This window comes from Serratia sp. BIGb0234, assembly GCF_024809915.1.
GTDB lineage: Bacteria > Pseudomonadota > Gammaproteobacteria > Enterobacterales > Enterobacteriaceae > Serratia > Serratia liquefaciens.
This window is the reverse complement of sequence record NZ_JANUEI010000003.1, coordinates 692058-749398: the sequence shown is the minus strand read 5'-3', so window position 1 is coordinate 749398 and position 57341 is coordinate 692058. Positions and strand designations below refer to the sequence as shown.

The 57341-nt window shown below is 54.9% G+C and carries 48 protein-coding genes; 13 read left to right on the top strand and 35 right to left on the bottom strand.

What is annotated here, in order from left to right:
* Positions 1–314 precede the first annotated feature (314 nt).
* Positions 315–878, bottom strand: a complete 564-nt coding sequence (gene gmhB / locus M2407_RS16240) for a D-glycero-beta-D-manno-heptose 1,7-bisphosphate 7-phosphatase (RefSeq protein WP_048759140.1) — start codon at positions 876–878, stop codon at positions 315–317.
* Positions 879–1065: 187 nt separating this feature from the next.
* Here gmhB and metN point away from each other — a divergent pair, with 187 nt between their 5' ends.
* From metN to proS, 6 genes are all read left to right on the top strand, one after another.
* Positions 1066–2097 (top strand): methionine ABC transporter ATP-binding protein MetN, encoded by a 1032-nt coding sequence (gene metN, locus M2407_RS16235; protein ID WP_020828330.1) that lies wholly within the window; start codon positions 1066–1068, stop codon positions 2095–2097.
* Positions 2090–2743, top strand: a complete 654-nt coding sequence (locus tag M2407_RS16230; RefSeq protein WP_020828331.1) for a methionine ABC transporter permease MetI — start codon at positions 2090–2092, stop codon at positions 2741–2743. The genes metN and M2407_RS16230 overlap by 8 nt, the downstream gene beginning before the upstream one ends.
* A 60-nt stretch (positions 2744–2803) precedes the next feature.
* On the top strand, positions 2804–3619 hold the full coding sequence (locus M2407_RS16225; protein ID WP_020828332.1) for a MetQ/NlpA family lipoprotein: 816 nt from the start codon (positions 2804–2806) through the stop codon (positions 3617–3619).
* Positions 3620–3885: 266 nt separating this feature from the next.
* Complete coding sequence (gene rcsF, locus M2407_RS16220) at positions 3886–4290, top strand: Rcs stress response system protein RcsF (protein ID WP_130016982.1); 405 nt, start codon at positions 3886–3888, stop codon at positions 4288–4290.
* Positions 4287–4994 (top strand): tRNA (N6-threonylcarbamoyladenosine(37)-N6)-methyltransferase TrmO, encoded by a 708-nt coding sequence (gene tsaA / locus M2407_RS16215; protein WP_130016981.1) that lies wholly within the window; start codon positions 4287–4289, stop codon positions 4992–4994. Before rcsF ends, tsaA begins: the two co-directional genes overlap by 4 nt.
* Before the next feature lie 123 nt (positions 4995–5117).
* Positions 5118–6839: a proline--tRNA ligase gene (gene proS, locus M2407_RS16210; RefSeq protein WP_046372784.1), complete on the top strand. Its 1722-nt coding sequence runs from the start codon at positions 5118–5120 to the stop codon at positions 6837–6839.
* 51 nt (positions 6840–6890) lie between these two features.
* Here the strand turns inward: proS and nlpE are convergent, their stop codons facing one another.
* Genes nlpE through M2407_RS16195 form a run of 3 tightly spaced genes read right to left on the bottom strand, consistent with a single transcriptional unit; the run spans position 6891 to position 8569 of the window.
* Complete coding sequence (nlpE, locus tag M2407_RS16205) at positions 6891–7574, bottom strand: envelope stress response activation lipoprotein NlpE (RefSeq protein WP_041414885.1); 684 nt, start codon at positions 7572–7574, stop codon at positions 6891–6893.
* A gap of 29 nt (positions 7575–7603) precedes the next feature.
* Entirely contained in the window at positions 7604–8017 is a 414-nt protein-coding gene (gene arfB, locus M2407_RS16200; protein ID WP_046372783.1) for an alternative ribosome rescue aminoacyl-tRNA hydrolase ArfB, read from the bottom strand.
* 3 nt (positions 8018–8020) lie between these two features.
* Positions 8021–8569 carry a YaeQ family protein gene (locus M2407_RS16195; protein ID WP_020828338.1) on the bottom strand — a complete coding sequence of 183 codons (549 nt, stop codon included), beginning with the start codon at positions 8567–8569 and terminating at the stop codon, positions 8021–8023.
* A gap of 204 nt (positions 8570–8773) precedes the next feature.
* On the opposite strand from M2407_RS16195, the gene M2407_RS16190 reads away from it, so the two are divergent.
* Both M2407_RS16190 and rof read left to right on the top strand, forming a co-directional pair.
* Positions 8774–8974, top strand: coding sequence for a YaeP family protein (locus tag M2407_RS16190; RefSeq protein ID WP_041415645.1), 201 nt, complete (start codon positions 8774–8776; stop codon positions 8972–8974).
* Complete coding sequence (gene rof / locus M2407_RS16185; RefSeq protein ID WP_230090436.1) at positions 8967–9224, top strand: Rho-binding antiterminator; 258 nt, start codon at positions 8967–8969, stop codon at positions 9222–9224. Before M2407_RS16190 ends, rof begins: the two co-directional genes overlap by 8 nt.
* 68 nt (positions 9225–9292) lie before the next feature.
* Here rof and M2407_RS16180 read toward each other — a convergent pair whose 3' ends face one another.
* From M2407_RS16180 to M2407_RS16145, 8 genes are all read right to left on the bottom strand, one after another.
* Entirely contained in the window at positions 9293–9610 is a 318-nt protein-coding gene (locus M2407_RS16180; RefSeq protein ID WP_162838000.1) for a cytochrome c, read from the bottom strand.
* 17 nt (positions 9611–9627) lie between these two features.
* Positions 9628–10938 (bottom strand): tRNA lysidine(34) synthetase TilS, encoded by a 1311-nt coding sequence (tilS, locus tag M2407_RS16175; protein WP_259218593.1) that lies wholly within the window; start codon positions 10936–10938, stop codon positions 9628–9630.
* Positions 10939–10994: 56 nt separating this feature from the next.
* On the bottom strand, positions 10995–12443 hold the full coding sequence (gene dtpD, locus M2407_RS16170; protein WP_048759154.1) for a dipeptide permease DtpD: 1449 nt from the start codon (positions 12441–12443) through the stop codon (positions 10995–10997).
* A gap of 63 nt (positions 12444–12506) precedes the next feature.
* Positions 12507–14648 carry a lysine decarboxylase CadA gene (locus tag M2407_RS16165; RefSeq protein ID WP_020828344.1) on the bottom strand — a complete coding sequence of 714 codons (2142 nt, stop codon included), beginning with the start codon at positions 14646–14648 and terminating at the stop codon, positions 12507–12509.
* An 88-nt stretch (positions 14649–14736) separates the two neighbouring features.
* Positions 14737–16086 (bottom strand): cadaverine/lysine antiporter, encoded by a 1350-nt coding sequence (gene cadB, locus M2407_RS16160; RefSeq protein WP_020828345.1) that lies wholly within the window; start codon positions 16084–16086, stop codon positions 14737–14739.
* Positions 16087–16451: 365 nt separating this feature from the next.
* The gene (cadC, locus tag M2407_RS16155; protein ID WP_259218592.1) at positions 16452–18008 is read right to left on the bottom strand and encodes a lysine decarboxylation/transport transcriptional activator CadC; all 1557 of its coding nucleotides are present in this window, start codon (positions 18006–18008) and stop codon (positions 16452–16454) included.
* Between the two features lie 89 nt (positions 18009–18097).
* Positions 18098–18487, bottom strand: coding sequence for a VOC family protein (locus M2407_RS16150; protein WP_048759156.1), 390 nt, complete (start codon positions 18485–18487; stop codon positions 18098–18100).
* A 123-nt stretch (positions 18488–18610) separates the two neighbouring features.
* Complete coding sequence (locus M2407_RS16145; protein WP_116691866.1) at positions 18611–18844, bottom strand: thioredoxin family protein; 234 nt, start codon at positions 18842–18844, stop codon at positions 18611–18613.
* 149 nt (positions 18845–18993) lie between these two features.
* Between M2407_RS16145 and M2407_RS16140 the strand changes: the two genes are divergently transcribed.
* The gene (locus tag M2407_RS16140) at positions 18994–19539 is read left to right on the top strand and encodes a MarR family winged helix-turn-helix transcriptional regulator (protein ID WP_116691874.1); all 546 of its coding nucleotides are present in this window, start codon (positions 18994–18996) and stop codon (positions 19537–19539) included.
* Here M2407_RS16140 and M2407_RS16135 read toward each other — a convergent pair.
* The 18 genes from M2407_RS16135 to rpsB form a co-directional block, all read right to left on the bottom strand.
* Positions 19536–21680 (bottom strand): lysine decarboxylase LdcC, encoded by a 2145-nt coding sequence (locus tag M2407_RS16135; protein ID WP_176984333.1) that lies wholly within the window; start codon positions 21678–21680, stop codon positions 19536–19538. The genes M2407_RS16140 and M2407_RS16135 overlap by 4 nt on opposite strands.
* A 110-nt stretch (positions 21681–21790) precedes the next feature.
* Positions 21791–22750, bottom strand: coding sequence for an acetyl-CoA carboxylase carboxyl transferase subunit alpha (gene accA / locus M2407_RS16130; RefSeq protein ID WP_020828351.1), 960 nt, complete (start codon positions 22748–22750; stop codon positions 21791–21793).
* Positions 22751–22762: 12 nt separating this feature from the next.
* Complete coding sequence (gene dnaE / locus M2407_RS16125; RefSeq protein ID WP_020828352.1) at positions 22763–26251, bottom strand: DNA polymerase III subunit alpha; 3489 nt, start codon at positions 26249–26251, stop codon at positions 22763–22765.
* Between the two features lie 86 nt (positions 26252–26337).
* Positions 26338–26931, bottom strand: a complete 594-nt coding sequence (gene rnhB, locus M2407_RS16120) for a ribonuclease HII (RefSeq protein ID WP_259218590.1) — start codon at positions 26929–26931, stop codon at positions 26338–26340.
* Entirely contained in the window at positions 26928–28076 is a 1149-nt protein-coding gene (gene lpxB / locus M2407_RS16115) for a lipid-A-disaccharide synthase (protein ID WP_044553119.1), read from the bottom strand. Before lpxB ends, rnhB begins: the two co-directional genes overlap by 4 nt.
* A gap of 3 nt (positions 28077–28079) precedes the next feature.
* Positions 28080–28868, bottom strand: coding sequence for an acyl-ACP--UDP-N-acetylglucosamine O-acyltransferase (gene lpxA / locus M2407_RS16110; protein ID WP_020828355.1), 789 nt, complete (start codon positions 28866–28868; stop codon positions 28080–28082).
* 3 nt (positions 28869–28871) lie between these two features.
* Positions 28872–29327, bottom strand: a complete 456-nt coding sequence (gene fabZ / locus M2407_RS16105) for a 3-hydroxyacyl-ACP dehydratase FabZ (protein WP_017893789.1) — start codon at positions 29325–29327, stop codon at positions 28872–28874.
* 160 nt (positions 29328–29487) lie between these two features.
* On the bottom strand, positions 29488–30510 hold the full coding sequence (gene lpxD, locus M2407_RS16100; RefSeq protein ID WP_259218589.1) for a UDP-3-O-(3-hydroxymyristoyl)glucosamine N-acyltransferase: 1023 nt from the start codon (positions 30508–30510) through the stop codon (positions 29488–29490).
* Between the two features lie 4 nt (positions 30511–30514).
* Positions 30515–31012: a molecular chaperone Skp gene (skp, locus tag M2407_RS16095; RefSeq protein ID WP_020828357.1), complete on the bottom strand. Its 498-nt coding sequence runs from the start codon at positions 31010–31012 to the stop codon at positions 30515–30517.
* A gap of 158 nt (positions 31013–31170) precedes the next feature.
* Positions 31171–33573 carry an outer membrane protein assembly factor BamA gene (bamA, locus tag M2407_RS16090; RefSeq protein WP_122080076.1) on the bottom strand — a complete coding sequence of 801 codons (2403 nt, stop codon included), beginning with the start codon at positions 33571–33573 and terminating at the stop codon, positions 31171–31173.
* Positions 33574–33608: 35 nt separating this feature from the next.
* The gene (gene rseP, locus M2407_RS16085) at positions 33609–34964 is read right to left on the bottom strand and encodes a sigma E protease regulator RseP (protein WP_130016976.1); all 1356 of its coding nucleotides are present in this window, start codon (positions 34962–34964) and stop codon (positions 33609–33611) included.
* 28 nt (positions 34965–34992) lie between these two features.
* Entirely contained in the window at positions 34993–35841 is an 849-nt protein-coding gene (cdsA, locus tag M2407_RS16080; protein WP_259218586.1) for a phosphatidate cytidylyltransferase, read from the bottom strand.
* 9 nt (positions 35842–35850) lie between these two features.
* On the bottom strand, positions 35851–36609 hold the full coding sequence (ispU, locus tag M2407_RS16075; protein ID WP_020828361.1) for a (2E,6E)-farnesyl-diphosphate-specific ditrans,polycis-undecaprenyl-diphosphate synthase: 759 nt from the start codon (positions 36607–36609) through the stop codon (positions 35851–35853).
* A gap of 278 nt (positions 36610–36887) precedes the next feature.
* Positions 36888–38084 carry a 1-deoxy-D-xylulose-5-phosphate reductoisomerase gene (gene ispC, locus M2407_RS16070; protein WP_046372774.1) on the bottom strand — a complete coding sequence of 399 codons (1197 nt, stop codon included), beginning with the start codon at positions 38082–38084 and terminating at the stop codon, positions 36888–36890.
* A 157-nt stretch (positions 38085–38241) separates the two neighbouring features.
* Positions 38242–38799, bottom strand: a complete 558-nt coding sequence (gene frr, locus M2407_RS16065) for a ribosome recycling factor (protein ID WP_020828363.1) — start codon at positions 38797–38799, stop codon at positions 38242–38244.
* A gap of 123 nt (positions 38800–38922) precedes the next feature.
* Positions 38923–39648: a UMP kinase gene (gene pyrH, locus M2407_RS16060; protein WP_004952223.1), complete on the bottom strand. Its 726-nt coding sequence runs from the start codon at positions 39646–39648 to the stop codon at positions 38923–38925.
* Positions 39649–39921: 273 nt separating this feature from the next.
* Positions 39922–40773: a translation elongation factor Ts gene (gene tsf, locus M2407_RS16055; protein WP_020828364.1), complete on the bottom strand. Its 852-nt coding sequence runs from the start codon at positions 40771–40773 to the stop codon at positions 39922–39924.
* 128 nt (positions 40774–40901) lie between these two features.
* On the bottom strand, positions 40902–41627 hold the full coding sequence (rpsB, locus tag M2407_RS16050; protein ID WP_020828365.1) for a 30S ribosomal protein S2: 726 nt from the start codon (positions 41625–41627) through the stop codon (positions 40902–40904).
* A 361-nt stretch (positions 41628–41988) separates the two neighbouring features.
* Here rpsB and map point away from each other — a divergent pair, with 361 nt between their 5' ends.
* The 4 genes from map to M2407_RS16030 all read left to right on the top strand — a co-directional run bounded on the left by map (position 41989) and on the right by M2407_RS16030 (position 46922).
* Positions 41989–42783 carry a type I methionyl aminopeptidase gene (gene map, locus M2407_RS16045; protein ID WP_020828366.1) on the top strand — a complete coding sequence of 265 codons (795 nt, stop codon included), beginning with the start codon at positions 41989–41991 and terminating at the stop codon, positions 42781–42783.
* Positions 42784–42857: 74 nt separating this feature from the next.
* Positions 42858–45536 carry a bifunctional uridylyltransferase/uridylyl-removing protein GlnD gene (gene glnD / locus M2407_RS16040; RefSeq protein ID WP_176984336.1) on the top strand — a complete coding sequence of 893 codons (2679 nt, stop codon included), beginning with the start codon at positions 42858–42860 and terminating at the stop codon, positions 45534–45536.
* A 43-nt stretch (positions 45537–45579) separates the two neighbouring features.
* Positions 45580–46404, top strand: coding sequence for a 2,3,4,5-tetrahydropyridine-2,6-dicarboxylate N-succinyltransferase (gene dapD, locus M2407_RS16035; protein WP_020828368.1), 825 nt, complete (start codon positions 45580–45582; stop codon positions 46402–46404).
* A gap of 128 nt (positions 46405–46532) precedes the next feature.
* Entirely contained in the window at positions 46533–46922 is a 390-nt protein-coding gene (locus M2407_RS16030) for a DUF3461 family protein (RefSeq protein WP_006318690.1), read from the top strand.
* Between the two features lie 95 nt (positions 46923–47017).
* On the opposite strand, the gene M2407_RS16025 is transcribed toward M2407_RS16030, so the two are convergent.
* The 5 genes from M2407_RS16025 to M2407_RS16005 all read right to left on the bottom strand — a co-directional run bounded on the left by M2407_RS16025 (position 47018) and on the right by M2407_RS16005 (position 57194).
* Positions 47018–47467, bottom strand: coding sequence for a flavodoxin (locus M2407_RS16025; protein WP_020828369.1), 450 nt, complete (start codon positions 47465–47467; stop codon positions 47018–47020).
* Positions 47468–47500: 33 nt separating this feature from the next.
* Positions 47501–48271, bottom strand: coding sequence for a tRNA pseudouridine(65) synthase TruC (truC, locus tag M2407_RS16020; protein ID WP_020828370.1), 771 nt, complete (start codon positions 48269–48271; stop codon positions 47501–47503).
* 60 nt (positions 48272–48331) lie between these two features.
* Positions 48332–50680 carry a penicillin-binding protein 1C gene (gene pbpC / locus M2407_RS16015; RefSeq protein ID WP_259218585.1) on the bottom strand — a complete coding sequence of 783 codons (2349 nt, stop codon included), beginning with the start codon at positions 50678–50680 and terminating at the stop codon, positions 48332–48334.
* Between the two features lie 53 nt (positions 50681–50733).
* Entirely contained in the window at positions 50734–56715 is a 5982-nt protein-coding gene (locus M2407_RS16010; RefSeq protein ID WP_259218584.1) for an alpha-2-macroglobulin, read from the bottom strand.
* Positions 56716–56867: 152 nt separating this feature from the next.
* Positions 56868–57194, bottom strand: a complete 327-nt coding sequence (locus M2407_RS16005; RefSeq protein ID WP_170868555.1) for a YqcC family protein — start codon at positions 57192–57194, stop codon at positions 56868–56870.
* Positions 57195–57341: the final 147 nt, after the last annotated feature.

The following is a 57341-nucleotide window of genomic DNA, read 5'->3' as shown; positions in this document are numbered from 1 at the left end:
GACTTGATATTTTTTTGAACCCGAAGGTTCTGGATATCGTCTTGTGGAGTGCCCACACAGATTGTCTGATAAATTGTTAAAGAGCAGTGAGTTAGCCGCCGTAGCTTGCTATCTCGAGGTGGCGTATAATACGCTTTCCTCTTTCAGAGTCAACCCCTAAATTTCAGGATTTTTTCTCTTCGAACCCCGGAGACTCTGTGAAGTTGTTCACATGTTCCGTGTCGATGGAGGCGCATTATAGGGAGCCGGTTCAGAATGACAAGGATTAATATTCACTTTTTATCTGACAGCTCACTATTCATGCACAACGTCTATTAAACCCGCTTTTTGATGGCTTCTGGCAGGTCTGCCAGGCTATTTAGCACCCAATCCGCCAGTTTCTCACCTTGTTCAGTGACCGGCTTACCGGTGCGCACCAGAACTTTAGTACCGACACCTGCCGCTATTGCCGCCTGCATATCTTCCGGTTTGTCACCCACCATATAAGAAGCGGCCATATCAATGTTCAATTCTTGCTGCGCTTGCAACAGCATGCCCGGCTCAGGTTTACGGCAGTCGCATGTCTGGCGGTACTCTTCTATTACTGCTTCAGGATGATGCGGACAGAAATAGATACCGTCCAGGTCAACATCGCGATCGGCCAGCGACCAATCCATCCACTCCGTCAGGTACATGAATTGGTCTTCGCTGAACTTGCCACGCGCAATGCCAGACTGGTTGGTCACCAATACTAAAGCAAAGCCCATCTTTTTAAGTTCGCGACAGGCGTCGATCACGCCATCTATAAAGTGGAAATTATCGATTTCATGGACGTAGCCATGATCGACATTAATCGTGCCGTCACGATCGAGGAAAATTGCTGGAACGCTTTGTGTCACCGGTTTGCTCCTGAGGGCCTGAAAACCCGGACAGTATCGCATGTTTTACCCGGTACTGAGAACGGCAGAGAACAGCGTTGATCGTTGACTTAGACGTCTAGACGCCTTAACATCTGATTTATACCTTGGTCCACGCCAAGGTTTACTTTTATCTAGCCACGGGCAACCACGCTAAAATAAGAAGAATATGATTAAACTTTCTAACATCACCAAAGTGTTCCAGCAGGGTTCGCGCACCATTAGCGCGCTCTCTGACGTGACTCTTCACGTCCCTGCCGGGCAAATTTATGGCGTTATCGGTGCATCAGGCGCCGGTAAAAGTACGCTGATCCGCTGCGCCAACATGCTTGAGCGCCCGACTTCCGGCCAGGTGTTGGTTGACGGACAGGATCTGACCTCGCTGTCTGAAAGCGAACTGACACGCGCACGCCGCCAAATCGGCATGATCTTCCAACACTTCAACCTGCTTTCTTCCCGCACGGTATTTGGCAACGTTGCGCTGCCGCTGGAGCTGGACAACACCCCACGGGCTGAAATCAAAAAGCGCGTAACCGAATTGCTGGAACTGGTCGGGTTGTCGGACAAACACGACGCCTACCCGGCCAATCTGTCCGGCGGCCAGAAGCAACGCGTGGCGATTGCCCGTGCGCTGGCAAGCCAACCGAAAGTCCTGCTGTGTGACGAAGCCACCAGCGCATTGGATCCAGCCACTACCCGTTCCATTCTGGAACTGCTGAAAGACATTAATCGTCGTCTCGGCCTGACCATCCTGTTGATCACCCATGAAATGGACGTGGTGAAACGCATCTGCGATCAGGTTGCGGTCATCAGCCAGGGGCAGTTGATTGAAAAAGACAGCGTCAGCGAAGTGTTCTCTCATCCGAAAACGCCGTTGGCCCAGCAGTTCATTCAATCCACATTGCATCTGGATATCCCCGATGATTATGCCAAGCGTCTGGCTCCGGAACGCAGCGGTGGCCGTCAGCCGCTGTTGCGTTTGGAATTCACCGGCCAGTCCGTTGATGCGCCGCTGCTGTCAGAAGCGGCTCGCCGTTTCAACGTCAACAACAATATCATCAGCGCCCAGATGGATTACGCCGGCGGCGTTAAATTCGGCGTGATGCTGGCAGAGCTGCACGGCAGCGATGAAGATGCGCTGGCAACGATTAAGTTCCTGCAGGAAAATCAGGTAAAAGTAGAGGTTCTGGGTTATGTCTGAGGCAATGATTTGGCTAATGGCGCGCGGCGTGTGGGAAACCGTCATGATGACCTTTGTCTCCGGCTTCTTCGGTTTCGTACTTGGCTTGCCGGTTGGTGTGCTGTTGTATGTGACTCGCCCGGGGCAAATCGCCGCCAACAATACGCTATACAGGACGCTGTCCGGGTTAGTGAACGTGTTCCGTTCCATTCCGTTCATTATCCTGCTGGTGTGGATGATTCCCTTTACGCGGATGATCGTCGGTACCTCTATCGGCCTGCAGGCGGCTATCGTGCCGCTGACGGTCGGCGCAGCGCCCTTTATCGCCCGTATGGTAGAAAACGCCCTGCTGGAGATCCCTTCTGGCCTGGTGGAAGCTGCCCGCGCAATGGGCGCAACCCCGATGCAAATCATCAAAAAGGTACTGCTGCCGGAAGCCCTGCCGGGCCTGGTCAACGCTGCCACCATTACCTTGATCACGTTGGTGGGCTATTCCGCCATGGGCGGTGCGGTAGGTGCCGGCGGGCTGGGGCAGATCGGTTATCAGTACGGTTATATAGGTTATAACGCCACAGTAATGAATACCGTATTAGTATTACTGGTGGTGCTGGTCTATCTGATTCAGTTCTGCGGTGATCGGATCGTCAAAGCCGTCACCCATAAATAGTTTTTACAGCAACTGCGCTCATACAGCGTATTTCAAATGCGAGTCTAAAGAGGAAGGGATATGTCGTTAAAATTTAAATCCATCGCGGCAATCGGCGCACTGATCGGTACTCTGGCTCTGGCAGGCTGCGGTCAGGAAGAAAAAGATCCGAACCATATCAAAATCGGCGTCATTGTCGGTGCTGAGCAGCAGGTTGCTGAAATCGCGCAAAAAGTGGCGAAAGAAAAATACGGTCTGGACGTCGAACTGGTGACCTTCAACGATTACGTGCTGCCGAACGAAGCACTGAGTAAAGGCGACATCGATTTGAACGCCTTCCAGCACAAACCGTATCTGGATCAGCAGATCAAAGATCGCGGCTATAAGTTGGTACCGGTCGGCAACACCTTCGTTTACCCGATTGCCGGTTACTCCAAGAAGATCAAATCTCTGGACGAACTGAAAGACGGTTCTCAGGTTGCGCTGCCAAACGATCCAACCAATCTGGGCCGCTCCCTGCTGCTGCTGCAGAAGGTTAACCTGATCAAACTGAAAGACGGTGTTGGCCTGCTGCCAACCGTGCTGGACGTGACTGAAAACCCGAAAAACCTGAAGCTGGTCGAGCTGGAAGCGCCGCAACTGCCACGCTCGCTGGACGATCAGCAAATCGCGCTGGCGGTGATCAACACCACTTACGCCAGCCAGATTGGCCTGACACCGGCAAAAGACGGCCTGTTTGTTGAAGATAAAGATTCACCTTACGTGAACCTGCTGGTTGCCCGCGAAGACAATAAAGACGCGGAAAACGTGAAGAAATTCGTTCAGGCCTATCAGTCTGACGAAGTGAACGAAGCAGCCAACAAAATCTTTAACGGTGGTGCAGTTAAAGGCTGGTAATCATTAATTACCGAATTTATTCCTATAATTGCAAGACGGGCTCCGGCCCGTCAGACACTGTTAATAAAATCCTTTGCGACTAATGCAACCATTTAGTCCTAATAAAAACAAAGGATTATATTCTCTGCATTACCCCAAACACCCGAAAACCACGTTTTTCGGGTGTTTGTCAGAAATCTAGACGGGCTCCGGCCCGTCTTGTTATTTCCACCATAGATTGCTTCAATAGCGCCACTCACATATTCCATCAAGGCAGAGGAATCTCAATGCGTGCTTTACCTCTCTGTTTGTTAGCGCTCGCGCTTGCAGGGTGTTCGTCGCAGCGTTTCGCGCCACCTTCAACAAGCAGCACCAGCAAACCGGTCTCGACCACACCAGTAAAAACCACGCCAGCAGCACGTCCGGCACCGGTTAAACTGTACAAAAGTGCAGAAGAATTAGTAGGTAAGCCATTCCGCGATCTGGGTGAAGTCTCCGGCGAATCTTGCCAGACGACAGTACAGGATTCCCCACCCAATCTGGCCACCGCCCGTAAGCGTATGCAAATTCGCGCGTCCTACATGAAGGCCAATGCCGTGCTGCTGCATGACTGCCAGATTGTCAGCGGCGTTGCCGGCTGTTACCAACAGGCCATTTGCCAGGGCTCTGCGCTTAACGTTTCGTCCAAATGACCGAGTTTGTTTTCAATCAGATCGGCACTATTCGTTCACCGTATAAAGAAAAATTCGCCGTACCCCGCCAGCCGGGGTTAGTCGAAGACGGTGGCGGCGAATTGGTGCTGCTGCCTCCTTATAACCAGCCGGAAGCAATACGCGGCCTTAGCGACTTCAGCCATCTTTGGGTAATGTTCATTTTCCATCAAACCCTGGAAGGTGGCTGGCGGCCAACCGTTCGCCCTCCTCGTCTGGGCGGTAATGCCCGGATGGGTGTCTTCGCAACCCGCTCGACCTTTCGCCCCAACCCGCTCGGCATGTCGCTGATCGAATTAAAAGGCGTGCGCATTCAAGGCGCTGAGGTAGTACTGGAATTAGGCAGCCTGGATCTGGTTGACGGTACGCCGGTGGTGGATATCAAACCTTACCTGCCGTTTGCCGAAAGCCAGCCGCAGGCACGCGCCGGATTTGCCCAAGCCGCACCGGACGGCGATATGCCGGTGAGCTTTACTGCCGAGGCGGAACAGCAGTTGCTGCAACATCAGCAGCGTTATCCGCAGCTACGTCGGTTTATCACTCAGGTGCTGGCTCAGGATCCGCGTCCGGCTTACCGCAAGGGGCAACAGGCGGAACGGGATTATGCCGTCTGGCTGCTGGATTTCAACGTGCGCTGGCGGGTGGTGGATCAGCAAACCGAGGTGTTGTCACTCGACCTGCGTTAAAATTCCACCGTCTCTCTTTTGACAACCTGCTCGCACTGGTAAACTAAATCACTTTCGAAAATTTTGGCTGCCCTACTACTGGCAGCCGGTTGCAATTTGCAGTTCTAACGGAACCAAAACACCATGCGTACTAGCCAATATCTGCTCTCCACTCTGAAGGAGACACCTGCCGATGCCGAAGTGATCAGCCACCAGCTGATGCTGCGCGCCGGGATGATTCGCAAGCTTGCCTCCGGTCTTTATACCTGGTTGCCTACCGGCCTGCGCGTTCTGAAAAAGGTTGAAAACATCGTTCGCGAAGAAATGAACAATGCTAACGCGATCGAAGTTTGCATGCCGGTAGTACAGCCTGCCGATCTGTGGCAGGAAAGCGGCCGTTGGGAGCAGTACGGTCCTGAACTGCTGCGCTTTGTCGATCGCGGCGATCGCCCATTCGTACTGGGTCCAACGCACGAAGAAGTGATCACCGATCTGATCCGCAACGAGATCAGCTCTTACAAGCAACTTCCGCTGAACTTCTTCCAGATTCAGACCAAGTTCCGCGATGAAGTCCGCCCTCGTTTCGGCGTGATGCGTTCGCGTGAATTCCTGATGAAGGACGCGTACTCGTTCCATACCTCGCAGGAATCTCTGCAGGCGACTTACGATGCGATGTACGAAGCCTACAGCAAAATCTTCAGCCGCATGGGCCTGGACTTCCGTGCGGTGGATGCCGATACCGGCTCTATCGGCGGTAGCGCCTCACACGAGTTCCAGGTACTGGCCGACAGCGGTGAAGACGATATCGTGTTTTCCACCGGTTCCGACTTTGCTGCCAATATCGAACTGGCAGAAGCGGTTGCCCCGGCTCAGCCACGTGCCGCAGCCAGCGAAGAACTGCGCATAGTAGATACACCGAATGCCAAGACCATCGCCGAGCTGGTAGAGCAATTCCAACTGCCTATCGAGAAAACGGTCAAAACGCTGCTGGTTCGCGCTAAAGAAGAAAGCGGCCACAAGCTGGTTGCTCTGCTGGTACGTGGCGATCACGAACTTAATGAAGTGAAAGCCGAGAAGCTGCCACAGGTTGCCGTTCCACTGACCTTCGCCACCGAAGAAGAGATCCGCGCCATCGTTGGTGCAGGCCCGGGTTCACTCGGCCCGGTCAATCTGCAGGTTCCGGTCGTAGCCGACCGCAGCGTCGCAGCGATGAGCGATTTTGGCGCCGGTGCCAACATTGACGGTAAACACTACTTCGGTATCAACTGGGAGCGTGATTTGCCGCTGCCACAGCAGGTTGCTGATATCCGTAACGTGGTCGATGGCGATACCAGCCCGGACGGTAAAGGGACATTGCTGATCAAACGCGGTATCGAAGTGGGCCATATCTTCCAACTCGGCACCAAGTACTCTGAAGCAATGAAGGCGACGGTTCAGGGCGAAGACGGCCGTAATCAGGTCCTGACCATGGGCTGCTACGGTATTGGGGTCACTCGCGTGGTGGCTGCAGCTATCGAACAGAATCATGACGATCGCGGCATCATCTGGCCAGATGCTATCGCCCCATTCCAGGTCGCCATTCTGCCAATGAATATGCACAAGTCCTTCCGCGTGCAGGCGCTGGCGGAAGAGCTGTACAACACCCTGCGTTCCCATGGCATCGACGTGATCCTCGATGACCGTAAAGAACGTCCAGGCGTGATGTTCGCGGATATGGAACTGATTGGCGTGCCGCACTCTATCGTTATCGGCGACCGTAACCTCGACAGCGAAGAGATTGAGTACAAAAACCGCCGTGTCGGCGAGAAGCAAATGATCAAAACCGGCGAAATCGTTGATTTCCTGCTGGGGCAGATCAAACGCTGATCCGCAGAGACAGAAAGCAAAAACCCGCCTAGGCGGGTTTTTTTATGGTCGTTATTTGCTGTCGCAATTTTTGCTGCGGTCGAAAACGAGTTTACCGTCCGGCACCAGCGCCTTTTCAGTCTGCCCTTCTTCCATTGACGGCTGAACACTGAAGTGGCCATTCAACGTCAGGAAGACCGGTTCACCCGGCGTTTTGTAGGCTTTGGCATACCCTTGTTCCAACGCAATGGTATTGTCTACCGGGAACGTCTTGCCCGTGGCGCAGTCTTTAAACACCGCCGCATCCGCCATGTAGGTGTAGCTGCCTTTCAGCGCCATCGGCGTTTTAGGCAAGGCTTTCTCTACCGGATCCAGACGATAATTCAATTTGGACTCGATAATCGCACCGCTTTGGTCCAGCATTTCCAGGCTCTTGCCTGCGGGCCGGAAATAGCGTTTGTCGCCACGGCTGTCCGTCAGCACCAGCTTATCGGCGGTTCGTGCCCACTTACCGTAGTCGGCGAAAGTCTGGTCGCCGTCTTTGGTATCACGATAGGTTTCCTGCAGCACGAAAGTGCCGTCTTCATCCAGGAACAGCGAAGTATCCAGGCCGCCGCAGTCTGCACAAGGCAACACGCCCTGATAACTTTGCTGCATTGCCTGAAGAGGCTGTTCCTTTGGCTGATACTGATTATTACATCCCAATAATGAGAGTGCCCCTGCCGCTAAAAACAGGGCTATTGTTATTTTCTTCACAGCTATTCTCCTACTGTGTCCATGTATCCTTAAGTGCGGATTTTGCCGCGCAGCGCTTTCGTTGCGCCTTTACGTACTTTGCCTTCCAGCCGACGTAATTTAGCCCCTTTCGTGGGCTTGGTCGCTCTGCGCGCTTTTTCCACCACCATCGCCTGCTGAATCAGCGCCACCAATCTGGCCAACGCCGCCTCACGGTTTAATTCCTGGCTGCGATATTCCTGCGCTTTAATAATCACCACCCCATCGGCGGTAATTAAATGATTATTCAGGGCCAGCAGCCTTTCCTTATAATACTCTGGCAGGCTGGATGCCCGGATGTCAAAGCGCAAATGGATGGCCGTTGAGGCTTTGTTCACGTGCTGGCCACCCGCACCCTGCGCGCGGATCGCCGTCAATTCCAGCTCGTTATCCGGTATGGCAACGCTTCTCGACAGTTCCAGCACCGATCACACCTGCGCCTGTTGCCATTCGGCAAATTGGATTTCCAGACTATTCTGAGCGTCAGAAAGCCAGATAGTTCCCTCTTGGAGTGTGGCCTGCAACGTCATATTACGGCTGGCCAAGGCCGCCAGCTTGCTTAATTGTTCATCATCCAGGAAACGGATGCTTAGGTTTTTGTGGTTTGCCACTTTGCTCTGCATCGATTGCCACCATACGTGGCCGGCACGTTCCCCGTAGGCGTAAAGCACCACTCGCGGAGACTGATTACAGGCTTTCTTGATGCGCTTCTCATCAGGCAGACCCATTTCGATCCACATTTCCAGCCCGTTATGGTCATTACGCTGCCAGATTTCCGGTTCATCTTCAGCACTCAGGCCTTTGGTGAATACCAGGCGCTCGTCGGCGTGGCAAATCCAGGCCAGCAGGCGCAGCATCATGCGCTGTTCGGTTTCGGAAGGGTGTTGGGCCAGGGTAAGCGTGGCGTCGTGGTAGAAATGACGATCCATATCAGCGATATTGACCGTGGCTTTATAAATGGTAGCTTTCAGCGCCATGGGTGACCTCATAATTATCAGGCGACAGTGTACTTGATTTGGCCCAACCGCTGCCAGGCAAAGCGCAGTGCGAAAGCCGCGCGCAGGTGCTAATAACTCCAGAATAGCTGTGCTATAGTCGTCTAGGATAGAGTCAAGCTCCGAGAGCCTGCGCCTCATCGCTAAAGGGTTTCGATGACGCAGAGGTTCTTAAGGGAGGAAACTGTGCAACAATACTGTGAGTTAGTACGCCGTTTTTACGCCGAGATCGGCAGTGGTGATCGCGGCTACGTGCCTGATGCGTTAGCATGTGTATTAAAGGCATTGGACGAAGTTGCTGCGGATAACGCGCTACCGTCCTCCGTTAGGGAACAGGCGGCTTTTGCTGCCGCTAACTTATTGGTGAGCGACTATGTTGATGAATGATGAGTACCAATCCATCAATTGCGATGACTATGAAAGCCTGGAACTCGCCTGTCAGCATAACTACATACTGAAGCTGGAGTTACGCGACGGAGATAAACTCGAAGGCAAAGCCACCGAGCTGAAATTTACCAAGGGCGTTGAGTACCTGATTATCGATCAGGCCGGCAATGCTCTCAGCTTGCGTCTGGATCACATCCTCAGTTTCAGTCATCCGGAAATCGGTACCGTGGTCGTCAGCCTGTCTGACTGATTTTTCGGTAACGCCATCCCAACAGGGCAGCCCAACGGCTGCCCTCGTCATTTAGAGCTTCAGGCTGGTTAGGGTTTAAGGCTGGCATAGTAAGCAGCCAGATCGGCAATATCGTCATCGGACAGCGCTGAAACATAGGCTTTCATCACCTCTGCCTGGCCACCGTTACGTTCGCCTTTCTTATAAGCCTGCAGCGCATGCTCCAGGTACATGGCGTTTTGCCCAGCCAGATTAGGATACATTGGCACCGAGACCTTCCCTTCAGCGCCGTGGCATGCCATGCAACTGGCAGATTTGTCTTTGCCTGCCGCCGCATCCCCCGCCGCCATAGCCGGCAAACTGCACAAACCAACCAACACCGCTATTGCGCTCACAAATTTCATCATTGCTCCTTACGCTCTTATTATTTTTTACGCCACTGCAGCCGCAGGGGTTGCTGCCCCTCGGCGGGTTGTCCGGCCTCGCTGACAAAAACGCCCAGCGCAGCGATAAGTTGGTCATCATAATAGATCAAAGGAGTACGCTCACGCTGCCACGGTGGAATACCCAACTCTTGCCACAGTTTTTTGATCGGCCGGGAATGCGTGCGCCCCAGGATGCGGAGCTTGCCCTGAGCGCTAAAGCGAACGCTCACTTTTTGCAGTGGCTGCGGAGCGCGCAGGACAATATCGCCTTCCCCACTCACCAGCTCACCCAGGCCATCCGGCAACATCAGCGGCTCTGATAACGGCCACGGCAAGCAGGTTTGGCGTAGTTCGGCCATCAATGGCAACAGGTATAGGCGCCGACGGAAACGACGGATCTGATATTGTCCCAGCTGTAGCTGAGGTTCGGCATCTTCACGGCTGAGCGCCACTTCGTCCCACAGACGCTGCAACTGTTCGCGTGAGGGCATGCTTGCGCCACGTGCTGCGATCCAACGGCGTAACAAAGCAAAACGACGGGCCGGCGAGCATCCCAACAAACCGTCAATCGCCAGCGCATTTTCTTCATCGAGCAACGAGTGCAACTGCTCTGCCAGTAGCTCATCCACCAGTTGCTCTTGCTCAGCACACAGGCTGGCACTACGCGCCGTCGCGGCGGCAAAATGCGGCCAGCGCTGATTCAACAGTGGCAATACCTGCAGGCGCAGAAAATTGCGATCGAAGCGCGAGTCCTGGTTACTGTCGTCTTCAATCCAACTGAGCTGATGCTGCTGGGCATAGGCTTCCAACTGCTGCCGGGAACTGCCCAGCAATGGACGTAACAAGCCGTTATTTCCCAATGAGGTTTGCGCAGCCATTGCCGACAGGCCCGCCGGGCCGCTGCCGCGCTTTAACGCCAAAAGAAAGGTTTCACATTGATCGTCAAGGTGTTGCGCGGTGAGCAAGGTTTCATCCACGGCCAACGTGGCAGCAAAAGCGGAATAGCGCGCCGCCCGGGCCGCGGCTTCAATGCCGTCCTGACGGCCGTCGACCTGCACATATTGCACCACCAATGGCAGTTGCCAGGCGGCACATTGTTGGCGACAGTGTTCCACCCACCGATCGGCAAAAGAACTCAGGCCGTGGTGCACGTGCACCGCGCGTAGCTGCAACTCCGGCAGTTGTTGACGCAACTGCACCAGCAAGTGCAGCAGTACGCTGGAATCCAGCCCGCCGCTGAATGCCACCAGCAAGTGCCGGCGCGCTCCCAGCTGACGGGCAAGCTGTCCAGATAATTGATTGCTATTCATTGATTAGGCTTAATAACGTCCAGATAGCTGCACGTTACCCCCCGCAATACCATCAATCAAGCATTAACCGCACGCAGGTGGCGGCCGGTCAGCAACCACCACATGGCCAACACCGCAATCACTGCGGCAGTACAACCCAATGCCCACCAGCCGATTTGTGAGAACAGGTGCGCGTAGGCCTGTGCGGTCGCTCCGGTTGCCGGATCTTCCGCTGTTTGCCCCGCGATAATGCCCGCCAGATAATTTGCTATCGAGCCGGTGGTCAGCATGTAGATCCCCGTCAGTACCCCGGTAGCGCCTGGGATATTCAACCGGGTGATTTGCGCCATGGCGACCGGGTCGATGAACAATTCGGCCAGCCCCATCACGGAAAGCCCGGCGATCATCAGGAACATCGATCCCTGACCGTAGCGGGCATTCAGCGCCATCAGGGTGAAACCGACGCCTATCAGCAGCAAGCCGAAGGCGAATTTCCCCCAAATGCGCAGCGTACGGCTACCGCTGCCGTTGCCTCGTACAAGCCAGGCCAGCATCACACCGCCAAACATCACGGCAAAGGCATTCACTGACTGGAATAAAGCCGTCGGCACCGTCCAGGAAAACCATTGGCGATCGACATAGTGATCGATAAACAGGCTGATGGAGCTACCGCCCTGCTGAGCGAAAGCCCAAAACAAAGTACCCAGCAGCATCAGCATAACGATCTGCCACAGTCCACGGCGTTGCTCTCTCGTAGCCCGGATCATAATCCGCGCCACCATTACCACCGCAGCGGCACACACCAGCATCAGTAATTGCCCCGCCAGACCGTAAATAAACAGCGAGGTAAAGAACAACGGGGCCAACAACAGCATGGCGCTTAGCCACACCCAGTTCGGTACCTTCAGGGTGTTGGCGCACATCTGCGCACGATCCACCCCGCGTGTGTGGGTGAAATGACGGCTGCCAAACAGGAAGATGGCCAGCCCTGCCAGCATGCCGATCCCCGCCAGCGCAAAACCGACGTGCCAGCCATAACGCTCTGCCGCCAGCCCACAAGCGATGGGTGCCAGAATCGACCCCACGTTGCCGGCGGCATACAGCAGTGAAAAGCCCCCTTCACGGCGCGAGTCTTGCGGTTGGTATAACTCGCCCAGCAGGCAGCTGATATTGGATTTGAACAGGCCGTAGCCGCAGATGATGATCGCCAGGGCCAGATAGAGTGAATGTGTCGAGACGGCGCTCAGACCGAGGACAATGTGGCCCAGCGTCATCAGTACCGCCCCGGCGATTACCGCAACGCGGTTGCCCAGCAGGCGATCGGCAAGCAGGCCGCCAAGGATCGGCGTGACGTAAACCAGAGAGGCATAGGCGCTATAAAGGCTGATAGCGCGGCTATCGGAATAACCAAGTTGATGAGTAAGATAGAGAATAAGTAATGCACGCATGCCGTAAAAGCTGAAATATTCCCAAATTTGTATGGCTACGACATAGTAGATTGCGCGCGGCTGTGAGGGTGTTTTCATGGTTTTCTCCCATCAGTCGGTGAACGACAAAAGGGAGGCGTAAACGCCTCCCCGTTATTTCAGTTATTTATCGTTTTTCAACACCTTCACGGTGTAACGTCCATCCGCCTGACGGTAAGCGCCGTGGATATCAGTTTCGAAGCCCGGATAATGTGCGCCGATTTCGCACAGCATTTGCAGGAACTCCAGTACCGGACGGCTTTCTTCGGTGAGCATTTCACCTGGCATCACCAGTGGAACACCTGGAGGATATGGCAGGATCATGTTGGCATTCACCTTGCCGACCATGTCTTCCAAATAAACCTCTTCCACTTCACCGTGCAGCTCTTTCTGGAACGCATTGAACGGGTTCATGACCAGGGTTGGCAGCACTTCAAATGCGCGGTACATCAGATCCGGCAGGTTGTGCTCAACCACCAGGTTGTGAATGTTCTGCGCCAGATCCTGAATGCGCATGTTTTCATAAAACTCAGGCGCCTCTTTGTACAGTGACGGCAGCATGTTTTTCACCCGCAGGTTCAGGTCGAACGAACGTTTGAAATCAGTCAGGCCGCGCAGCAGGCTGAGGGCTTTGGTTTTGTCGATACCGATGCTGAACAGGAACAGCAGATTATATGGGCCGGTTTTCTCAACGATGATACCGTGCTCGTCCAGGTATTTAGCAACCAGGCTGGCCGGGATACCAAACTCCTGCATTTCACCCTCTTTACTCATCCCTGGGGTCAGGAGAGTGACTTTGATCGGGTCGAGATACATATGTTCATCGTCGATATTTTTGAAGCCGTGCCAGGCGTTGTCAGACTTCAGCGGCCAGCATTCAGCCTGATCGATGTGTTCTGGCTGCCAGACGTCAAAGAACCAACCTTCGGACTCAACGTTCAGCTGTTTGATTTCTTTACGGAACTTGATAGCACGTTCAATAGAGTCGTTAATCAAACGCTTACCGGCATTGCCTTTCATCATCGCCGCGGCAGTTTCGGTAGACGCCACGATACCGTAGTGCGGTGAAGTGGTGGTTTGCATCATGTAGGCTTCGTTGAAGGTTTCTTCGTTGATATCGCCTTTCACGTGGATCATCGAAGCCTGCGAGAACGCCGCCAGCAGTTTATGGGTGGATTGGGTTTCATAAATCACCTTCCCTTCCACACGGCCGCCGCTCATGCCGCATTTGCCTTTGTAGATCGGGTGGAAATTGGTGTAAGGCACCCAGGCGGAGTCAAAGTGAATAGATTTCACATCCAGCGCGTTCTTAATATGATCGGTGTTGTACAGCAGACCGTCATAGGTAGAGTTGGTGATTACCGCATGCACTGGCCAGGTCGCGTTTGGTGTTTCTTTAACACGTTTGGCGATGGTGTCACGGGCAAACTCACTCTGCGGGATACCACCGAGAATGCCGTAAGCATTACGGGTTGGGCGGAAGTAGATTGGCGTAATGTCGCTCATCATCATCAGATGGGTCAGCGATTTGTGGCAGTTACGGTCAATCAATACGGTGCTGCCGGCCGGTGCGGAGTACATGCCGACAATTTTGTTGGCGGTAGAAGTGCCGTTAGTCACCATATAGCTGCGTTCAGCGTTGAATACGCGAGCAATATACTCTTCAGCTTCTTTGTGCGGACCGGTGTGGTCCAGCAGTGAGCCCAGTTCGGAAACCGAAATAGAAATGTCAGACTTCATGGCGTTGGCGCCAAAGAAATCGTAGAACAGGCTACCGACCGGGCTTTTCTGGAAGGCGGTGCCCCCCATGTGGCCTGGAGTACAGAAGGTGTATTTGCCTTCACGCACATATTTGAACAGCGCTTTGGTCAGCGGTGGCAGGATGGTATCAATGTACTCATCGGTGTTTTGTTTGATCTTGGCAGCGATATCGGTAGCCGCACCCAGCGCATATTCAAAGAAACGCACCTGCATGCGCAGATCGTTCAGGCTGACATCCAGGGTTGAATGCGTATTGGCAAATGCATACAACGGCATATATTCATTCAACTGGCTGATTTCTTCACACAACTCGAGGTTGTATTTATCCCAGTCGAAAATCACCCCGCACAAGCGTGCATTATTCTCGATCAGCTTTAACAGGTCTTCGCGATCGTTAGGATAGACAACGCGGAAGTCCAGGCTTTCCAATGCTTTGTGCAGTTCGCGGATAGGCTCTTCTTTAAAGTAGACACCCATGTGGTTCATGATAGCTATAACGTTCATAATCATTTCTCCAGGTAAAGCGAGCCCCTTGCCATCACGAGTGACAATTACTGCAAGGGGCTAAATTAAGAAGTGGGTCAGTACGTGCTTAGTGCGCTTTGGCCGTCGTGTTGCCGTCGAGGGCTACACCGTTGGCTTTGGCGGTCTGACGGGTATTCATTTTGCGGGCGTAGAACATCAGGATGATCAGGCTGATGATGAAGGTACCGGACAGTTCGAACGAGTCGGCACCCATCAGTGCGATGAAGCAGAAGCCACAACCCAGCACCGAGGCAATCAGGCTCAGCAGGTTACGGATATTGACACCTTCGAAGCGGATCAGATCTACGCAGGAGTAGAAGTAAGGCAGCATGGTCAGCAGTACCGCGATACCGGTCAACATGCCGAACAGGTCGGAAGCTTTACCGCCGCCGGAGCTCATGGCCGTAATCAGCACCATCAGCGCAGTCATTTTGCAGCTTGCCAGCAGCAGGCCTTTTTTCGGCACGCCGTTTTTATCGACTTCACCATAAACTTTCGGGAAGTTACCGTCGTTGGCGGCACGTACCCCGGCTTGACCAACCAGCATCATCCAGGAACCAAGTGAAGTGAGGCAGGCGAAGGCGGTGAAGGCAGAAACCATTGGCGCAGCCCAGCCACCCATGATGGTAGAGGCGCTGATAGCGAACGGTGCACCGGAAGCAGCCATCTCAGACGCAGGATACATACCGCTGATAACCTGAGTTGCTGCAACATAGATGATCCCAGCCAGCGCAGTCCCCAGCATGGTTGCCAGCGGTACGGTACGTTTCGGGTTTTTCACCATGCCGGTGCTTACTGCGGCAGATTCCACGCCGATAAACGCCCACAGGCACAGCAGGATACTTTTGATTACGGCATGGAAATCAGTGGTACCGGAGGTATTCCAGTTAGCCTGATAGGTTGCCGCGTCGAACCAATGCCAGCCTGCAGTCGCAGTCACAATCACCGGGATCAGCACCAATACCAGGCCCATAGTCGTCAAACGACTGACCCATGAACCGCCCAGCAGGTTAATAAAGGTAAACACCCAAACAATAGCAATACAGGCAATACCCGCCGGTACCGGATTATTCAGTGCAGGGAAGAAGGTAGAAAGATAAGAAACCGCGGTGATGCCGATGGCCAAATTACCGATCCAGTTCGCATGGTAATAAAGCACACCGGTTTGGAAACCAAACGCCGGGGAAATTTCACCCGCGTAGGCAATGGGACCGCCCTGTTGAGGATTTTTGGTGGCCAGGCGAGCATATACATAGGCCAGCGACATCGCACCAATAATGGATATTACCCATCCCCAAATAGCGATAGATCCGAGACTTGCCAGGTTCGCGGGTAATAATGCAATGCCGCTCCCCATCATATTACCGGCAACAACACCGGTGCAGGCAATAAGCCCGATTTTCTTGGATGAAGCCATGGTCAGTTTCTCCTGATTTTGATTTCTTATAAGTCCAGGTCGTTATGCAGTTTTGCTAATGACCGGACTTGATGGTCAGGATGCTAAAGAATGGCGTCAGTAAAGTCCTAAAGATAAAGTGATATTACGGTCATGATCATACAAATGATAACTTGAGGTTTTCCATTAACAAATAAAGAACTAAACACGGCATCAAGAAAAGATAAATATCAATAAAAAACAGCAAGATAGATGTGTTATTTTTCATCTACAAACGTGAACAACAGAGAATAAATCACCAACCCATGTATTTATTTAATTTAACAAAATCGGCACAATAAATAACACCGCCACTCAAGATATTGAGTCAGCGGTGTTATCGAAGGTTATTCGCTTTGAGTATAGTTATTGAGATAGGGAACGACGGCGTTAATTGAGGTGTGAAAAACGGCATTACTGATCCAATGCAGCGTATTTTCTCCAGGACGAAGATTAAAGGCGGTGATATAGGAATCTGCCGCCAGGTGATTATTGCCTTGCATTTCATAAACCTTACCCAGCAAAACATAATTCATCCAGGACATCTGCAATTCGATGCCTATATTGATTGCCTGGTGGGCCTCATCGGTATTCCCCTGCCCCAGCGCCTGTATTGTATGGATTTGCTGAATAATCGGGCTCTCTTTTAACGCCGGCAGCGTATTCAGACGGGTGATTTCTGCCTGCAATTGCGCCAATTGTACGCCGTCAAAGGGTTGATAAGAGTTACGCAATAAATCGGCCAGCGCTTTTTCTGCAGAGAGATAAATAAAATTCGGCGTGATTTTTATCATATCCGCCAGCATATTACTCGCATGGGTCAATGAGTCGTTATCCCCCTGAATCAAGAGTTGGTGCGCCTGATAATACTGTTGCAAGGCCGGGCCGGAATTCGGCAAAAGCTGGGTCAGGCGCTGCTGCAACTGCGGCGGCCAGGGCTGCTTAAGAGCAGTAGACAGACTGCTGAGGAAATCTTCCTGAATTTTCAGCTGGTTGTCATCGGTCACAAAGTAACGCTTATCCAACATGATAGAGCTGTCCGCGTTGTTCACCAGACGCACCGACAGGAAACACTGCTGAGCGCGATAATGGCGCTGATTGACGAACTCAATGGTCAGAGACTTACCTGAACTGCTGGGTCCGGTGTAGTTGTAATTGGTCTGATCATGTACCAGGAAGGTCGAGTAAGTATTCAGCGAGTCCGTCACCACTTCACTCAGGCCAACTACATAAGAGAGCTGCGGCGTCCAGTTGCTGCAACTGTTACCGCCCTGAATACGGATGTCGATATCACGGGGGTTCATCAGCACCGGCATGGTGGATTCCGGTATGCGCTGCGACAAGGTCGCGATGGCAACAAACACCACACAGGCGCTCAACGCAGCAAGAAATGCCAGCCATACCCAGAATGTTGATTGGCGATAAAAAGGGGGGGTTGAGGTGACCGACGGCGTTTTTGTCTTGGTTGGTTTGGGCGGCTCATAGGCTACCTCGTCTTCTTCGCTGCCGTCGCTGCCATCTTCCGGCTCATGCATGATCACCGCAACCTGCGGCACCGCAGGCGTTGCCACATCGTCCCCTTCACACCACATGACCGGTGCAGCCAGCTTATAGCCGCGTTTGGGTACGGTGATAATGTATTCCGGGCTATTGGTATCGCCGTCTTTCAGGTATTTGCGCAGCTCGGAAATACTCTGGGTCACCACATGATTGGTGACGATGTTGCGTTTCCATACATTATCGATCAGCTCATCTCGGCTCAGCACCACATCCGGATGCCGGGCGAAATATTGCAGCATATCGATCAGGCGAGGCTCCAACGTCTGTTGGCGCCCGTCACGGCTTATTTTGTTGTCTGCGGGAGTAACTAACCATTCTCCAACGCGAAAAACAGGCTCTTGCATAGTGAACATAACTCAAAAGGGGCGTGCGGCAAGCGCGGGATGATAGCATATGCGGGTGCCGCCTGCGCCGCCTGGTCCCGATTAAGCATTCATAGCTCATATAATTCTAGAGGTAACCCATCCGGATCGCTGAAAAAAGTGAAACGTGACTGGGTGTAAGGATCGATACGCACCGGTTCGCAATCCACCCCAGCATTCTGCAAATGCTGGATGGCCTGCTCGATGTCGTCGACGCTGAAAGCTAAATGACGCAAGCCGCAGGCTTCCGGACGACTGACGCGGGCCGGCGGTGACGGGAAGGAAAACAGTTCGATGGTGTATTGACCGTTGAGCGCCAAATCCGCTTTCCATGAATCGCGCTCCGCACGGTAAAACTCGCCTAATAGGGTGAACCCCAGAATATCGCAGTAAAAATGCTTACTGGCTGCATAATCTGAGCCTATAACTGCGATGTGGTGTACCTGACGTAATGCCAACATTGTGATGCCTCATTGTCTGTCTGATGAGGCAAGGTATCCGGCAGCGGCGGTATCGTCAACGGCAAAAAGCCCCGCTGGATAAGACGGGGCTGTTATTGAGCTATCGGCAATGCAATAGGTCGATCAGGCTTTAAGATCCGCCAATGCCGCACCGTAGTTAATGTGCAGCACCTGCCCATCCACCACTAACGCAGGGACGCTCTGCACCCCGGCTTTTTCGGCTTCGGCGATACGCGCCGGCGTTTCGCCCAGATGAACCACGTCCACCTGCACATCCTGGCTCAACAGGCCTAACAACTGCTGCTCTGCGCTCACGCAAACCGGGCAACCGGCATGATAGAAAACGGCCTTAGTCATGATAATTCTCCTTGGTTCTGACTGTTGTGGGTGAACTGCGCACCCATTTAGTTTCGATTCGAAACCAATAGCACAATAAATCCTCCACCATGCCTTGTCAATATAGTTTTTAATCGATACTATTTTGCCACACTAGCGAGGATCCCATGTTGACACTGTTTGATTTACTGGAACGACTGAATAGCCTGCAACGCAGCTGGCTGCGGAGTCATGAAGAGCTGGAAAGCCTGCCGCCAGTGCAGCTGAGCGCCTTGTATTACCTGGCACGCTGCAACCATTACTCCAATACGCCGATGGCGGTGGCGGAATATCTCGGCCTGACCAAGGGTACGGTGTCGCAATCGTTGAAAAAGTTGGAAAGTAACGGGATGATCGCCCGTACGGCAGACGAGAAGGACCGTCGCAGCGTCAGGTTAAAGCTGACCGACAAATCGCGCTCGTTGATGGATGCCCTATTCCCGCCGGCCTATTTACAGCAGGCGCAGGATGCCATGCAGCAGGACGGCGGACAGTTGCTGGAATTACTGACGCAGTTGCTGCGTCAGTTGCAAAAACAGGATGATAATGTGGCACTGTTCGGCGAATGTCATCAATGCCGCTATCACCAGCGGCATGACGGGCAGCCATTTTGCGGCCTGACGCAGGAACCGCTGCCGACAAGCAGCGTGAACCTGATCTGCCGTGAGTTTGCTTAAGGCTGCGGTGCTTTGAGTACTTTCACCAGATAACGCCCATCTTCGGTCAGCTTCGCGCCGTGGATATCGGTTTCAAACCCCGGATAGCGCTCGCCGATAGAACACAACATCAGCAAGAAATCGAGCACTGCTCGGCTCTCTTCGGTGATCATCTCCCCCGGCATCACCAGCGGAACCCCTGGCGGATAAGGCAGGATCATGTTCGCCGCGACTTTGCCGACCAGTTGATCCAACTCGCAGGTTTCCACGTTGCCACGCACCTGCTGCTGGAACATTTGGTGTGGCGTCAGCTTCATTTCTGGCAACACATCAAAAGCCCGCTGCATCAAACCCGGCAGATCGTGCCGACAGATCAAGCTATGGATCCCGGCGGCCAGATCCTGAATACGCATATTACGGTAGAAATCCGGATCCTCGGCATACAGGTCCGGTAGCATGTTCTTCACTCGCAGATTGAGATCGTAAGCGCGTTTAAAGTCGGTCAGGCCACGCAGCAGGCTCATCGCCTTGGTTTTATCAATGCCGATACTGAACAGGAACAGCAGATTATAAGGGCCGGTTTTCTCCACCACGATACCGCGTTCGTCCAGGTATTTCGCCACCAGCGCTGCCGGTATGCCGCTATCTTCCAGCGCGCCAAGCTCATTCATCCCCGGCGTCAGGATGGTGACCTTGATAGGATCGAGATACATGTGATCGCGGTCGGTATTGCCAAAGCCGTGCCAGTTGTCGTCCGGGTTTAGCGGCCAGCACTGCGCCTCGTCAATCTCTTCCGGCTGCCAGATATCGAAGAACCAGCTATCGCTTTCTTCCCGCAAACGCTGCACCTCGCGACGGAAATGCAGCGCACGCTCCACCGAGCGGTTAATCAACCTGCGCCCCGGATTGCCACGCAGCATCGCCGCCGCGGTCTCCATCGACGCCACGATGCCGTAATTCGGCGAAGTGGTGGTGTGCATCATATAGGCCTCGTTAAAGGTACTTTCGTCATAGTCACCCTTAATGTGGATCATCGAGGCCTGCGAAAACGCCGCCAGCAGTTTGTGAGTCGACTGAGTTTCGTAGATCACTTTACCGGGTATACGTTCACCGCTCATGCCGCTCTTGCCGTCATAAATCGGATGGAAATTGGTATAGGGCACCCAGGCGGAATCAAAATGAATTGATGGGACGTCCAGCGTCTGCTTGATGTAATCGGTGTTGTACAGCAGGCCATCGTAGGTCGAGTTAGTGATCACCGCATGGACTGGCCAACTGGCGTTGGCCGTGTCAGCCACCCGAGCGGCAATGCTGTCATGGGTGAATTCACGCTGTGGGATCCCGCCAAGAATCCCGTAGGCATTGCGCAGCGGGCGCAAATAAATCGGCACGATATCGCTCATCATCAGCAGATGGCACAGGGACTTATGGCAGTTGCGGTCGATCAATACCGTGCTGCCGGTCGGTGCCGAATACATGCCGACAATTTTATTGGCGGTAGAGGTGCCGTTGGTCACCAGATAACTTTGCTCGGCGTTAAAGGTACGCGCAATATACTCTTCGGCCTCCAGGTGAGGGCCAGTGTGATCCAGCAGCGAGCCCAGCTCGGTGACCGAAATCGACACGTCGGCTTTCAGGGTATTGGCACCGAAAAAATCGTAAAACAGGCAACCGACCGGGCTCTTCTGAAAGGCGGTACCGGCCATATGGCCGGGGGTACAGAAGGTGTATTTCCCTTCATGCACGTAGTTGAACAGTGCCTTGGTCAGCGGCGGCGTAATAGTATCGATGTATTCGGCGGTATATTGCTGGATGCGCTGCGCAATATCATCTGCTGCATTCAGGCCGTACTCGAAGAAATACAGCACCATACGCATTTCATGCAGGCTAACGTCGAAGGTGGAATGCGTGTTGATAAACGCATACAGCGGCAGATACTCGTTGAGCTCGTTGATCTCGCTGCACAACTCCAGGCTGTAGTCGTCCCAGTCGAAAATCACGCCGCAAATGCGTGCGTTAGCTTCGATCAGCTTCAACAAATCGCCGCTGTTTTTGGGATACACCAGTTGGAAGTTCATCGCAGCCAGTGCGGTATGAAGCTCGCGGATCGGCTCGTCTTTATAGTAAACGCCCGCTGGGCTCATGATCGCGATGATGTTCATCGGCTGCTCCTGTCAGTTAACCACCAAACCTCTATAACAACATGAAAATACTGCGGTGTGTAGACAAAAAAAACCGCCCGAAGGCGGTTTCTTGCAACGCGTGACAACACTCAGCAATAGCCGTAGTTCATCAGGCGCTGGTAGCGGCGGTTAAGCAGCTCTTCGGTGTTCAGGCCGTCGAGATCTTTCAGATCGGCCAGCAGCTGCGCTTTCAGCGCTTCCGCCATCGCCGGCACGTCGCGGTGAGCAGAGCCCAGCGGTTCCGGGATCACCGAGTCGATCAGCTTCAGCTCTTTCAGACGCGGTGCGGTAATGCCCATGGCTTCTGCGGCAATCGGCGCTTTGTCGGCGCTTTTCCACAGAATGGAAGCACAACCTTCCGGTGAGATCACCGAATAGGTGCTGTACTGCAGCATGTTCACTTTGTCGCCCACGCCAATGGCCAATGCGCCACCGGAACCGCCTTCGCCGATCACCGTACAGATCACCGGAATTTTCAGGCGAGACATTTCACGCAGGTTATGGGCAATCGCTTCTGACTGGCCACGCTCTTCCGCGCCCACGCCCGGGTAGGCGCCTGGGGTGTCGATGAAAGTAATCAGCGGCATCTTGAAGCGAGAAGCCATTTCCATCAGGCGCAGCGCTTTGCGATAGCCTTCTGGTGCCGGCATGCCGAAGTTACGGCGGATTTTCTCTTTGGTCTCGCGGCCTTTCTGATGCCCGATGATCATCACCGGACGGCCATCCAGGCGCGCAATACCACCGACAATCGCTTTGTCATCGGCATAGGTGCGATCACCCGCCAGCTCTTCGAAGTCGGTAAAGATGTGTTTGATATAATCCAGGGTATAAGGACGGCGCGGGTGGCGTGCCAATTGGGCAACTTGCCAGGCCCCAAGATCGGAAAAAATCTTGCGCGTCAGCTCAACGCTCTTTTCACGAAGGCGCTGAACCTCTTCGTCCAGATTAATATCTAATTTTTCGTCTTGACGGCTGACTGCAGTCAGCGAGTCAATTTTCGCTTCCAGCTCTGCAATCGGCTGTTCAAAATCAAGAAAATTCAGACTCATAGCATTCCTATTTTAGTCAAATTCCAGTTCCACCTGCTCATTACCTACCAAAGTCCGCAAATCTATCAATAAGCGGTCGGTGGGCGTCACGCGCCAGGTTGCGCCAAAACGCAGCTTGGCCCGCGCATCTTCCCGTTGATAGTAAAGATGCACTGGAATCGTCCCCGAGCGATGGGGTTCCAAAGACTGACGGAGACGGTTCAAAAGCTGGTCATCAATTTGCCTGTCCGTCAGCGAGATAGCAAGTCCGCGAGCGTATTTTTCACGGGCTTCACTGATATCCATTAGCTCGCGGGCGGTCATTTTAAGCCCGCCGCTAAAGTCATCAAAGCTGACCTGTCCACTGGCGATCAGGATACGGTCTTTTTCCAATAAATGCTGGTATTTTTCTAACGCATCGGTGAATAACATCACCTCCAGACGGCCAGAGCGGTCATCCAGAGTACAGATCCCGATGCGGTTACCGCGCTTGGTGACCATAACCCGCGAGGCGATCACCAGCCCAACGGCGGTGGTCATTTTGCCCCGATCCGTCGGGTGCATATCTTTCAAACGCTGGCCACCGGCGTAGCGTTCGATCTCCTTCAGGTACTGGGTGATTGGGTGGCCGGTGAGGTACAACCCCAACGTTTCCCGTTCACCGTCCAGCACCACCTGCTCCTGCCAGCGGGGCACGTTGGCGTAGGATTGCTCCACTTGCTCCGGCGCTTCCGCCAGTACGCCAAACATGTCCACCTGGCCGATCGCTTCGGCTTTGGCATGCTGATCTGCCGCTTTTAACGCATCGGGCAAAGAGTTCATCAATGCGGCGCGGTGTGGCCCAAGGCGGTCGAACGCCCCGGACATGATCAGCTTTTCCAGAATGCGGCGGTTAATTTTTTTGATGTCAGAGCGCGCGCACAGATCGAACAGGTCTTTAAAGTAGCCCTGTTCACCGCTGTTACGCGCCTCCAGAATGGCTTCAATCGGCCCTTCACCGACACCTTTGATGGCGCCGATACCGTAAACGATCTCGCCTTCATCGTTAACGTGGAAATGGTACTGGCCGCTGTTGATGTCCGGCGGCAGGATTTTCAGCCCCATACGCCAGCACTCATCCACCAGCCCCACCACCTTATCGGTGTTGTCCATATCGGCGGTCATTACCGCCGCCATAAACTCGGCCGGGTAGTGTGCCTTCAGCCACAGCGTCTGGTAGGACACCAGTGCATAGGCGGCGGAGTGCGACTTGTTGAAGCCATAACCGGCGAATTTCTCCACCAGATCGAAGATTTTTACCGACAGTTCGCCGTCGATGCCGCGTGCTTTTGCCCCATCCTCGAAACCGCCACGCTGCTTGGCCATTTCAACCGGGTTCTTTTTACCCATCGCACGGCGCAGCATGTCCGCGCCGCCCAGCGAATACCCGGCCAGCACCTGGGCAATCTGCATAACCTGTTCTTGATACAGGATAATGCCGTAGGTCGGCTCCAGCACCGGCTTGAGCGACTCATGCTGCCACTGGATATCCGGGTAGGAAATTTCTTCGCGGCCGTGCTTACGGTCGATAAAGTTATCTACCATGCCTGACTGCAGAGGACCAGGGCGGAACAGCGCCACCAGTGCGATCATGTCTTCGAAACAGTCGGGCTTCAGACGTTTGATCAAATCCTTCATGCCGCGCGATTCAAGCTGGAAGACCGCGGTGGTCTCCGAACGCTGCAGCATGTCGAAGCTTTTTTTGTCTTCGAGCGGGATGGCGGCGATATCAATCGGCTCCAGCCCGGTTTTGGCGCGCCGGGCGTTAATCATCTCCAACGCCCAGTCGATGATAGTCAGGGTACGCAAGCCGAGGAAGTCGAACTTCACCAGCCCGGCGTATTCCACGTCGTTCTTGTCGAACTGGGTAACAGGATGCTGCCCCTCGGCGTCACAATACAACGGCGCGAAGTCGGTGATTTTAGTCGGCGCGATCACCACGCCCCCGGCGTGTTTACCGGCGTTACGCGTTACCCCTTCCAGCTTGCGCGCCATGTCGATCAGCGCTTTGACTTCCTCATCGGCCTCGTAAATTTCCGGCAGTTGAGGTTCGGCGGCAAAGGCTTTTTCCAGCGTCATGCCCGGATCGGGCGGCACCAGTTTGGAGATGCGATCGACGAAGCCATAGGGGTGACCCAGCACGCGACCCACGTCGCGGATAACCGCTTTAGCCGCCATGGTACCGAAGGTGATGATTTGCGATACCGCCTCACGGCCGTACATATCCGCCACGTGCTCAATCACCAGATCGCGTTTTTCCATGCAGAAATCGACGTCGAAGTCGGGCATCGAAACACGTTCAGGGTTAAGGAAGCGTTCGAATAGCAGGTCAAATTCCAGCGGGTCAAGATCTGTGATTTTCAGTGCATAGGCTACTAAAGAACCGGCACCGGAACCACGCCCCGGGCCAACCGGCACATTGTTATCCTTCGACCACTGGATGAACTCCATCACGATCAGGAAGTAGCCCGGGAAGCCCATCTGGTTGATCACGTTCAGTTCAATATCCAGACGTTCATCGTATTCAGGGCGGCGTTGAGCGCGCACCTCTGGGTCTGGGAACAGGAACTCCAGTCGGTCTTCCAGCCCTTCCTTCGACTTGAGGATCAGGAAGTCCTCGGTGCTCATATCACCGGTCGGGAACTGCGGCAGGAAGTACTCGCCGAGGCGAATAGTCACGTTACAACGCTTGGCGATCTCTACGCTGTTGAGCAACGCTTCCGGGATGTCGGCAAACAGCTCGCACATCTCGTCTTCGTTACGCATGTATTGCTGCGCCGTATAGTTACGTGGGCGCTTGGGATCGTCCAGCGTGAAGCCGTCATGAATGGCGACGCGGATTTCGTGGGCGTCAAAGTCATCCTCGACCAGAAAGCGCACGTCGTTAGTGGCCACCACCGGCAATCCGCGTTCAGTGGCCAGCGCCACTGCGGCGTGCAGATAGTTTTCTTCGTCCGGCCGACCGGTACGGATCAGTTCGAGGTAATAGCTGTCAGGGAAGTATTGCTGATAGAACTCCAGGCACTGCTCCACCTGCGGCTGGTTGCCGCGCAGCAGAAACTTGCCGACGTCCCCCTGGCGCGCGCCAGAGAGCAAAATCAGCCCTTCACGGTGCTCAATCAACCAGTCCCGATCAATAGTCGGACCGGCGGCACCGTAACCACGCTGATAAGCGCGGGAAATCAGCAACGTCAGGTTTTGGTAACCTTCATTATTGGCGGCCAGCACGGTGAGCTGCGCCAGCTCATCGCCCAGCACTTCGCTTTGCACATGAAAATCCGCGCCGATGATCGGTTTGATCCCGGCGCCGTGCGCGCTGCCATAAAACTTCACCAGACCACACAGGTTGGTAAAGTCGGTAATTGCCAAAGCAGGCATGGCTAACGCGGCGGCTCTCTTCACCAACGGCCCAATCTTGGCCAATCCATCTATCATGGAGTAGTCGCTATGAACGCGCAGGTGAATAAAACGAGGTTCGGCCATATCCAGATACCTGAATCTAGGGGCTCAGCGGACTGAACCCGGGTTAACGCTATCGCTTGTCTGGCCCGGATAACCGGGCCTGCAGATTACAGCCCCAGCGCCCTTCTTACCGGGGCAAAACTGCGGCGGTGATGCTCGGTCGCACCCAGAGCGGCCAGCCGCTCCAGATGGAAGGCGGTCGGGTAGCCCTTATGCTGCGCAAAACCGTAATCGGGGAACACAAGATCCAACTCGGCCATTTCGCGGTCACGCGTTACCTTAGCCAGAATGGATGCCGCGCTAATTTCCGCCACGCGACTGTCTCCCTTCACGACCGCCTGCGAACGCATCGGCAATTTCGGGCAGCGATTACCGTCGATCAATACCATGTCCGGCGCGATATGCAAACCGGCCACAGCACGCTGCATCGCCAGCATAGTGGCATGCAGAATGTTCAGTTGGTCGATTTCTTCTGGCTCAGCGCGGCCCAGGCTCCAGGACAGCGCTTTCTCGACGATCTCGTTATACAGCGCCAGGCGGCGCTTCTCACTGAGCTTCTTCGAGTCCGCCAGGCCAACGATCGGCCGAGAGGGATCGAGGATCACCGCAGCGGTAACCACTGCGCCAACCAAAGGGCCACGGCCCACTTCGTCCACGCCTGCAATTAGCGTGGCGACAGGATAGATGAAGGGTTCAATCATGCTTTTGCCAGCTCCAACACAGCCTGAGCGGCCTGTTCATCGGCACCGCAACGGATGCTTTGGTGCAAGGTCAGGAAAGTCTGTTTCAGTTCGTCAGTTTGCGGGCCGTCTTCCAGCAGCGGCATTACCGCCGCCGCCAGCTTGTCCGGCACGCAGTCATGCTGCAGCAGTTCGGTGACGATTTCACGGCCTGCCAACAGGTTAGGCAGCGAAACATACGGCGTCTTCACTAGCCGCTGCGCCAGCCAGAAGGTGAACGGTTTCATGCGGTAACCCACCACCATCGGACATTTGGCCAGCATGCACTCCAGTGCGGCGGTACCTGAAGCCAGTAATGCCGCGTCGCTGGCAACCATCGCCTCACGCCCTTGGCCGTTCAGCAGATGAACCCGCAGCTCTGGCGCTACTTCAGCTTTGATCCGCTCGAACTGTTCGCGTCGTTTGGCGTTAACCAGCGGCACCACCAGCTCAAGGTCGGGATAACGGGTACGCAGCAACTGCGCCGTTTTCAGGAAATCGGCGCTCAGCATCTCAACTTCAGCGCTTCGGCTGCCCGGCAACAGGGCCAGACAACGCGCATCGGGTGCGATGCCCAACGTAGCGCGCGCAGCCAATTTGTCCGCCTGCAGCGGCATGGCATCAGCCATGGTGTGGCCGATAAACCGGCAGGGAACGTTAAAACGATCGTAAAACGCTTTTTCGAAAGGGAGAAACGCCAGCACCAGATCGGTGGCTTTGCCAATTTTGAAAACGCGCTTTTGACGCCAGGCCCAGACGGACGGGCTGACATAGTGAATGGTGCGAATGCCGCGTTGTTTCAGACGACCTTCCAGGGTGATATTGAAGTCCGGCGCGTCGATACCCACAAACACGTCCGGCTTCAGATCGCTGAACCGGCGGGTAAGATCCTTACGGATCTTTAACAGGCGTGGCAGGCGCTCAAGCACCTCGACCACGCCCATTACCGCCAGCTCTTCCATTTCGTACCAGGTTTCACAGCCTTCAGCCTGCATCAGCGGGCCGGCGACGCCAACAAAACGCGCGTCGGGGACTTGGGCCTTAAGCGCACGGATCAAACCGGCGCCAAGAATATCACCGGAGGTTTCTCCGGCGACCAATCCGATAGTCAATGGGCGATTTTGCATAGGTCAGCGAATGATACCGCGGGTTGAGCGGCCAAAGAAATCCAGGAACTGCTGCACCACCGGCTGCTCTTTTGCCAGGGTTTCGATTTCTGTTTTCGCTTCATCCAGCGTTTTCTCGCTGCGATAAAGGATCTTGTAGGCGTTACGGATTGCCTGCATTTGATCTTTATCGAAACCACGACGCTTCAGGCCCACGGCGTTAACGCCGAATGGCGTGGCGTGGTTACCCTGCGCGATGACAAAAGGAGGCACGTCTTGGGCAACACCGGAACAACCGCCCACCATCACGTGGGTGCCGATGATGCAGAACTGGTGGATAGCCGTCATGCCGCCAATAATGGCATGGTCGTCAATTTCCACATGCCCGGCAAGCGTAGCATTGTTCGCCAAGATACAGGAATTACCCACCACACAGTCGTGCGCAACGTGCACGTTAACCATCAGCAGGTTGTCATTACCTACCTTGGTCAACCCTGTGCCCTGCGCTGTGCCGCGATGAATGGTCACGCTTTCGCGAATGCGATTGCGATCGCCAATCTCGACACGCGTAGGTTCGCCCGCGTATTTCAGATCCTGATTCACTTCACCGATAGAGGCAAATTGATAGATCTGGTTGTCGCGACCGATTTTGGTCAGGCCATTCACCACAATGTGGGACTTCAGCACCGTGCCTTCGCCGATTTCCACCTGGGAGCCGACGTAACAGAAGGGACCGATGTGCGCGCCAGCGCCGATAACGGCACCTTCTTCAATAATCGCGCTAGGATGGATAAAGGCGGTTTTGTCGATCACGGATTAAGCCTCCCGGCTGCGCGCACACATCATGGTTGCTTCGCAGACAATTTTGCCGTCGACGGTTGCCACGCCTTTAAAGCGCGTCAGACCACGACGTGTTTTCTCAAAGGTGACTTCCATGATCATCTGATCACCAGGCACGACCGGGCGTTTGAAGCGGGCTTCATCGATACCGGCGAAGTAATACAGCTCGCCCGGTTCCAGTTTGCCGACGCTTTTAAACGCCAAAATACCGGTGGCCTGCGCCATGGCTTCCAGAATCAATACGCCTGGAAAAATCGGCTTACCAGGGAAGTGTCCCTGGAAAAACGGCTCATTTACAGATACGTTCTTCACCGCACGCAGGAATTTGTGCTCCTCAAACTCGAGGACGCGATCAACCAGCAAGAACGGGTAACGGTGAGGAAGCAACTCTAAAATTTCTGCAATATCCAGAGTATGAGTGTCAGTAGTCAAAATACTCTTCCTGTCTCTAAAAACTGATGGCATCAACAACACGGCCTGCGCTGACCCCAAAAGGAGATCATCATGCAGGCCGCAAATTAACAACTCTTTGCGCTTTTGGTCTCATGACCAACGCGTTTCGTTTTGTACCCAGTCAGGCGGGCGGTAGTGATTAGTCTTTTCCGACTTTTCGTTCGACAGCTTTTAAGCGCTTGCTAATCTCATCGATATTCATCACCAACGCAGCGGTTTTACGCCAAACTTTGTTGGGTTGTAACGGAATGCCCGAAGAGTATACCCCAGGTTCGGTGATTGGTCGCATAACCATTCCCATTCCGGTGACAACAACCTTGTCGGCGATCTCCATGTGACCATTGATCACGCTGGCTCCACCGATCTGGCAGTAGCGGCCGATTTTCAGGCTGCCCGCCATGATAACACCGCCGGCAACGGCAGTATTGTCGCCAATCACAACGTTATGTGCAATCTGGCATTGGTTGTCGATGATAACACCATTCCCGATCTGGGTGTTATCCAACGCGCCGCGGTCAATGGTGGTGCAAGCGCCGATTTCGACGCGATCGCCGATAATCACCGTGCCCAACTGAGGAATTTTAATCCAGTTGCCGCGTTCGTTGGCATAGCCGAAACCGTCAGCACCAATCACGGTGCCCGATTGGATCAGACATTGCTGACCGATCTCAACTTCATGATAAATTGTTACGTTAGCCCACAGACGCGTTCCTGCGCCAATGCGTGCACGTTTGCCGATAAAACAGCCCGGGCCGATAACCACGTTATCGCCAAGGACTGCGCCCGACTCGATCACCGCATTTGCTCCGATAGCCACGTTCTGCCCCAAGGTGGCTTCAGGGGAAATAACCGCGCTAGGGGCGATATCCTGGGCCGGAGAGGGAGTGGTGTCCATCAGTTGCGCCATGCGCGCGTAGGTCAGGTAAGGGTTTTTAACCACCAGCGCCGCAGAACGGCAGTGTGGTAAATCCGCCGCGGTAAGCACGACTGCGCTTGCCTGGCAGGAAGCCAGCTGCTCTTGATAGCGGCTGTTTGACAAAAACGTGATTTGGCCAGCCTGTGCCGAATGCATAGAAGCAATGCCGGTGATGACGAGATCGCCATCACCGTGCAATTGTGCATCCAACTGCTGTGCTAAATCAGCCAGTCGAATAGAAGGCATGTTGTTATTTAACCTGTTTCAGCACGTCAGCAGTAATGTCTTTAGAAGAACCTGCGTAGGCAACGGCGTTAGCATCGATCACTACGTCATAGCCTTCTTTGCTGGCAACAGATTTCACAGCGTCCTGAATACGGCTCAGGATTTTGTTACGCTCTTCCATCTGGCGACGACGGTTGTCCTGCTCAAAAGCCTGGGCTTTCTGAGAGAACTGCTCGCGCTGTGCCATCACGTCTTTTTCAAGCTTGCTGCGATCGCTGGCTTTCATGGTAGCGCCATCACGCTGCAGACGTTGCATTTTGGTCTGAAGGCTACGCTCCATGTTCTGAAGCTCACCCGCACGGCCTTTAAACTCGTTTTCCAGCTGTTTAGCTACGGTTTCACGAGCCGGCAACTGTTGGAAAATGCTGGAGACGTTAACTACAGCGATCTTATCTGCTGCCTGAACGCCAGCTGAAGCAGCCATTGCTAAACCGAGGCCTGCGGCACACAACCACTTTTTCACTATAAACTCCTTACCATCACCCATTTGTGCCATATGACACTTGAAGTACACAATCTGCCAGACTTATCCCGCAAAACAATGAGAATCATCTCTGTGTTTTGGCAGGCGCCTGGCATTTGCGATTCTTAATAACTGCTTATGCCCAGAAGCTCGACCTGTTACCAGGTCTTACCAATGTTAAATTGGAACTGTTCGGACTTGTCGCCTTCGTATTTCTTGATCGGGTTGGCATAAGAGAACACCAATGGCCCCAAAGGTGACATCCACTGCAAGGCGATACCGGCAGAAACGCGGATATTGCTCGCTTTACTGTAGTCCGGAATATCGTACATGCTGGTCTGAGAATTCTGCCAGTTGGTATCCCATACGGTACCCGCATCCATGAACAGGGAAGTACGCACTGAGTTTGCGTATTTCTCGCTGATGAATGGCGTTGGCGTAATCAGCTCCATACTGGCGACGGCCATGGCGTTACCACCGACCGCATCGTCCGAATTACAAATCGTCGCGCCATTGCTGCAGCTATACGAGTTGGAATTGTAGTACGCCGCTTTTGGACCGATGGTGTTCGAACCGAAACCACGCACGGTGCTGGAGCCGCCGGCGTAGAAGTTCTCGTAGAACGGCATCTCTTTGCCGCCCAGACCATCCGCATAACCCAGACGACCACGACCTAACAGCACCCAGGTGCGATCGTCGTTGATTGGGACGTATTGCACGCTGTCCAGCGTCAGTTTGTAGTATTCGTTATCCGATCCTGGAATGGTCACTTTACCATTCAGGGTGGTACGGTTACCCGACGTTGGGAAATAACCACGGTCCAGGTTGTTGTAGGTCCAACCCAGGTTCAGCGTGAAGTCATCCGCAGAGTAGCTGGCACGGTCAGTCTTGTTCGGATCCAGACCCATGGAGTCCAGATAACGCCACATGGCAACCTGCGGCTGCATGTTGGACAGGCCGTTATGCACGTAACCCAAACCGGTACGCAACGAGTTGTTTTCGTTGATCGGGAAGCCCAAGGTACCGTCTATGCCGTAACTCTTGTTGGTATAGTCGGACAGGTCCGCGTCATCCGCTTTAAAGTCGTTGTAGAAGATACGCCCACCCAAACTCACACCGTCAACGGTGAAGTACGGGTTGGTTACCGACAGTTCGGTATAGGTCTGGTAGTCGTTCTTGGTGCCGCTGATACCGACGGAATAACCGGTACCCAGCCAGTTGTCCTGCTGGACCCCCGCCTGGAAGCTCACGCCGCTCTCGGTGCCGTAGCCGACGCCGAAGTTGAAGGTACCGGTGTTACGCTCTTTCACTTTGTAAGTGACGTCTACCTGATCCGCAGTGCCAGGCACGCGCTGGGTTTCCACATCTACCGTTTCAAAATAACCCAAACGGTTCAGACGTTCTTTACCCTGCTCGACCTGAGCGTTGCCCAGCCACGCACCTTCCATCTGACGCATTTCACGGCGCAGTACGGAGTCTTTACTGGTGTCGTTGCCTTCGAACTTGATGCGACGCACGTAGAAACGGTTACCCGCATCAATGTTTACGTGCAGCTTCACGGTTTTATCCGCGTCGTTGATTTCAGGTTGCGTAGCAACACGCGGGTAGGCATAACCGTAACGGCCCAACATCGTTTTGATGTTGTCTTCCATTTTGGTCACTTTGCTGCCGTTATACAACTCACCCGGTTCAATCTTGGTCAACTGGGCGACTTCCGCCGAATGACCGGCCAGATTGCCGTTAACCATCACGCCGGTGAGCTTGTACTGCTCGCCTTCAGTGATATTGATGGTGATGTAGATGCCTTTTTTGTCCGGCGTCAGGCTGACCTGAGTCGAATCGATATTAAAGCGCGCGTAGCCGCGGTCCAGATAGAAACTGCGCAGGGTTTCAAGGTCACCCGCCAGCTTTTGTTTCTGGTATTTGCGATCGCCAACCAGGTTCCACCACGGCACTTCATCACGCAGTTGGAAGCGTGAAATCAGCTCATCGTTAGTGAAGGCATGGTTGCCGACAATGTTGATTTGTTGAATCTTGGCGGAAACCCCTTCCGTGAACACCAGTTTCAGGTCAACACGGTTACGCGGCAACGGCGTGACAACGGCTTTCACCGAGGCGCTGTATTTACCGACGCTGTAATAGAAGTCTTCCAGCCCTTTTTCAATGCTGGATATCGTGGTGCGGTCGAGCGCTTCGCCAACCCGAACGCCAGAGGCCTCCAGGTTTTGCTTGAGCATGTCATCCTTCACCGACTTGTTGCCGGAGAAAGTGATGCTGGCAATGGTAGGGCGTTCCTTAACCTGAACAATCAGCGTATTACCATCGCGCAGCACGCGAACGTCCTCGAAGTTGCCAGTGGCAAACAAGGCACGGATGGTATTACTGATATCATCGTCAGAGACGGTATCGCCTACGCGAACCGGCATGTTGAGTAACGCCGCACCGACGGCGACTCGCTGCAGGCCTTCGAAATGAATATCTTTCACTACGAACCCGTCTGCACCGTATACGGTGGCGCTGCCAAACAGCAGCGACGCTATGAGCAACTTTTTCATCGCCATCGTTGTTATGCGTTCTTCCTAACCTATCCCCGCCCCTAAAGGCGAGAAAAATCATTGAAAAGTGCAAGACCCATTAAAAGCACCAACACGATCGAACCTATGCGGTAACTGTAGTCCTGTACTCGCTCGGAAACCGGCCCACCCTTCAGCTTTTCTATCGCCAGGAAGAGGAGATGCCCACCATCTAACACCGGTAATGGGAACAGGTTGATGATACCCAGGTTGACACTGATCAACGCCAGGAACATCAGATAATACACTAACCCGACCCCGGCTGACGCCCCTGCTCCCTGTGCAATCGAAATCGGGCCACTCAGGTTGTTCAGCTTTACATCACCGGTTATTAATTTACCCAGCATTTTGACCGTGAGGCTCATTAGCTGCCAGGTCTTGTCCCCAGCCTGATACAGCGCTGGGAAAGGTCCATACTGGCGAATCGTTTTATACTCGTCCGGCAGCGGCAGCACTTTCGGAATGATGCCGGCGAAACCCACCGATTTGTCTTTTCCCACCGGCTTTGTATCCGGTATCAGCGTCAAAGACAAGGGGGCGCCGTTTCTTTCAATCTCTAAAACCAGCGGTTGCCCAGGGCCGTTGTGGATCCGTTTAACCAACGTTTGCCAACGACCCAATAGCTGACCGTCGACTTTAACGATCCTGTCCCCCGCTTGTAAACCCGCCTTTTGTGCCGCCGACCCCGGCTGCACTTCGGCAAGGACAGATTCTATCTGTGGGCCGCGCGGAATAATACCCAACGCCACCACGGGATCCTGTTTGTCCGGCTCGAAATTCCACTGGCGCAAATCCAGGGTTTTAGTCACCACCTGAGAAGAGCCAAACGGCGCGATACCCACTTCGGTTTCCGCGTCGCCGATCTTCGCCACCAGCGCCAGACGAACTGATTCCCAATCAGGCGTTTCGATACCGTCAACGGACTTAAGTTCCATTCCAGGCGAAATTTCAGCGTGGGCAGCAATCGACTGTGGCGATATTTCACCAATCACAGGACGGAAGCTGGGAACGCCGATAATAAATACCAGCCAGTAAGCAAGAATAGCAAACAGGAAGTTGGCGATAGGGCCGGCACTGACGATAGCGGCGCGTTGCCACACGGTTTTGTTGTTAAATGCCTGATGGCGGAATTCCGGTGCAACCGAATCAACCCGCTCATCGAGCATCTTCACGTAACCGCCCAGAGGGATCAGGGCAATCACGTACTCCGTCCCCTGACGGTCAGTACGGCGCCATAAGGCGCGGCCAAAGCCGATGGAAAAGCGTTCTACACGGACGCCGCAGCGACGGGCTACCCAAAAGTGCCCGAACTCGTGCACGGTGATCAAAACACCGAGTGCAATAAGAAATGCGACTAAGTTCCAGAGCACGCTACCCATAATCCCTTCACTCCCCGTCGTTGACGGATTAAAACACTAACAGCATCAGGCAGGCAAATACAGGCACTGCTGCGGTCAGGCTGTCGATACGATCCAGTATACCGCCATGACCCGGTATCAAATGACCACTGTCTTTGATACCCGCTTCGCGTTTGAACATGCTCTCGGTAAGATCGCCCAGCACGGAAGCCAGTGCGGCAATCACCGAACAAATCAGTAAGGTGGTCGGCACGATATTCAACGGGGCGTAACGGCCAAACAACCAGGATATCAGGGCCGAGGTAATCAAACCACCGATGAGCCCTTCCCAGGTTTTCCCCGGAGAAACTTTTGGCGCCAGCTTATGCTTGCCGAACAGCTTGCCGAACATGTAGGCGCCGGAATCCGCGCCCCAAACCAGCAACATCACATACAGCAGCCACCAGGCGCCGGTGAAGTGGTTTTGTTCATAGCCGAACTGACGCAACGACAGCATGCCCCAGAAGAACGGAACTATGGTCAGCAAACCAAAAATCAGACGTATTGGACGCGAATTACGCCACAGCGCGGCAGACCCCGGATAAAACAGCACCAGCAGCAGCGCCGCCAACCACCAGGCCAATGACAGCCACAGTGGCCCGCCTACCTGAGGCAGGTGAACCGACTGGTGGTAGGCCGGAATGCTGAGCATCATCAGCGCCAGCAGGAAGCCGCACAATATCGCCAGCCAGATGCGCTGCGAGCGGGAGGTAAAACCGGCCAGTTGGCCCCACTCCCAGGCTGCCAGCATGCACACAACCAGCGTTACCAGGGCAAAGCCCACCGGCGGCAGCAAGAACAACGCCGCGATAACCATCGGGATTAAAATCAGAGCCGTTATGAGGCGATACTTCAGCAAAAGTTCCCCCTAGGACGCATTGGCGCCGATAGGTGTTGTTCCCCCGAAGCGACGCTCGCGTTGTGCAAATGCATTCAGCGCACCTTCAAAGACAAGTTCATCAAAATCAGGCCAGAGTACATCAGTAAAGTAAAGTTCGGCATAAGCAATTTGCCACAGTAAGAAGTTACTGATGCGGTGTTCACCGCCCGTACGGATCACCAGATCCACCGGTGACAGATCGCTCATGCAGACCCGCTCACCCAGTAATTCTTCGCTAATTTGATCCGGACGCAGCGAACCGTCCTTCACCTGCTCAGCCAGTTCCCTTACTCCCTGAATAATATCCCAACGGCCGCCATAGTTGGCAGCAATGTTGAGCGTCAGGCCATCGTTATTTTCAGTCAGTTGCTCAGAGCGACGGATCCGCTCTTGCAAACGCGCGCTGAAACGGCTGATATCGCCGATCACCCGCAGTCTGACGTTATGTTTATGCAGGCTTTTTACTTCGCTGTCCAAGGCTCGGACGAAAAGCTCCATGAGGGCGGAGACTTCCTGCACCGGACGGTTCCAGTTCTCGCTGCTGAAGGCATAAAGCGTGAGCGCATCTAAATGGTTGTTGGCGGCAAAACTGACCGCGCGACGAACCGATTTCACCCCTGCTTTATGACCGAAGACACGTAACTTACCCTGACGTTTAGCCCAGCGCCCGTTACCGTCCATGATAATGGCAACATGCCGTGGCCCCAGAGTGGACGGATTAGCCTCTTGTTGATTTGCGGACGACATAACTCGTACTTATTTCCTCAATAGAAATACAACTGCCCTTCCGGAACATCAGGCCCTTACGCGCAAAAAAAGCCGTGTGCCCGACACGGCTTTTCAGTCTGCCTGGAGACAGTCGGTAATTTCCGCTGCTCCGTTGGCGTTCGAGATATCAATCGGGCCAGAATTCAACGGTATAACCGCTGACAAGTGGCGCAGACTATATCACCTCAGCCGGGCCTGAACAAACGGCCCCACTGCGGCACGCGTAATTTGCGAACAAAATAAGATAAATGCCGTTATCAGTTACGCAGTGATTTAACCAACCCAACTGCAACCTCACGTGCCTGGCGATCTATTTCTAAGACCGCATCAATGCAGGACGGTTCCTGCAGGGATAGCCGTTCGACCACTTTTTGGTTCACCGCCGCAATATCGGTAAAGCGAATCTGCTCCTGCAGGAACGCCGCCACGGCCACTTCGTTAGCCGCATTCAGTGCGGTGGTTGCCGCCTGCCCGGCGTCAAAGGCCTCGATGGCCAGATACAGGCAGGGATAACGTTCCCGTTCAGGTTCGGCAAAGGTCAGCGAGCCGATGCGACAAAAATCCAACGCTTCCACGCCAGAACTGACCCGCTGCGGGTAAGCCATAGCATGGGCGATCGGCGTGCGCATATCCGGCGTGCCCAACTGGGCCAGTACGCTGCCATCGGTGTAGCGCACCATCGAGTGGATCACCGACTGCGGATGCAGAATCACTTCCATTTGTTCAGCAGAGGCGTTAAACAGCCAGCGGGCCTCAATATATTCCAGTCCTTTGTTCATCATGGTGGCGGAATCCACCGAGATCTTGCGCCCCATCGACCAATTGGGATGGGCACAGGCCTGATCCGGCGTCATCGTGGCAAATTGTTCCAGTGGCGTGGTGCGGAACGGGCCGCCGGAACCGGTGAGCACGATGCGCGACACACCATGACTGTCTAATGAAGAGTATCCCAACTGACGCTGAATGCTCTCAGGCAAACTCTGAAAAATCGCGTTATGCTCGCTGTCCAGCGGCAGCAACTGCGTCTGACTTTTTTGCACCGCGTCCATAAACAGGCGCCCACAGGTCACCAGCGACTCTTTGTTCGCCAGCAGCACCTGCTTGCCTGCGCGAATTGCCGCCAGCGTTGGTAGCAACCCGGCAGCGCCGACGATGGCGGCGGTGACCTGATCAACGTCATCCAACGCCGCCAGTTCACAAGCGGCCTGCTCGCCCGCCATCACCTCGGTGGCAACGCCATTTTCCGCCAGCAGGATGCGCAGTTCACGCGCTGCGCCTTCGTCTGCCATCGCGGCATAGGTCGGACGAAATTCCATGCACTGCTGCGCCATAACCGCTACGTTGTGGCCGGCAACCAGCGCTTTAATCGCAAAACGGTCGGGGTTTTCCCTGACCACGGCCAGGGTACTGGTCCCCACTGAGCCGGTGGAGCCAAGAATAGTCAGTTGCTTCATGAGCTCACTCTGAATAACTGTCTGATGAGATCGGAGGTGCTCCAGTGTGTAACCTTCGCCACCGCTTGTCCATGATCAATCAGCACGATGAAACGGGATCTGCGCCACAAAAAACAAAGCGCCGCCCAGGCGACGCTTTTTTTCTGCGCGATGCTGATTAGAATTCCATCAGCTCTTTTTCTTTGTCCGCCAGCGCGGCATCGAGCAGCTTGATGTAGGCGTCGGTCATTTTCTGAATGTCGTCCTGAGAACGACGATCTTCGTCTTCGCTGATTTCTTTGTCTTTCAGCAACGCCTTCACTTTGTCGTTGGCGTCACGGCGCACGTTACGTACGGCAACACGACCCTGCTCGGCTTCACCGCGCACCACTTTGATCAGGTCTTTACGGCGCTCTTCGGTCAACGGAGGCAGCGGAACACGGATCACGCTGCCGGCTGAGCTTGGGTTCAGGCCCAGATCAGACGCCATGATGGCCTTTTCTACCGCTGAACCCAGGGAGCGATCAAACAGGTTGATTGCCAGGGTACGGGAGTCTTCTACGGTCACGTTAGCCAACTGACGCAGCGGCGTTGCAGAACCATAGTATTCCACCATGATGCCGTCCAGGATGCTTGGAGAAGCACGGCCGGTACGGATTTTGCTGATTTGGTTTTTGAATGCTTCTACGCTTTTTTCCATGCGTGAATCAGCATCTTTTCTGATTTCATTAATCACGTTGCAAACCCTTGGAAGCTGGAGACTTGGCAGGCCATACCACAGTATAGCCCGTGAATTTTACTCAAGGAGAGCGCATAACGCACCACGTTACCCGCTCCCGCTAAATTGGGCAGAACAGCCTTATTTGCTGATCAGCGTGCCTTCGTTCTCACCCATCACCACCCGGCGCAACGCACCTGGCTTGTTCATGTTGAATACGCGAATCGGCAGACCGTGATCGCGGGCCAGCGTAAACGCCGCCAGATCCATCACTTTCAGCTCGCGCTCCAGTACATCTTGATAGGTGATATGTTCGTACAGCGTTGCATCCGGATTTTTAACCGGATCAGCGGAGTATACACCATCCACTTTAGTCGCTTTCAATACCACGTCCGCTTCGATCTCGATCCCGCGCAGACACGCAGCAGAATCGGTGGTGAAGAACGGGTTGCCGGTACCGGCGGAGAAGATCACCACGCGGTTATTACGCAGCAGGCTGATCGCCTCGGCCCAGCTGTAGTTGTCGCACACGCCGTTCAACGGAATGGCTGACATCAGGCGGGCGTTCACATAGGCACGGTGCAGTGCATCACGCATAGCCAGGCCGTTCATCACGGTAGCCAGCATTCCCATGTGGTCGCCCACTACGCGGTTCATGCCGGCCTGCGCCAGGCCCGCGCCGCGGAACAGGTTACCGCCGCCAATAACTACACCGACCTGAATTCCCAGTTCGACCAGCTCTTTAACTTCCTGAGCCATGCGATCCAAAACGCTAGCGTCGATACCAAAACCTTCTGCGCCTTGCAGGGCTTCGCCACTCAGTTTGAGCAGAATACGCTGATATACGGGTTTTGCATTGGTTGCCATGGTGTTCTGTCCTAAGAAGCAGTATTAGTATTGGGGATTTCAGCCGATGAAGTGCGCCTGTGATGAGTATATTGCCACAGGGCCTGCCACCGGTGTAATTCTGGCTGGATAAAATGGAACCGCCTGACGGCGGCTCCATTATACCCTTCATCTTTCACGTTGCCGCTGCGTTGGCTGCCTTCACTTACCCCAAGTCACCTGGTGAACCAGGCTCCTGGGAGTTCGCTCAGTTGCCGCCTTGCCGCACCGCGAAATCTATCGGGTATACAGTCATTAAGACTGCTTGCTCATTGCAGCAACTTCAGCAGCAAAGTCATTTGCCGCTTTTTCGATGCCTTCGCCCACTTCGAAGCGGATGAAGTTAACGACGTCAGCGTTGTGCTCTTTCAGCACCTGGCCAACGGTTTTGCTTGGTTCGATAACGAAAGGCTGACCGGTCAGAGAAACTTCGCCGGTGAATTTCTTCATGCGGCCTTCAACCATTTTCTCAGCGATTTCTTTCGGCTTGCCAGACTGCATGGCGATGTCCAGCTGAACCTGGTACTCTTTTTCTACCACTTCAGCAGACACATCTTCAGGCTTAACGAATTCTGGCTTGCTCGCCGCAACGTGCATGGCGATTTGCTTAACCAGCTCTTCGTCAGCGCCTTTAGCCGCGATCAGAACGCCGATACGTGCGCCGTGCAGGTAGCTGCCCAGCACTTCGCCTTCCAGGGAAGCCACGCGACGGATGTTGATGTTTTCACCGATTTTGGCAACCAGCGCTACACGTTCTTCTTCGAACTGTGCTTTCAACACTTCAACGTCAGTGATTTTGCCTGCAACAGCAGCGTCCAGCACTTTGTCAGCGAATGCCTGGAAACCGGCATCTTTAGCAACGAAGTCAGTCTGGCAGTTTACTTCCAGGATCACGCCGTAGTTGCCTTCGATCTTGGTTTTGATCACGCCGTCAGCAGCTACGTTGCCTGCTTTTTTCGCCGCTTTGATCGCGCCAGATTTACGCATGTTTTCGATTGCCAGCTCGATGTCGCCGTTAGATTCGACCAGAGCTTTTTTGCAATCCATCATGCCAGCGCCAGTACGCTCGCGCAGTTCTTTTACCAGAGCAGCGGTAATATCAGCCATTTCTTTTTCCTCGGTTATCTCACGTAGAGACAGTTCTCATTCAGATAAGCAAAGGGGGCCAATAAAGGCCCCCCTAACCAACATATTCAATACCTGGTTAATAAGGGCTCAGTGACGAGCTTGCCTTATTATTCAGCTTCTACGAAGCTTTCTTCCGCTTGAACGGCCAGATCTTGAGAACGACCTTCACGGACGGCGGCAGCAACGGCAGTCAGGTACAATTTGATTGCACGGATTGCATCGTCGTTACCAGGGATGATGAAGTCAACGCCGTCTGGATCGGAGTTGGTATCAACGATAGAGAATACCGGGATACCCAGGTTGTTGGCTTCTTTGATCGCGATGTGTTCGTGATCGGCATCGATAACGAACAGAGCGTCAGGCAGACCACCCATGTCTTTGATACCACCCAGGGAGTTTTCCAGCTTGGCCAGTTCGCGAGTACGCATCAGCGCCTCTTTCTTGGTCAGCTTGTCGAAGGTGCCATCTTGAGACTGGATTTCCAGATCTTTCAAACGTTTGATTGACTGACGAACGGTTTTCCAGTTAGTCAGCATGCCGCCCAACCAGCGATGGTTCACGAAGAACTGATCGCAGGTGTTAGCATATTCTTTTACCGCTTCGCTTGCTGCGCGCTTAGTACCAACGAACAGGATCTTACCTTTACGGGAAGAGATCTTGGTCAGTTCAGCCAGTGCTGCGTTGGCCATTGGTACAGTTTTTTCCAGGTTGATGATGTGAACCTTGTTACGTGCGCCGAAGATGAAAGGCTTCATTTTCGGGTTCCAGTAACGGGTCTGGTGACCAAAGTGTACACCAGCCTGGAGCATGTCGCGCATGGAAACAGTTGCCATGATTAAACCTCTATAGAGTGAGTTGGGGTTATGCCTCCACGTATCCCATAACGCCGACCCTGGCGGTGATAAATCACCTCAGGGCACCCCGGCGGATGTGCCGATACGTGTGTGTTATTTACACAATGTGAGTGCAGTTAAAGTATTTTCGGCCTTTCCCGTCCTTATCGCAAGGACCAAGACGCGGATCTGCCGGCGCGCTTTATACCATAAACCCACCCCGGACACCAACTTTTGTTGCCACAGTCGTCATCGTCGAGAAATCAAATTTGGCAGCCTCAGGCCGGACTGATACCATAAGAGACTGCTTCTTATTATTTCTTTCTGTTGTCGGCGAGCACGACACCTGCGGACGAATTTCATGGCAATCTCAATTAAAACACCTGATGACATCCAAAAAATGCGCGTGGCCGGCCGTCTGGCTGCCGAAGTGCTGGAAATCATCGAGCCGCACGTCAAGCCTGGCGTGACCACCGGCGAACTCGATCGTATCTGTCACGACCACATCACCAACAAGCAGCAGGCGATTTCCGCCTGTCTGGGCTACCACGGTTTCCCGAAATCCGTGTGCATCTCGGTTAATGAAGTGGTCTGCCACGGCATTCCGAGCGATGACAAGGTTCTGAAGGACGGCGACATCGTGAATATCGACGTTACCGTGATCAAAGAGGGTTTCCACGGTGACACATCCAAGATGTTCATCGTCGGCAAACCGACCATTCTGGGCGAGCGTCTGTGCCGCATCACGCAGGAAAGCCTTTATCTGTCGCTGAAAATGGTGAAGCCTGGCATCCGCCTGCGCACGCTGGGTAAAGAGATCCAGAAATTCGTTGAAGCCGAAAACTTTTCCGTGGTGCGCGAATACTGTGGCCACGGCATTGGCGAAGTGTTCCACGAAGAACCGCAGGTGCTGCACTATGATGCCGACGACGGCGGTGTGGTACTGCAACCTGGCATGGCCTTCACCATCGAGCCAATGGTCAATGCCGGTGATTACCGCATCCGCACCATGAAAGACGGCTGGACGGTAAAAACTAAGGATCGCAGCTTGTCGGCGCAGTATGAGCATACTATTGTGGTCACAGATAACGGCTGCGAGATAATGACGTTGCGCAAGGATGACACCATCCCCAACATCATTACGCACGAGATGTAAGCGCCGCGGCGTATTGCCGCGATGCATGATGTCACAGGCCGGCTTTTGCCGGCCTTTTTTATGGGCTGCGTACTATGTCTGAAAACTTTCGCCAACAAGACACCTCGGTCATTCCACGACAGGCCGTGCCGGAGCAGCCTGAATATCCCAACGCCTATGGCGATGAGGAGCTCAACTGCGTCGCGCTGAAACAGCGCCTCGAACAGTTCCAACTGTGGCTGGCAGAAGCGTTCAATGCCGGCTCCAGCGCCGAAAGCCTGGTCGCCGCCCGCAGCGACTTTATCGATCGCCTGCTGCGTCGCCTGTGGGTGTTCTACGGTTTCGAAGATATCCCGGAAACCGCTTTGGTGGCGGTCGGCGGTTATGGCCGTGGCGAATTGCACCCGCTTTCGGACATTGACGTGCTGGTGCTGAGCCAGCGCCGGCTGAATGAACAGCAATCCCAGCGCGTGGGGGAGTTTATCACCCTGCTGTGGGATCTTAAGCTGGAAGTGGGCCACAGCGTACGTACGCTGGAAGAGTGCTTGTTGGAGGGTCTGGCGGATCTGACCGTCGCCACCAACCTGATTGAATCACGCATGATCTGCGGCGATGTGGCCTTGTTCCTGCAAATGCAAAAGCACATTTTCAGCGACGGCTTCTGGCCCTCCCCCCAATTTTTCCACGCCAAGTTGGTCGAACAGCAAGAGCGCCACCAACGCTACCACGGCACCAGCTACAATCTGGAGCCGGACATCAAGAGCAGCCCCGGTGGCCTGCGGGACATTCACACCCTGCTGTGGGTAGCGCGCCGTCACTTCGGCGCCACTTCGCTGGACGAAATGGTCGGCTTTGGTTTTCTGACCCAGGCCGAACGCAACGAGCTTAACGAATGCCAAAGCTTCCTGTGGCGCATTCGCTTCGCGCTGCATCTGGTGTTGCCCCGCTACGATAACCGACTGCTGTTCGATCGCCAGCTTAACGTGGCGCAGTTGCTGCGTTATGAGGGGGAAGGCAACGAGCCGGTCGAGCGCATGATGAAAGATTTTTATCGCATGACCCGCCGCGTCGGCGAACTGAACCACATGCTGCTGCAACTGTTCGATGAGGCGATTCTGGCGCTGGACGCCACGGAAAAACCCCGGCCGTTGAACGAAGATTTTCAACTGCGTGGCGACCTGATCGACCTGCGTGACGAAACGCTGTTTATTCGTCAGCCGGAATCGATCATGCGGATGTTCTACCTGATGGTGCGCAACCGCGAAATCAAAGGCATTTACTCCACCACCGTCCGCCAGTTGCGTCATGCGCGCCGCCATCTGAAACAGCCGCTGTGCACCATTGCGGAAGCACGCGATCTGTTTATGGCCATCCTGCGTCACCCAGGTGCCGTTTCGCGGGCGCTGGTGCCGATGCACCGCCACAGCGTACTGTGGGCCTATATGCCGCAGTGGGGCAAAATTGTCGGGCAAATGCAGTTCGACCTGTTTCATGCCTACACCGTCGACGAACACACCGTTCGCGTCCTGCAAAAACTGGAAAGCTTTGCCGATGCCGAAACACGGCCACGTCACCCGCTGTGCGTTGAGCTGTATCCGCGCCTGCCGAACCCTGAACTTCTGCTGCTGGCGGCGCTGTTCCACGATATCGCCAAAGGCCGCGGCGGCGACCACTCGATCCTCGGCGCGCAGGACGCGTTGGAGTTCGCCGAGCTGCACGGTTTGAATTCCCGTGAGTCTCAACTGGTGGCCTGGCTGGTTCGCTGCCATTTACTGATGTCGGTCACCGCCCAACGGCGCGACATTCAGGATCCGACGGTGATTCAGCAGTTTAGCGCCGAAGTGCAGAGTGAAACCCGCCTGCGTTATCTGGTTTGCCTGACCGTAGCGGACATCTGCGCCACCAACGAGACCCTGTGGAACAGCTGGAAACAGAGCCTGTTGCGTGAGCTCTATTTCGCCACCGAAAAGCAGCTGCGCCGCGGCATGCAGAACAGCCCTGATTTGCGCGAACGCGTGCGTCACCACCGCCTGCAAGCGCTGGCGCTGCTGCGCATGGACAATATCGACGAAGAAGCGCTGCACCGTATCTGGAGCCGCTGTCGTGCCGATTACTTCCTGCGCCATTCGCCGAACCAATTGGCCTGGCACGCACGCCATCTGCTGGCCCATGACTCCACCCAGCCTCTGGTGCTGGTCAGCCGCCAGGCGACACGCGGCGGCACCGAGATTTTCATCTGGAGTCCGGATCGCCCATACCTGTTTGCCGCCGTGGCCGGCGAGATGGATCGTCGCAACCTGAGCGTGCACGACGCACAGATCTTCACTAATCGCGACGGCATGGCGATGGATACCTTTATCGTACTGGAGCCGGATGGCAGCCCGCTGGCGCAGGACCGCCATGCGGCGATCCGCCATGCGTTGGTGCAGGCCATTACCCAGCGGGAATATCAGCCGCCGCGCGTGCGCAGGCCGTCCTCCAAGCTGCGTCATTTCAGCGTGCCGACCGAAGTCAGCTTCCTGCCAACCCATACCGACCGCCGCAGCTATCTGGAACTGACCGCGCTCGATCAGCCAGGCCTGCTGGCCCGGGTAGGCGAAGTGTTCGCCGATCTCGGTTTGTCACTGCATGGCGCGCGCATCTCCACCATCGGCGAGCGGGTTGAGGATTTATTTATTCTGGCCGACAGCGATCGACGCGCCCTTAACCCGGAAACGCGCAGAAAGTTGGAACAACGGTTGACAGAGGCCCTCAATCCAAACGATAAATTGTGATACAAGTAACCTTTTCGTAGACAACATCAGGACAGAGAACAGCATGCAGCAATTACAAAACGTTATTGAAAACGCCTTCGAGCGCCGCGCGGAAATCACCCCGGCGAACGTAGACACCGTAACGCGCGAAGCGGTAAACCAGGTGATCGGCCTGCTGGACAGCGGCGCCCTGCGCGTTGCCGAGAAGATTGACGGTCAGTGGGTAACGCATCAGTGGCTGAAAAAGGCCGTGCTGCTTTCTTTCCGCATCAATGACAACAAAGTGATGGACGGTGCAGAAACCCGTTATTACGACAAAGTGCCAATGAAATTCGCCGACTACGACGAAGCGCGCTTCCAGAAAGAAGGCTTCCGCGTAGTGCCACCGGCGACCGTTCGCCAGGGCGCATTCATCGCCCGCAACACGGTTCTGATGCCATCCTATGTGAACATCGGCGCTTACGTTGACGAAGGCAGCATGGTGGATACCTGGGCTACCGTCGGCTCTTGCGCGCAAATCGGCAAGAACGTTCACCTGTCCGGCGGCGTCGGCATCGGTGGCGTACTGGAGCCTCTGCAGGCCAACCCGACCATCATTGAAGACAACTGCTTTATCGGTGCGCGTTCAGAAGTGGTTGAAGGCGTGATCGTAGAAGAAGGTTCCGTGATTTCCATGGGCGTATACCTGGGCCAGAGCACCCGCATTTACGACCGCGAAACCGGTGAAGTGCACTACGGCCGCGTGCCTGCCGGCTCGGTGGTGGTTTCCGGTAACCTGCCGTCCAAAGATGGCTCTTACAGCCTGTACTGCGCAGTGATCGTCAAAAAAGTCGATGCCAAGACGCGCGGTAAAGTCGGCATTAATGAGTTATTGCGCACCATCGACTAAATTAAGATAGCGGGTGAATCACCCGCTATCTTTTTGTCTTCATTACGTGAGCAGTCACAGTCTCTGGCGTGGTTATTCGCCATAATCCCAGACCGTGGAATAAAGTCTATTTATAAGGTGGCGCTATTATGTATGACAACCTGAAAAGCTTAGGAATCAATCAACCGGAAGATGTCGATCGCTATAGCCTGCGTCAGGAGGCCAATAACGACATTCTTAAGATTTATTTCCGCAAGGATAAAGGCGAGTTCTTTGCCAAAAGCGTGAAGTTCAAATACCCGCGCCAACGCAAGACCGTGGTCGCGGACAATGCCGGCCAGGGTTACAAAGAAATCCACGAAATTAACCCGAACCTGCGTTACGTGATTGATGAGCTGGATCAGCTGTGCCAGCGGGACCAAGTTGAAGTGGATCTGAAACGCAAAATTCTTGATGACCTGCGTCATCTGGAAGGCGTGGTTTCCCACAAGATTGCCGAGATCGAATCCGATCTGGAAAAACTGACCCGCGGTAAGTAAGGGTTCAGCGAACTGGATCTACTGGACTTCATTTTTACCCTATGAATTTCGAGTTGCAGCTAACAACGCTGCAACTTGAAAGGCAACGGGTATTTCTATTTCAGCAATGTGGCCCACTGCTCGACCCACGGGCAGGAAACCACTTCCGGCTCCGGCTGTTCCATCGCATCGATTTCCAATACCTCACCTACGCGAGTTGCTCCTTGCTCCTGCAGCAATGCATCAAATGCGCGCCCTGCACCGCAGAAGTTATCGTAGCTGCTGTCACCCAACGCGATCAGTCCGTAACGCAGCTCTGGCTGGTAGCCGACCCGATCGCGAATAGCATGGAACAGCGGTGCAATGCTGTCCGGCAAATCGCCCTGACCGGTGGTGGAGGTAATTACCAACGCGTAATGCTGACGGTAAAACTGCCAGGCTTCAAGCGTGCCCTCCTCGAACAGTTTGACCTCATGCCCCTGTTCGCTGAGGATATTTTCCGCTTCTTCCGCCACCAGCAGTGAGTTGCCGTAAACCGTTCCCACGAAGATTCCAACCTGAGCCATTGCTCCTACTCCCTTAAATACCTTTAGAAATGATCAGTTATCCTGACCGCTAGCTGAAGGAAACTCAACCCTGGCAAGCTCAGGGATACTCTCCGCCCAGCCAAACTGTGACATAACGCCCTGCCAGGACTCGTCCCAGCGAGCGGAAATCTGCAGCGGCTCACCGGTCACCGGGTGATTCAGCTGCAGGTGACTGGCGTGAAGCATCAGGCGTGAACAGCCGAAATGCTCCGCCATGCCGCGGTTCTGACGCAGATCGCCGTGCTTGCTGTCACCGATGATGGGATGGCGGATATGCACCATATGGCGCCGCAACTGGTGCTTGCGGCCATGCTCCGGTTTCAGTTCAACCAGGCTGTAGCGCGCGCTGTCGTAACGGCCAATCGCCACCGGCATCTCTGCCTGCGCCAGCGGCCGATAATGGGTGACTGCTGGCTGCGGACCTTTGTCCGCCGAGGCAAACTTGTCGGCAATTTTGTCCAGCTCTTCCGTCAACGGGTAATCGAGGGTATCGCCTTCCAGCACGTAACCGCGGACCACCGCATGGTAGGTTTTCTGCATCTGATGCTGTTCAAGCTGCTGCGACAACAGCCGCGCCACCTCGCTGGACAACGCCATCAGCAATACCCCGGATGTAGGACGATCAAGGCGATGCACGGTAAACACGTGCTGGCCAATCTGATCGCGCACGGTCTGCATCACAAACCGGGTTTCATGGCGATCCAGCCAGCTGCGGTGCACCAGCCAACCGGACGGCTTGTTCACCGCCACCAGGTGCTCATCCTGATACAAAACCTCAATCACAATCTCTTTTCCTACGTAAAAGCCCAGATTCCGGCGCGAGTATACAGCAGTGCGTCAGGGCTAGTTAACCCATTCGATGGTCACCAGACGACTATCGGCCCGGCCGCGATCGTCCACCGCCCGAATGCGGTACTGCCCATTGTTGATCGGCCGCCAGTCGATGGCCTTTTTGCTGGCGCTGCTACCGAGATAGATATCGTCAACAAACCAGTACACCGTTTTGCTGTCGGCATCGGTCACTGCGTTGAAGGCAATTTTATCGCGTCCCTGCTGCGATTGCCGCAGGGTATAGGTGGTGTTCTTAAGCGGCGAGGTGATGCGCGGCGCATTACCCCCGACGGCAATACCGTTGTCCTTACAGCGATTTATCGGCGGCGAACGCTTAGGCAACCCGGCCTGAGCGAACACGTTGGCCAGATCGGAAGGCCAGAACTCAAACACTTCAGTGCGGGTTTGTGCCTGGTCATAGGGCGGACAGGCCACCTCACCGCTGTGAATATCCAGCACCACCGGCCGATAAACGCTGTCGACCTTGATCGGTGACTTGCCAGGAATAAACCAGGTTTTGCCCTTTTGCTGGCACCAGGGGGTGGGTAAATCGCCGCTGGCCAGACAAATATCCACCCGCCGCAGCCGCTTCGGAAATGGCTTTCGGGGCTCCCGCAGCGTGGGATAGCTGGCATGCACACTGTCGATAATATTGAAGAATAACGGAGCCGCTGCATCGGCGCCCACCAGGGCATTATTGCCACGACTGTCGAAGTTCCCCTCCCACACCACCAGCACATAGGGCCCGAAAATCCCTACGCTCCAGGCATCGCGAAATCCCCATGAAGTCCCGGTTTTCCAATAGACCGGCAGCGACGATGAACGCTGCGCCAAGGTATCTCCCGGGCGGCGGTGTTGCCGCAGCATATCCAGCGTAATAAAACTGGCTTCTTCGCTGAGCAAGCGCACCGCCGGCGTCTCCGCATCGCTACTCAGCATGCGTAACGGACGCAATGCGCCGCGATTCGCCAACAGAGCATAGAGCTTCGCCAGTTCCTGAGCGGTAACCTCACCGCCCCCCAATACCAGCGACAAGCCATAGTGATTCTCGCTGGCCATATTCTCGACGCCAGTCAGGCGCAGGAACTGATAGAAAGTCGGCTGCCGCAGTTGCGACGCCACGTACACAGCGGGAATATTGCGGCTAAAATTCAGCGCATCGGTGGCGGTTACCGGCCCAAGAAAACGCCGGTCAAAATTCTCCGGCGCGTAGGCACCAAATGAGGAAGGTACATCTTTCAGGATGGTCATCGGATGCAGCACGCCTTGCTCCATGCCCAGGGCATAGATAAAGGGCTTCAGGGTCGAACCGGGCGAACGCTTGGCATGGGTGCCGTTCACCTGCCCTTGGATCTGGCGGTTGTAATAGTCTGCTGACCCCACCAGCGCCCTGACCCCCATATCGCGGCTGTCCACCAGCAGCACTGCAGCATTGTGGATCCCACGGCTCTGATTACGGGCGATAAAGGCATTTACCTGTCGTTCGACCAAACGTTGCAGCCCCACGTCCAGCGTGGTGTCGACGCGGCTATTATGCTGCACCAACTGCTGAGTCTGCTGACGCAGTTGCTCGATAAAGTGCGGTGCAATATAGGGCATCTGCTCGGGTTGACGCAGCACTAGCGGGAGCCGAAACAGGGCCTGTTGACTGCTGTCGGTCGCGTAGACTTGCTGCCAGCGCTGGAACAAGCGGTCGCGCGCCTGCGTCAGGGCAACACCCAGCACGCCCGTTTTCGGTTCCAGACGGTAACTGGGTGACTGCGGCAATACGGCCAGGGTTAACGCTTCCGGCAGAGTCAGGTCTCGCGGTTGCTTGGCGAAGTAGATCAGGCTGGCGGCACCGATGCTTTCGATATTGCGACCGTAAGGAGCGTAGTTCAGGTAGGCTTCCAAAATATCGTGCTTGGAGTAGCTCAGTTCTAGCTGTATCGCACGCGCCACTTGCAGCAGTTTGCCACCCGGCGTACGGGTGTTGAGATGCCAGCGCATGCGCGCCAGTTGCATGCTGATGGTCGAACCACCCTGCATCCTGCCACCGGAAACATAGCTGCGCCAGAAGCCGCGCGCCAGGCTAACGGGGTTAAAACCGGGGTTGTAGTAAAACCACCGATCCTCATGCAGCAGCAGACCACGCACCGCCAAAGGTGAAATATCCTCCAGCGGAGTCCATAGCCGGTAACGATCGTCGTTGGCCAGCGTGATGCGCATCAGCGTACCTTGGCGATCATAGTAGGTGGAGGACAGCGGTAATTCTTGCGCCAACGGCGGGTGGGGCCATAACCGAATGGCACCCAGCACCAGCGCGAGCAGAAAGACCGCCATCAGGCTATTCTGCAGCCAGGGTGTTTTCAGGATTTTCATCGGATCTCAACGCGCTGGCGTCGGGCGGATATCCGCCCGACGCCAGTCACGGCTTATTTATTTTCCGCCGGCACCACCACCAGTTTACCGCTGCCGACCGACATGGCCTGTACTTCACGGTCATACATGGCTTCGCCATAGGCCGGTGGGATAATAAAGCTGCCGGTATTGGTCGCTTTGATCTGGTAAACGAACTCCTGTACGTCGGTGCTGGCACTGCCGTAAATGATCACCCGATCTTCACGAATGTCGCTGTAATCCGGCGCCCAGCTGGATCCTGAAGCAGCCAGCGGTGACTGCCAACCGCTGCTTGGCGCTTCCGCTTCGCTGTCCTCGTCAGCAGCAGGTTCCGGCGGCGTTTGCTGCACCACTTCGAACCCGCCCGGCAACAGATCGACGATCGCCAGATTGCTCAGCCCCTCTTTAGCGTTAGCACGGATTTTCAGATGTACATTGACCTTCTGGCCCAGCGTTACCTGCGTGACCGGCTTACCCTGCTCATCGGTGTAATCGCGGGTGATTTCCAGCCCGCGTGCCAGGGCTTTCTGTGGCGCAGCAAGGTCATAACCGGCCTGCGTCACCGAGTACCAGGCCGGCGCATCACCGCTGTTGGTAAAACGGACAGCGGCGGCATCAGCGGTAAACTGCCCTTTGGTAAACAGCCCCTGCAGCTCGGCTATCCGCTGTGGTGCTGCATTGCCGCCTTTACCAATCTGCGCAATGTCCAGCGAACCCGCGTTGGCTGACTGCGCCACCAGGGCCGAATAGCTCTCCAGCGCCAGTATGCTCATCGCGGAAGAGTAGGTGGTGTAGCGCTCTTCTTTCAGCGCCTTCACCATGTTCTCCAACACCTGCGGCGGAATCGATGCCACCTTTTCCGGGAAATGGCGAGTAATCAAATACAGCCGCGTCGCATCCTGCACCAGCGGATCAAAGTAATTCTGCGTCCACCAGGCGTTGTCATAGGCTTTGCTCAACTGCTGCCAGCTTGGCTGCAATAGTGCGGCAGCCTCGTCATCCATCTTCAGCAATTGATAAGACGATGCCAGATACAGCGCGCTCAGATCGGTTTTCCAACTGTCCGGATAGCGTTTTTGCAGCGTATCCTGCACCATTGCCAGCGCATTGGTGGTCACCTCGCCTTGCCGCGTCAGCAGATAGATAGCCCAGCTGCGTAAACGCAGCCGATACAGGTCATCAAAGCCGCTGGCCGCCAATTCACGCAGTGCGCCGTTGGCCTCCTCAAGCATCCCCTCCGGCAGCGCATACCCGGCTTGTTTCGCTTCCAGCAGATACTGGACCACATACGGCGTAACGAAAGGATCGGCATCCGGCGATGACCGCCAGGCGCCAATGGCCCCGCTGTCATTCTGACGAGAACGCAACACGCCGAGCAGGTTGCGCAGCTGTTTGCTAACCTCGGACTGGCTCAGGCCCCCCGCCATTTCCGGATGACGGCTCTGCAGGATCAGCGGAATGGAGCGGCTGACGATCTGCTCGGAACAGTAGTAAGGGTAGTCTGCCAGGTATTGAGCCAGTCCGTTGGTCAGCACCAGCGGTGAATGGGAAACCGCCGCCTGGCGCTGCGCATAGGCGTCAAACATCTGACGCAGGCCTTCGACGTTTTGGCTGCCGCCGCTCATCCGCCCCATTACCGTTTGGGTTCGATACGGCATAGCCGGCCGCACCGAGGTGCTGACCGTGCGACGGCTACTCTTGTCGCCATAGCTGGCGTCAAACACCAAAGGCGCATCCCCCAGCGCAGATTTGGCACGCAGGCGGAAGTTAACCACACCCTCGCGTTTTTCCGCCAGTGACAGGCCTTGCACGGCGTTGCCCACCACATCCAACTGAGGAGGCGGCGTCAAGTGCACGCTTACCGCCACCGGTTGACCGTTCAATCCTTCGAGGTTGTTACTGACGCCCACGCTGACGTCAAACTCATCGCCCGGTGCCACCATCGCCGGTACGTTTGGCGTCATGATGAAGTTGTCCCGCACCGTCGCGGCGGTTTGCGCCTTGCCGATCTTGTCCGGCGTGACCGAGATAGCCATGACCCGGATTTTACCGTTGAAGTAATCCGGCACCGGATAGACGAACGCCTTCTCGCCGTTCACCTCGGTGATACCTGACCAGTAAGCGACCGGCTTATCACGCTTGCGTTTGAACGGGTTCAGGTTGAGATCCAAACCTTCCCCCGCATCGCCGCCCGGGGCCGCCGTCAACGCCATCAGCTTACTGAACTCCGGCAGGATCAGGTCAAGAATTTGCGAACTGGTGACGCTCAGTTCACGCTTGCTGAAGAAGAACTCCAGCGGATCTTTTAAGCGGTAGCGAGCCACCTGCAGGATCCCTTCATCGACGGCGAACAACGCCACCTGCTGCGGGCCATCGGTTTTCACCGTCATGGTCAGATCTTCGCCTGGCTTAATCACCGTTGGTGCTGTCACTTCCAGCCCATTCTGCCGTGCGCGGGTGCTGATTTTGAATGGCATAACGCCGTAACTGAGCGGGCTCATAAAGATTTCGCTGGAGTTGACGTCGCGCACAAATTGCACGTTGATATAGCCGTTGCCCTCCATGCTGGCTGGCAGGCGGATTTTTTGTACCGAACTAGTGGTATCGCTATGGAACCACTGCCAGGCGTAAACCCGATCTTTCTCGATGGTGATCAGACCGCTGCCGGTGTAAGGCGCGTTGATCGACACCTCTATTTCTTCGCCGGGTTGATATTCCGCCTGGTTCAGCTTCAATTTCAGTTCCGCATTGCGATCCAGCGAACGACTAAGGTTGGCATTCCCGGCCACGCTGTAGGCAACGCGGTTAAGCTCCTTGCCCTGCGCGTCTTCAATCACCAGCACAAAATCCCCCGGCTTGTCGGTCGCCAGCCGCAGATCATTCCCCTGTTCACTCAGTGCCAACGGCTGCTCCGACAGCGTCACTTCCTTCATTTTCGATTGATATTTGTAAACGCCGGAATCCTGCTTGGTCAGCACGGAAATGTATTTCTGTTCGATCAGCACCAGCTTCAGATCCGCCAAGGCAATCTGTTTGAGCGACGGATCTACGGCGATCACATTCAGCTGGCGCAGCGCATCGCGGTTAATATAGCCAAGATCCCCATCCGCCTTCACGCCGACAAGATAATCATAAGGCGATACCAGGGCTCTGGCGGTAGCCGCCACCGAACGCCCGCCGCCTGCGGCAAAGGCTTCCGACAACAGTTGCAACTGATAAGTGGCGTCGGCATAACCTTTGAGATCCAGCGGGATGTTAGCCGCGCCCTGCTCGTCGGTAGTGCGGTCTTCCAACTCGGTTTCGAAGCCGTCGCTGTTCTGCCGATTCTCATAGAAGGCGTAGTCCGGGAAGCGGTCAAAGCTCGGATACATGGGGCGCAGCGTCAACCTGGAAGTGACGCGACGGTCTTGCGCCGGCGTGCCAAACAGGTTCTGCACGTCAATATTGGCTTTCAATTCAGAAGGTTTCACCCAGCCCTGTTGCCGGTTTGGCGTCAGCTCCAGCTTCACCTTCAGTTGATCCGGCTCAAACTCTTTCACATTGACGGAGGTATGACCAAGCAGCGTTGAGGTGTCGTGGTTTTTCCCCACCAGATACAGATAGACGTTCCACTCGCCGGTGGGTGAATTCTCATCGGTGGTGTAGCTCAGCTCGTTGAACCCGCTGGCGCCCAACGTCAGCGGCACCGTGGTCATCAGCTTATCGCGCGGATCGCGGATTTCAGCACGTACCGGCACGCCGGCCAGCCCCACGCTCCAATCAGCAGCACGGGTGATCAGGCCAACATTAAAGGTATCTCCCGGCCGGTAAACGCCCCGATCGGAGAACAGATAGCTACTGAGCGCACGCGGATCGGTCGGGGTCTGCTCACCGGCAATGTCGAAGCGCGAGAAATCCAACCCGCGATCGTTATAGCTGCCGGTCGGCAAGAAGGAAACATCGCCCTCCTTTTCCACCAGGAACATCACCGGCTGGCGTTCATTGGTGTAAACATCAAGCGCCGGGAAGCGCACGTGGCCGTTGGTATCGGTGATTTGACTGAGCAAGGTTACGCCGTTTTTCGCGATCACCGACACTTTCGCGCTGCCGACCGGTGCGCCGCTGTGAATCGATTGGACAAATACATCGCGCGTTTTGTCCTGGGAGCTTTTGGCGACGATGCCCAGATCGGTTACTACCACAAAACGTGAATCGCCGACCCCAGCTTGATCGCCGCTTTCTTCCTCAGACTCATCCGCTCCTGCCTCTTCCTCCGCCGGCTTCTTGTTCGGCTGCCATTCGGACAGCGTCAGCAGGAAAACGCCGCGGTGAGAATCAGGATTGGTGGACAAGTAGCGGGAAAGATCGATGCCCTGATAATTCACCACGCCCGGCTGGTCATTGTTGAGCGCGGTCTGGTATTTAAAATGCTCGGTAAAATATTCGTCATCCAGCCGGTTAAACTCGGCGGAAGAGTATTCCCGGCTTTTGAAAGAAACGATATGCTGCAATTGGCTTGGGATCACCCGTTTGATATCCAGGCGCAGGCCCGCCACGTTGCGCGCGGCAACGCTGATCTGCTTATCGCCGTTGACCGACAGGAGCGACCCTTGCGACATGAACTGCAGGGATTTCGGGAACTCCGGCACCTCAATCACCCGGTAGGCCTTTTTCGGCATTTTGTAACCGCCGTTGGAGACCAGCTGATTGTCGATCTCAAGCAGCATGAAGCGATGTGCCGGGGCATCGAATTTGAAGCTGAACTGCGGCTGGTAGCTCTCTTCAGCTTCGTTGAGCGTCAGAGTCAGCGGCGTGGACTGCGCCAGCACATTCTTGGCGACGCTGTCGGTATCCCACTGATAAAAATCATTCGGGTCTTTAGCGGCTTCAGCATCGCTGGGATCGTGCTGTGGCAGCAACCAGGCCTTGGTCGCGCGCACCAGCTCTTTATCCTTGACGGCGTCGCTGAAAGCGACGATAAGGGCCCGCTGCCCCTTGGCACCCTCGGCGTCGACCACCTGGGCGCTGGCATCGCTCAGCGCCAGGCTGTACAGCGTCGGCACCGTGACCCGGTTGCTTTTCACCTCGTCGATGGCGTTGGCGGGCACCGTCGCTTTGATGCCCTTGCCGACGGTCAGGTGCACCACACCGCCCTGATCCAGCGCCTGCAGCGGCTCTGAGTGGATCCAGGCGTTGAGTTTTTTCTCATCGTAGACCAGCGAGAAGTTAAGCTTTTTCTCCGACTTGGCGTTGCCTTCCTTCAATCCCAGCGAGACCTGTTTTTCAAAGCTGGTGACGTCCAACGGCGCATTGAACTTCAGATTAAAGATAGCGCTGCGCTTCTTCGGATCCTGCGGGTCCTGGTAATACTCGGCCTGCCCCAGTTGGTAATTAAAAGCGGGCACGTTAAAGGTGTAACGGGTATTGGCGAGCTTGATCTGCGGGGCCAGCAACGTGGCAGGATCGAGGTTAACCTGGTATTGCGTGCCCATCGGCAGCGGTTTTTTCGGCGTAAAGACCAGGGTTGAGGCGTCGTTCCAGATCCACTGGCCCTCGGCCTGCGGCTTAAGCGTCACGCCTTTGGTCACCGCTTTACCAACGTCGGTCAAAGGCGCCGCCGAGTGACTGAACGTCAGGCTTAGCTTCTGCGGTGTCGGCTTCTGAACCGCGTAGTTTATCGCTTCAGGGCCAGCGGCCTGCACGTCGGTTTGCTGATACACCATGGGTGCCGGTTCGATCGGTTGCGGTCGGTTCAGCCACCAGTGCCAGCCGTAGACAGCGCCACCGGCAATACACAACAAAACCAGCAACGCCAGACTGATGGCTTTCGGGTATTTGTTTACGCCGCTTTCCAGCCGCAAAAACGCCCGTTTCACACCGCCGGACAGCGCAGTCCACCAGGCAGGCGCACTCCAGGCAAGATTACCGATCAGCGGCCTGAATAACCGGCCCAGTAACGCCAGGCTCAGTGCCAGCAGGCGAAATGCGCCCTTGATTAACGTAAAAGGCAGACGAAGGATAAACTTTAATAAATCCATTATTGCAGCACCTTATAATCCTTTGCAGATCCCCGGATAAACGGCCAAGGTTTATCGGGTTCGAGAGACGCCGCCAAATACCCTGTCCTGGCGTCTGCGCTAATACACCCATCTGCCGCCTGGCGAAAATCAGCGGCCACGTCGGAATATAATTACGACTCTTTATTCAGCATGTTATCCAATTTCTGCAGCACAACCAGCAGCGGCATGCAGTTGGGGTCATTATCTTTCAGCGCCTCTTCAAAATAAGGCGTGATGGCGAAACGCGTCGGCAACGGCGCATCCGCATCCAGCAGCGCGTACATACGCGGCAGAAACACCCATTGCAGCCAGGCTTCGGCCGACATGCTGTCTACGCAGAAAGGTTCAGTGCTGGCGAAGGCCTCAGGCTCAGGCGGCGCGGCCTGCCAAAGAGCCAGATCGCGCATTGACTGTTCAATCGCCTGCAAACTGTGGCGAACCTGATTATTTATACTCATCTGCATTCCCGATCTATTTTCATGATGATGATTCAGCCGCGTGGCTGAAAAGCGGCAAAGCATAGCATTTTTATAGCCCAAATTCGGCTGACTTGACTAGCACGGCCGTTTTTATCTGGTGGCGTCCAGCGCCCCACGGCACAATAG

Bases quoted from the DNA above. Each gene is read 5' to 3' on its own strand.
- dnaE (WP_020828352.1), bottom strand. From the start codon at position 26,251: ATGGCCGAACCTCGTTTTATTCACCTGCGCGTTCATAGCGACTACTCC.
- M2407_RS16010 (WP_259218584.1), bottom strand. From the start codon at position 56,715: ATGGATTTATTAAAGTTTATCCTTCGTCTGCCTTTTACGTTAATCAAG.
- M2407_RS16145 (WP_116691866.1), bottom strand. From the start codon at position 18,844: ATGACTAAGGCCGTTTTCTATCATGCCGGTTGCCCGGTTTGCGTGAGC.
- M2407_RS16150 (WP_048759156.1), bottom strand. From the start codon at position 18,487: ATGTTGGCATTACGTCAGGTACACCACATCGCAGTTATAGGCTCAGAT.
- cadC (WP_259218592.1), bottom strand. From the start codon at position 18,008: ATGCAAGAGCCTGTTTTTCGCGTTGGAGAATGGTTAGTTACTCCCGCA.
- glnD (WP_176984336.1), top strand. From the start codon at position 42,858: ATGTCTGAAAACTTTCGCCAACAAGACACCTCGGTCATTCCACGACAG.
- pbpC (WP_259218585.1), bottom strand. From the start codon at position 50,680: ATGAAAATCCTGAAAACACCCTGGCTGCAGAATAGCCTGATGGCGGTC.
- ispC (WP_046372774.1), bottom strand. From the start codon at position 38,084: ATGAAGCAACTGACTATTCTTGGCTCCACCGGCTCAGTGGGGACCAGT.
- M2407_RS16165 (WP_020828344.1), bottom strand. From the start codon at position 14,648: ATGAACGTTATAGCTATCATGAACCACATGGGTGTCTACTTTAAAGAA.
- M2407_RS16030 (WP_006318690.1), top strand. From the start codon at position 46,533: ATGTATGACAACCTGAAAAGCTTAGGAATCAATCAACCGGAAGATGTC.
- dtpD (WP_048759154.1), bottom strand. From the start codon at position 12,443: ATGAAAACACCCTCACAGCCGCGCGCAATCTACTATGTCGTAGCCATA.
- map (WP_020828366.1), top strand. From the start codon at position 41,989: ATGGCAATCTCAATTAAAACACCTGATGACATCCAAAAAATGCGCGTG.
- M2407_RS16230 (WP_020828331.1), top strand. From the start codon at position 2,090: ATGTCTGAGGCAATGATTTGGCTAATGGCGCGCGGCGTGTGGGAAACC.
- rcsF (WP_130016982.1), top strand. From the start codon at position 3,886: ATGCGTGCTTTACCTCTCTGTTTGTTAGCGCTCGCGCTTGCAGGGTGT.
- cadB (WP_020828345.1), bottom strand. From the start codon at position 16,086: ATGGCTTCATCCAAGAAAATCGGGCTTATTGCCTGCACCGGTGTTGTT.
- rnhB (WP_259218590.1), bottom strand. From the start codon at position 26,931: ATGATTGAACCCTTCATCTATCCTGTCGCCACGCTAATTGCAGGCGTG.
- M2407_RS16025 (WP_020828369.1), bottom strand. From the start codon at position 47,467: ATGGCTCAGGTTGGAATCTTCGTGGGAACGGTTTACGGCAACTCACTG.
- M2407_RS16180 (WP_162838000.1), bottom strand. From the start codon at position 9,610: ATGATGAAATTTGTGAGCGCAATAGCGGTGTTGGTTGGTTTGTGCAGT.
- M2407_RS16225 (WP_020828332.1), top strand. From the start codon at position 2,804: ATGTCGTTAAAATTTAAATCCATCGCGGCAATCGGCGCACTGATCGGT.
- tilS (WP_259218593.1), bottom strand. From the start codon at position 10,938: ATGAATAGCAATCAATTATCTGGACAGCTTGCCCGTCAGCTGGGAGCG.
- rseP (WP_130016976.1), bottom strand. From the start codon at position 34,964: ATGGGTAGCGTGCTCTGGAACTTAGTCGCATTTCTTATTGCACTCGGT.
- rpsB (WP_020828365.1), bottom strand. From the start codon at position 41,627: ATGGCAACTGTTTCCATGCGCGACATGCTCCAGGCTGGTGTACACTTT.
- M2407_RS16135 (WP_176984333.1), bottom strand. From the start codon at position 21,680: ATGAACATCATCGCGATCATGAGCCCAGCGGGCGTTTACTATAAAGAC.
- pyrH (WP_004952223.1), bottom strand. From the start codon at position 39,648: ATGGCAACCAATGCAAAACCCGTATATCAGCGTATTCTGCTCAAACTG.
- ispU (WP_020828361.1), bottom strand. From the start codon at position 36,609: ATGTCGTCCGCAAATCAACAAGAGGCTAATCCGTCCACTCTGGGGCCA.
- M2407_RS16195 (WP_020828338.1), bottom strand. From the start codon at position 8,569: ATGGCGCTGAAAGCTACCATTTATAAAGCCACGGTCAATATCGCTGAT.
- bamA (WP_122080076.1), bottom strand. From the start codon at position 33,573: ATGGCGATGAAAAAGTTGCTCATAGCGTCGCTGCTGTTTGGCAGCGCC.
- tsf (WP_020828364.1), bottom strand. From the start codon at position 40,773: ATGGCTGATATTACCGCTGCTCTGGTAAAAGAACTGCGCGAGCGTACT.
- rof (WP_230090436.1), top strand. From the start codon at position 8,967: ATGAATGATGAGTACCAATCCATCAATTGCGATGACTATGAAAGCCTG.
- M2407_RS16005 (WP_170868555.1), bottom strand. From the start codon at position 57,194: ATGAGTATAAATAATCAGGTTCGCCACAGTTTGCAGGCGATTGAACAG.
- proS (WP_046372784.1), top strand. From the start codon at position 5,118: ATGCGTACTAGCCAATATCTGCTCTCCACTCTGAAGGAGACACCTGCC.
- dapD (WP_020828368.1), top strand. From the start codon at position 45,580: ATGCAGCAATTACAAAACGTTATTGAAAACGCCTTCGAGCGCCGCGCG.
- tsaA (WP_130016981.1), top strand. From the start codon at position 4,287: ATGACCGAGTTTGTTTTCAATCAGATCGGCACTATTCGTTCACCGTAT.
- lpxB (WP_044553119.1), bottom strand. From the start codon at position 28,076: ATGCAAAATCGCCCATTGACTATCGGATTGGTCGCCGGAGAAACCTCC.
- metN (WP_020828330.1), top strand. From the start codon at position 1,066: ATGATTAAACTTTCTAACATCACCAAAGTGTTCCAGCAGGGTTCGCGC.
- accA (WP_020828351.1), bottom strand. From the start codon at position 22,750: ATGAGTCTGAATTTTCTTGATTTTGAACAGCCGATTGCAGAGCTGGAA.
- lpxD (WP_259218589.1), bottom strand. From the start codon at position 30,510: ATGCCTTCTATTCGACTGGCTGATTTAGCACAGCAGTTGGATGCACAA.